The sequence below is a fragment of the Fusicatenibacter sp. genome, assembly GCF_050872605.1.
Classification (GTDB): Bacteria; Bacillota; Clostridia; order Lachnospirales; family Lachnospiraceae; genus Fusicatenibacter.
The window spans coordinates 1-56615 of sequence record NZ_JBNMHD010000008.1; the positions used below are offsets into that span (position 1 = coordinate 1).

At 47.8% G+C, this 56615-nt stretch carries 58 protein-coding genes and 1 pseudogene; 49 read left to right on the forward strand and 10 right to left on the reverse strand.

Annotation, left to right across the window (positions count from 1 at the left end; all coding sequences use genetic code 11):
- Positions 1–227 precede the first annotated feature (227 nt).
- The 15 genes from ACY2VT_RS04025 to ACY2VT_RS04095 all read left to right on the forward strand — a co-directional run bounded on the left by ACY2VT_RS04025 (position 228) and on the right by ACY2VT_RS04095 (position 16167).
- Positions 228–944, forward strand: coding sequence for a LytR/AlgR family response regulator transcription factor (locus ACY2VT_RS04025; RefSeq protein ID WP_461878967.1), 717 nt, complete (start codon positions 228–230; stop codon positions 942–944).
- On the forward strand, positions 941–2257 hold the full coding sequence (locus tag ACY2VT_RS04030) for a sensor histidine kinase (RefSeq protein WP_461878968.1): 1317 nt from the start codon (positions 941–943) through the stop codon (positions 2255–2257). The genes ACY2VT_RS04025 and ACY2VT_RS04030 overlap by 4 nt, the downstream gene beginning before the upstream one ends.
- A 176-nt stretch (positions 2258–2433) precedes the next feature.
- Complete coding sequence (locus tag ACY2VT_RS04035; RefSeq protein ID WP_461878969.1) at positions 2434–3612, forward strand: hypothetical protein; 1179 nt, start codon at positions 2434–2436, stop codon at positions 3610–3612.
- Between the two features lie 10 nt (positions 3613–3622).
- Positions 3623–4420: a hypothetical protein gene (locus ACY2VT_RS04040; RefSeq protein WP_461878970.1), complete on the forward strand. Its 798-nt coding sequence runs from the start codon at positions 3623–3625 to the stop codon at positions 4418–4420.
- Positions 4413–5264 carry a hypothetical protein gene (locus tag ACY2VT_RS04045; protein WP_461878971.1) on the forward strand — a complete coding sequence of 284 codons (852 nt, stop codon included), beginning with the start codon at positions 4413–4415 and terminating at the stop codon, positions 5262–5264. Before ACY2VT_RS04040 ends, ACY2VT_RS04045 begins: the two co-directional genes overlap by 8 nt.
- A gap of 4 nt (positions 5265–5268) precedes the next feature.
- Positions 5269–5910 (forward strand): ABC transporter ATP-binding protein, encoded by a 642-nt coding sequence (locus ACY2VT_RS04050; RefSeq protein WP_461878972.1) that lies wholly within the window; start codon positions 5269–5271, stop codon positions 5908–5910.
- Positions 5911–5981: 71 nt separating this feature from the next.
- Positions 5982–6119, forward strand: coding sequence for a hypothetical protein (locus ACY2VT_RS04055; RefSeq protein ID WP_461878973.1), 138 nt, complete (start codon positions 5982–5984; stop codon positions 6117–6119).
- An 11-nt stretch (positions 6120–6130) separates the two neighbouring features.
- On the forward strand, positions 6131–6430 hold the full coding sequence (locus tag ACY2VT_RS04060; protein WP_461878974.1) for a cupin domain-containing protein: 300 nt from the start codon (positions 6131–6133) through the stop codon (positions 6428–6430).
- 12 nt (positions 6431–6442) lie between these two features.
- Positions 6443–6742, forward strand: a complete 300-nt coding sequence (locus tag ACY2VT_RS04065) for a hypothetical protein (RefSeq protein WP_461878975.1) — start codon at positions 6443–6445, stop codon at positions 6740–6742.
- A 16-nt stretch (positions 6743–6758) separates the two neighbouring features.
- On the forward strand, positions 6759–7385 hold the full coding sequence (locus tag ACY2VT_RS04070) for a helix-turn-helix domain-containing protein (protein WP_461878976.1): 627 nt from the start codon (positions 6759–6761) through the stop codon (positions 7383–7385).
- A gap of 202 nt (positions 7386–7587) precedes the next feature.
- Positions 7588–8961 (forward strand): ABC transporter substrate-binding protein, encoded by a 1374-nt coding sequence (locus tag ACY2VT_RS04075; RefSeq protein WP_461872953.1) that lies wholly within the window; start codon positions 7588–7590, stop codon positions 8959–8961.
- Between the two features lie 213 nt (positions 8962–9174).
- Complete coding sequence (locus ACY2VT_RS04080) at positions 9175–10038, forward strand: carbohydrate ABC transporter permease (protein ID WP_461872952.1); 864 nt, start codon at positions 9175–9177, stop codon at positions 10036–10038.
- Complete coding sequence (locus ACY2VT_RS04085) at positions 10038–10844, forward strand: carbohydrate ABC transporter permease (protein WP_461877169.1); 807 nt, start codon at positions 10038–10040, stop codon at positions 10842–10844. The genes ACY2VT_RS04080 and ACY2VT_RS04085 overlap by 1 nt, the downstream gene beginning before the upstream one ends.
- Positions 10845–10942: 98 nt before the next feature.
- On the forward strand, positions 10943–13981 hold the full coding sequence (lacZ, locus tag ACY2VT_RS04090; protein ID WP_461878977.1) for a beta-galactosidase, LacZ type: 3039 nt from the start codon (positions 10943–10945) through the stop codon (positions 13979–13981).
- A gap of 155 nt (positions 13982–14136) precedes the next feature.
- Positions 14137–16167, forward strand: coding sequence for a beta-galactosidase (locus ACY2VT_RS04095; RefSeq protein WP_461878978.1), 2031 nt, complete (start codon positions 14137–14139; stop codon positions 16165–16167).
- Between the two features lie 62 nt (positions 16168–16229).
- Here ACY2VT_RS04095 and ACY2VT_RS04100 read toward each other — a convergent pair whose 3' ends face one another.
- Entirely contained in the window at positions 16230–16607 is a 378-nt protein-coding gene (locus tag ACY2VT_RS04100; RefSeq protein WP_461878979.1) for a winged helix-turn-helix transcriptional regulator, read from the reverse strand.
- Between the two features lie 202 nt (positions 16608–16809).
- Between ACY2VT_RS04100 and ACY2VT_RS04105 the strand changes: the two genes are divergently transcribed.
- From ACY2VT_RS04105 to ACY2VT_RS04135, 7 genes are all read left to right on the forward strand, one after another.
- Positions 16810–17415 (forward strand): TetR/AcrR family transcriptional regulator, encoded by a 606-nt coding sequence (locus ACY2VT_RS04105; RefSeq protein ID WP_461878980.1) that lies wholly within the window; start codon positions 16810–16812, stop codon positions 17413–17415.
- 22 nt (positions 17416–17437) lie between these two features.
- Positions 17438–18574: an aldo/keto reductase gene (locus tag ACY2VT_RS04110; RefSeq protein WP_461878981.1), complete on the forward strand. Its 1137-nt coding sequence runs from the start codon at positions 17438–17440 to the stop codon at positions 18572–18574.
- A gap of 221 nt (positions 18575–18795) precedes the next feature.
- Positions 18796–19191: a pyridoxamine 5'-phosphate oxidase family protein gene (locus ACY2VT_RS04115; protein WP_461878982.1), complete on the forward strand. Its 396-nt coding sequence runs from the start codon at positions 18796–18798 to the stop codon at positions 19189–19191.
- Positions 19192–19200: 9 nt separating this feature from the next.
- Complete coding sequence (locus ACY2VT_RS04120) at positions 19201–19812, forward strand: pyridoxamine 5'-phosphate oxidase family protein (protein ID WP_461878983.1); 612 nt, start codon at positions 19201–19203, stop codon at positions 19810–19812.
- Positions 19813–19891: 79 nt separating this feature from the next.
- Positions 19892–20674 carry a protein-ADP-ribose hydrolase gene (locus ACY2VT_RS04125; protein WP_461878984.1) on the forward strand — a complete coding sequence of 261 codons (783 nt, stop codon included), beginning with the start codon at positions 19892–19894 and terminating at the stop codon, positions 20672–20674.
- A 150-nt stretch (positions 20675–20824) separates the two neighbouring features.
- Entirely contained in the window at positions 20825–21730 is a 906-nt protein-coding gene (locus ACY2VT_RS04130; RefSeq protein WP_461878985.1) for an SIR2 family NAD-dependent protein deacylase, read from the forward strand.
- A 170-nt stretch (positions 21731–21900) separates the two neighbouring features.
- The gene (locus ACY2VT_RS04135; RefSeq protein WP_461878986.1) at positions 21901–22038 is read left to right on the forward strand and encodes a DUF1848 family protein; all 138 of its coding nucleotides are present in this window, start codon (positions 21901–21903) and stop codon (positions 22036–22038) included.
- Positions 22039–22051: 13 nt separating this feature from the next.
- Here ACY2VT_RS04135 and ACY2VT_RS04140 read toward each other — a convergent pair whose 3' ends face one another.
- A complete protein-coding gene (locus ACY2VT_RS04140) occupies positions 22052–22519 on the reverse strand; it encodes a FeoA family protein (RefSeq protein WP_461878987.1) in 468 nt (155 codons plus the stop codon).
- Between the two features lie 87 nt (positions 22520–22606).
- On the opposite strand from ACY2VT_RS04140, the gene ACY2VT_RS04145 reads away from it, so the two are divergent.
- Positions 22607–22747 (forward strand): hypothetical protein, encoded by a 141-nt coding sequence (locus ACY2VT_RS04145; protein ID WP_461878988.1) that lies wholly within the window; start codon positions 22607–22609, stop codon positions 22745–22747.
- 332 nt (positions 22748–23079) lie between these two features.
- A pseudogene (locus ACY2VT_RS04150) lies at positions 23080–23166 on the forward strand (DUF6783 domain-containing protein); the annotation flags it as partial.
- On the opposite strand, the gene ACY2VT_RS04155 reads toward ACY2VT_RS04150, so the two are convergent.
- Together ACY2VT_RS04155 and ACY2VT_RS04160 are read right to left on the reverse strand one after the other, a co-directional pair.
- Positions 23125–23214, reverse strand: coding sequence for a DUF6783 domain-containing protein (locus ACY2VT_RS04155; protein ID WP_461878989.1), 90 nt, complete (start codon positions 23212–23214; stop codon positions 23125–23127). The pseudogene ACY2VT_RS04150 and the gene ACY2VT_RS04155 overlap by 42 nt on opposite strands.
- Before the next feature lie 36 nt (positions 23215–23250).
- The gene (locus ACY2VT_RS04160) at positions 23251–23946 is read right to left on the reverse strand and encodes a FadR/GntR family transcriptional regulator (RefSeq protein WP_461878990.1); all 696 of its coding nucleotides are present in this window, start codon (positions 23944–23946) and stop codon (positions 23251–23253) included.
- 559 nt (positions 23947–24505) lie between these two features.
- Here ACY2VT_RS04160 and ilvD point away from each other — a divergent pair.
- The 3 genes from ilvD (at position 24506) to ACY2VT_RS04175 (ending at position 28019) form a co-directional block, all read left to right on the forward strand.
- Positions 24506–26251 carry a dihydroxy-acid dehydratase gene (gene ilvD, locus ACY2VT_RS04165; RefSeq protein WP_461874582.1) on the forward strand — a complete coding sequence of 582 codons (1746 nt, stop codon included), beginning with the start codon at positions 24506–24508 and terminating at the stop codon, positions 26249–26251.
- A 2-nt stretch (positions 26252–26253) separates the two neighbouring features.
- Positions 26254–27306: a sugar kinase gene (locus ACY2VT_RS04170; RefSeq protein WP_461878991.1), complete on the forward strand. Its 1053-nt coding sequence runs from the start codon at positions 26254–26256 to the stop codon at positions 27304–27306.
- A 74-nt stretch (positions 27307–27380) separates the two neighbouring features.
- Positions 27381–28019, forward strand: coding sequence for a bifunctional 4-hydroxy-2-oxoglutarate aldolase/2-dehydro-3-deoxy-phosphogluconate aldolase (locus tag ACY2VT_RS04175; protein WP_461878992.1), 639 nt, complete (start codon positions 27381–27383; stop codon positions 28017–28019).
- A 202-nt stretch (positions 28020–28221) separates the two neighbouring features.
- Here ACY2VT_RS04175 and ACY2VT_RS04180 read toward each other — a convergent pair whose 3' ends face one another.
- On the reverse strand, positions 28222–29379 hold the full coding sequence (locus ACY2VT_RS04180) for a M20/M25/M40 family metallo-hydrolase (protein WP_461878993.1): 1158 nt from the start codon (positions 29377–29379) through the stop codon (positions 28222–28224).
- A gap of 59 nt (positions 29380–29438) precedes the next feature.
- Positions 29439–30725 carry a hypothetical protein gene (locus tag ACY2VT_RS04185; protein WP_461878994.1) on the reverse strand — a complete coding sequence of 429 codons (1287 nt, stop codon included), beginning with the start codon at positions 30723–30725 and terminating at the stop codon, positions 29439–29441.
- 187 nt (positions 30726–30912) lie between these two features.
- Between ACY2VT_RS04185 and ACY2VT_RS04190 the strand changes: the two genes are divergently transcribed.
- From ACY2VT_RS04190 to ACY2VT_RS04235, 10 genes are all read left to right on the forward strand, one after another.
- Positions 30913–32022: a M20/M25/M40 family metallo-hydrolase gene (locus ACY2VT_RS04190; protein ID WP_461878995.1), complete on the forward strand. Its 1110-nt coding sequence runs from the start codon at positions 30913–30915 to the stop codon at positions 32020–32022.
- Positions 32023–32036: 14 nt separating this feature from the next.
- Positions 32037–33224, forward strand: a complete 1188-nt coding sequence (locus ACY2VT_RS04195) for a hypothetical protein (protein ID WP_461878996.1) — start codon at positions 32037–32039, stop codon at positions 33222–33224.
- Between the two features lie 273 nt (positions 33225–33497).
- The gene (locus ACY2VT_RS04200) at positions 33498–35117 is read left to right on the forward strand and encodes an ABC transporter substrate-binding protein (RefSeq protein WP_461878997.1); all 1620 of its coding nucleotides are present in this window, start codon (positions 33498–33500) and stop codon (positions 35115–35117) included.
- A 64-nt stretch (positions 35118–35181) separates the two neighbouring features.
- Positions 35182–36198 (forward strand): ABC transporter ATP-binding protein, encoded by a 1017-nt coding sequence (locus ACY2VT_RS04205; RefSeq protein WP_461878998.1) that lies wholly within the window; start codon positions 35182–35184, stop codon positions 36196–36198.
- Positions 36188–37093, forward strand: coding sequence for an ATP-binding cassette domain-containing protein (locus ACY2VT_RS04210; RefSeq protein ID WP_461878999.1), 906 nt, complete (start codon positions 36188–36190; stop codon positions 37091–37093). Before ACY2VT_RS04205 ends, ACY2VT_RS04210 begins: the two co-directional genes overlap by 11 nt.
- A complete protein-coding gene (locus tag ACY2VT_RS04215) occupies positions 37090–38097 on the forward strand; it encodes an ABC transporter permease (protein ID WP_461879000.1) in 1008 nt (335 codons plus the stop codon). Before ACY2VT_RS04210 ends, ACY2VT_RS04215 begins: the two co-directional genes overlap by 4 nt.
- Positions 38094–38987 carry an ABC transporter permease gene (locus ACY2VT_RS04220; protein WP_461879001.1) on the forward strand — a complete coding sequence of 298 codons (894 nt, stop codon included), beginning with the start codon at positions 38094–38096 and terminating at the stop codon, positions 38985–38987. The genes ACY2VT_RS04215 and ACY2VT_RS04220 overlap by 4 nt, the downstream gene beginning before the upstream one ends.
- A 114-nt stretch (positions 38988–39101) precedes the next feature.
- Complete coding sequence (locus ACY2VT_RS04225; RefSeq protein WP_461879002.1) at positions 39102–39863, forward strand: endonuclease/exonuclease/phosphatase family protein; 762 nt, start codon at positions 39102–39104, stop codon at positions 39861–39863.
- A gap of 201 nt (positions 39864–40064) precedes the next feature.
- The gene (locus ACY2VT_RS04230; RefSeq protein WP_461879003.1) at positions 40065–41243 is read left to right on the forward strand and encodes a trans-sulfuration enzyme family protein; all 1179 of its coding nucleotides are present in this window, start codon (positions 40065–40067) and stop codon (positions 41241–41243) included.
- Entirely contained in the window at positions 41224–42408 is a 1185-nt protein-coding gene (locus tag ACY2VT_RS04235) for a MalY/PatB family protein (protein WP_461879004.1), read from the forward strand. The genes ACY2VT_RS04230 and ACY2VT_RS04235 overlap by 20 nt, the downstream gene beginning before the upstream one ends.
- 76 nt (positions 42409–42484) lie before the next feature.
- Here the strand turns inward: ACY2VT_RS04235 and ACY2VT_RS04240 are convergent, their stop codons facing one another.
- The 3 genes from ACY2VT_RS04240 to ACY2VT_RS04250 all read right to left on the reverse strand — a co-directional run bounded on the left by ACY2VT_RS04240 (position 42485) and on the right by ACY2VT_RS04250 (position 44237).
- Positions 42485–43213 carry a hypothetical protein gene (locus tag ACY2VT_RS04240; RefSeq protein ID WP_022462534.1) on the reverse strand — a complete coding sequence of 243 codons (729 nt, stop codon included), beginning with the start codon at positions 43211–43213 and terminating at the stop codon, positions 42485–42487.
- Between the two features lie 282 nt (positions 43214–43495).
- Positions 43496–43789 carry a hypothetical protein gene (locus tag ACY2VT_RS04245; RefSeq protein WP_461879005.1) on the reverse strand — a complete coding sequence of 98 codons (294 nt, stop codon included), beginning with the start codon at positions 43787–43789 and terminating at the stop codon, positions 43496–43498.
- A 94-nt stretch (positions 43790–43883) separates the two neighbouring features.
- Positions 43884–44237, reverse strand: coding sequence for a hypothetical protein (locus ACY2VT_RS04250; protein ID WP_461879006.1), 354 nt, complete (start codon positions 44235–44237; stop codon positions 43884–43886).
- 385 nt (positions 44238–44622) lie between these two features.
- On the opposite strand from ACY2VT_RS04250, the gene thrH reads away from it, so the two are divergent.
- On the forward strand, positions 44623–45228 hold the full coding sequence (gene thrH / locus ACY2VT_RS04255; RefSeq protein WP_118601267.1) for a bifunctional phosphoserine phosphatase/homoserine phosphotransferase ThrH: 606 nt from the start codon (positions 44623–44625) through the stop codon (positions 45226–45228).
- 61 nt (positions 45229–45289) lie between these two features.
- Here thrH and ACY2VT_RS04260 read toward each other — a convergent pair whose 3' ends face one another.
- A complete protein-coding gene (locus tag ACY2VT_RS04260; RefSeq protein WP_461879007.1) occupies positions 45290–45847 on the reverse strand; it encodes a PadR family transcriptional regulator in 558 nt (185 codons plus the stop codon).
- A gap of 193 nt (positions 45848–46040) precedes the next feature.
- Between ACY2VT_RS04260 and ACY2VT_RS04265 the strand changes: the two genes are divergently transcribed.
- From ACY2VT_RS04265 to ACY2VT_RS04315, 11 genes are all read left to right on the forward strand, one after another.
- Positions 46041–46691: a YczE/YyaS/YitT family protein gene (locus tag ACY2VT_RS04265; protein ID WP_461879008.1), complete on the forward strand. Its 651-nt coding sequence runs from the start codon at positions 46041–46043 to the stop codon at positions 46689–46691.
- A gap of 48 nt (positions 46692–46739) precedes the next feature.
- Positions 46740–48689, forward strand: coding sequence for an oxidoreductase (locus tag ACY2VT_RS04270; protein WP_461879009.1), 1950 nt, complete (start codon positions 46740–46742; stop codon positions 48687–48689).
- 146 nt (positions 48690–48835) lie between these two features.
- Complete coding sequence (locus tag ACY2VT_RS04275) at positions 48836–50422, forward strand: AAA family ATPase (protein WP_461879010.1); 1587 nt, start codon at positions 48836–48838, stop codon at positions 50420–50422.
- Between the two features lie 177 nt (positions 50423–50599).
- The gene (locus ACY2VT_RS04280) at positions 50600–51442 is read left to right on the forward strand and encodes an aldo/keto reductase (RefSeq protein WP_461879011.1); all 843 of its coding nucleotides are present in this window, start codon (positions 50600–50602) and stop codon (positions 51440–51442) included.
- A 29-nt stretch (positions 51443–51471) separates the two neighbouring features.
- Positions 51472–52104 carry a flavodoxin family protein gene (locus ACY2VT_RS04285; RefSeq protein ID WP_461879012.1) on the forward strand — a complete coding sequence of 211 codons (633 nt, stop codon included), beginning with the start codon at positions 51472–51474 and terminating at the stop codon, positions 52102–52104.
- A gap of 17 nt (positions 52105–52121) precedes the next feature.
- The gene (locus ACY2VT_RS04290) at positions 52122–52991 is read left to right on the forward strand and encodes an aldo/keto reductase (protein ID WP_461879013.1); all 870 of its coding nucleotides are present in this window, start codon (positions 52122–52124) and stop codon (positions 52989–52991) included.
- A 46-nt stretch (positions 52992–53037) separates the two neighbouring features.
- Positions 53038–54195, forward strand: coding sequence for an iron-containing alcohol dehydrogenase (locus tag ACY2VT_RS04295; protein WP_461879014.1), 1158 nt, complete (start codon positions 53038–53040; stop codon positions 54193–54195).
- 28 nt (positions 54196–54223) lie between these two features.
- Entirely contained in the window at positions 54224–54673 is a 450-nt protein-coding gene (locus tag ACY2VT_RS04300; RefSeq protein ID WP_461879015.1) for a flavodoxin family protein, read from the forward strand.
- 47 nt (positions 54674–54720) lie between these two features.
- Complete coding sequence (locus tag ACY2VT_RS04305; protein WP_461879016.1) at positions 54721–55044, forward strand: carboxymuconolactone decarboxylase family protein; 324 nt, start codon at positions 54721–54723, stop codon at positions 55042–55044.
- 514 nt (positions 55045–55558) lie between these two features.
- Entirely contained in the window at positions 55559–56179 is a 621-nt protein-coding gene (locus ACY2VT_RS04310; RefSeq protein WP_461879017.1) for a hypothetical protein, read from the forward strand.
- 12 nt (positions 56180–56191) lie between these two features.
- On the forward strand, positions 56192–56371 hold the full coding sequence (locus tag ACY2VT_RS04315; RefSeq protein WP_461872913.1) for a hypothetical protein: 180 nt from the start codon (positions 56192–56194) through the stop codon (positions 56369–56371).
- Positions 56372–56615 lie beyond the last annotated feature (244 nt).

Below are 56615 nucleotides of genomic sequence, written 5' to 3' on the forward strand. Positions count from 1 at the left end.
ATCAAGACATAAGTTGTCGATGAGAAAGAAAAGGTTTGTAGTAAGCTTGCGTCCAATTAAGTACTTGGAAGAACTTTTAGAAGCTTAAAAAAACTGAAAAAGCAGAATTGGTATTAGATAGTCATTCATGCGTTTGTCGTGCGGCTTGTCCCAGATTGCTTGAGAGAAAAGGAAAAATCTGATATGCTGTTGAGAAATAGAATCTGCAGAAATATGGGGAGATTACGATGCATTTGATTTTATGTGATGACGATAACGTCTTTTTAGATAAACTGGAAACCAGGATCCGCGGTCTGTGTCAGAAGCATGGGATTGCGGTGGAGATGGAACGGTATGATTCTTCGAAGAAGATGCTGGAGGGGCTGAAGGATCTGGATACGGTTCCTGTTTTTTTGATTGATATTGATATGCCGGAAGTGAATGGATTTGCGGTTGCATCCTTTTTGAAAAAATGGAACCGGGAGTGCTGTATCGGGTTTGTGTCGAATAAGGATGAGCTGGTGTTTCAGGCATTTGCGTATCATCCGTTCTTTTTTATCCGCAAAACGCATCTGGATGAGGAGCTGGAGCCACAGCTTTTGGAGATGCAGAAGAAAATGGGGGTGAAAGTGCCCAAGATAGAACTGCAGACCGGGAGGCAGACGGTGGAGGTTGCGCTCGATACGATCTGGTTTGTGGAGAGTGAGAAGAATTATCTGCTGTTTTACCGCGAGAAAGATGAGCGGGGCGATGCCGTCCGGGCGAGAATGAAAATTGCGGAGGCAGAAAAAGAGCTGGAACCGCATGGATTTGTGAGGACACACAAAGGGTATCTGGTCAACATGAATTATGTGTACCGGCTGCGGGAAAATGAGATTCTCTTGCTGAATGGGAAACATGTTCCGGTCAGCAGAAGTTATCTGAACCAGGTACGGATGAAAATTATGGGGGCGGTGATGGGATGAGTGCGACATTCTGGAAAGTTTTTGAACTTGCGATTTCTGTTTTGGAAAATATGCTTCTGCTCGGATTCTGCATGGATTTCATGCAGCAGCGGCCGAAAGGAAAACGGGGGAAAATGCTGTGGCTGCTCGCGGTGCTGGTCGGAATGATTTTTCCGGCGCTGGAGAAGTATCCGGAGATTTATGACCGGTGGGAATTATGGCTTACATTGCTCTGGCTGGTGGGGTATCTGGCAGTGAGTACGCGGGGCAGTATTCTTCGAAAAATCATTGCTGCAGTAGTTGCGAGGGAATTAACGACGTTTGTGAATACCGCAGTTCTTTTTGGATGCAGTTTGCTTCTGCAAGAGAGTGTAGCATCTTTTATTCAACAACAGGATATCGCGAGAATTGCTACTGTTCTTTTGACAAAAATCTTATATTTTTTTGTGGGCAAAATTTTAAACGGCCTTCTTTTTGAAAGAAAAAATCTGGTGAGCTGGCAGTGGATTGTTATAGGATGCAGTCTTGTATTCTCAACCGTTGCGGGAAAGACATTGATTACCTTGTCCAGAGATTTTCCGGGAATCCAGATGCAGGAACAGAAATTAATGCTGCTGTGCGTGGCCTGTATCTGGCTGACCTGTCTGATTATGTATTTTATAGTACAGCAGATGAGCAAAGACAATCAGACCAAACTGGAATACGAGCTGATGAAGGAAAAAGAAAAGTATTCCAAAGAGAGCATGGAAATCATCAAACGAGGCAACGAAGAACTGCGGGAGTTTAAACACGATCTGAAAAATTATCTCCTCCCGATGCAGGAGATGGCAGAAAAGATGCCGCAGTCCGAAATGGCAGATGCCTGGGAAAAGATTTACCAGAAGATGGAAAATGTGCAGACGCTGATTCAGACCGGAAACAGTTATGTGGATTCGATGATCAACACGAAAATTTCTCTTGCGCGGAGCGAAAAAACAGATGTGAAATGTACGATACTGAGCAGAATGGATGGCGTTGACGGCCTGGAATTCTGTTCGGTCTTTGGGAATCTGATGGACAATGCGATCGAGGCAGAGAGAAGCATTGCGGATGGAAAAAAGATTGAGATTCTGATCGACGAAAAGATGGGCTATCTCCGGCTGCTGGTGCAGAATAAAATCGACAGATCCGTTTTGAAAGAAAATCCGGAGCTGCGGACGACGAAGAAAACGGAAGGTGTGCATGGAATCGGCCATAAGAGTGTCGAGCGGACGATGCAGAAGATGGGCGGAGCTGTGAAATATTATGAAAAAGACGGAATGTTCTGTGCGGAGACAGTCTTCCCTGTGAAATAAAAAGTAAGAAAGACTTTGTGTGGATGGAAAAAGCGAAACGCTGATCCGGAGACCAAAGTCTTTTTTGCATTTTATCCCAGATAGCGCATCTTGTCCCAGCTCTGTTGTCGGAGAAGAGAAATTTCGATATGCTCAAAACAGTTACCGGAAAAGAAAACAGTAGAAAGGGGTACTGTATGAAAAAACGAGTATGGGGAATTGTCATGGCAGGATTGCTGCTGATGGGATGCCAGAACATGGGAAATGAGCAGATACAGACAACACAGGCGCAGTCAACGCAGACACAACCGGATCAGAGCGATTTCGGTGAGGAGCAGGAGAACGGACAGCAGTTAAAAAATGGAGATCACATCAGTCTTTCCCTTGGCAGCCAGGTATCCATCGACGCAGTAGTCGAAATGTCGGATAAAAACTGGAATGGGATCGAAAAATGCACGGCAAAAATGGATGGCTTTCAGGGGGAGAAGATATTTGAGGAATTGTTTGGAAAGATTCCTGAGGATGGTGTGAAAAAAGAAGAAGGATATGAAGGGACTCCTGCATTTAACTATTCCTATGAAGGAACGCTGGGTGAAAAACTGCGGAATCAGAATGGAACGATACGCGTCAGCAGTGGGCTGGACCTGGAAACAGAAGAAGGAAAAAAGATTTATTCCAATCTGCCGGTTGAGTATATTTCCGCAGGCAACGGCGAGGGAATTATGATTTATGGAGGGGAGCAGGAGGTCACGCTGGAAAACGAAGAAGATCTGATTGCACAGTGCCAGCAGTTCATCGAACAGGTCGGTGGCTGGGAGCAGGCTTCCCTGACGGATGCGTATGGATTTTCCTGCGAGCAGATGGAACAGCAGCAGGAAGCATCGATACAGGCAGAGGAAAACGGGGAACTTTTGAAACCACAGGAGATAGAAGAGTATGAATGGTCCGAAGCAGACAACTGCAAACTCCTGTTTTTCCAGAGCTATCTGAATGGAATTCCGGTGCTGTGCAATGAAGTGAACCGGCAGGATGAGCTTTTTATTCCAGCCACCAAAATACGGGCAGTTATAACAAAAGAGGGCATCGAGTATCTTTCTGCAGACGGTCATTTTGCCGTTCAGGAGAAAGAAACCATTTCGCCTGCCGGGAAAGATACCGTGATGGAAACACTGAAAAATAAGTTTGATCTCACAAGTGCAGATCCCGTGACACTCGACCGGATGAAGCTGATCTACTATCCCATCACGACGGGAAGAGATGAGGACGGTTTTCTGACATGCGATATGATTCCGGCATGGCAGTTCCGGTATGTGGTGGAGGACATCTCCATGTATGTTTATATCAACGCAGCCGACGGCAGCGAAATTGTGGGGTGATGAAAAGAAGATGACATTTTTTCGAATGATGAAAATGGATTTCAGGCGCATGTTTCTGTCCGGAAAATTTTATTTTGCCATGGCGGGGACCATGTTCGTGACTCTGCTGAACATCAGCCAGGAGGCGGCACATGCGTGGAACGATACTTCTCTGTGGTATCTGGTAAAAAGCAGCCACGGACTGGGCACATTTTTCGGGGTGTTTTCGGTTCTGGCAGTGCTGCCGTTTGCCTTGAGCTACTGGGAGGACAGACGAAATCACTATCTCTGTTTCGTGGAAACGCGGGCGGGAAAAACGGCGTACTGCTGGTCGCATCTTTGTGTCACGTTTCTGGGAGCGTTCCTCTGCATTTTCCTTGGCATGACGGCGGCCTACAGTCTTCTGCTGCTGAAAATGCCGATGCTTCGGGCGAGTGATGCGGAATCCTTATTGTATGAAATAGAAATGGGAGACGGCAAAGGGGATTATTTGATTCTGAGCAGAACCTTTCCGCAGATGTATTTTATCGCAAGTATTGCAGCCGATGCGGCCAGATATGCGTTCCTTGCCGTGACGGTGTTTGCGGTATCTGGAAAAATAAAGAACCTGTTCGTGCTGGCGAGTCTGCCGATTCTGCTGGAATATGTATCGCAGATCCTTGCGGATTCCCTTGGACTGCCGCGGTGGATGCGGTGGTACGCCTTTAACGGAACCAGAATTGACACTCTGTCCGATTTTTTGGGGATTTCCGGCTACTTTCTGATCCTGGCATTTCTGATCGGTGTGGTTTTTTGGCTGCTCATGCGAAGGAGGGAACTCGATGGATAACATACGAAAGATACACCATGTCTGCCGGATCCGGCTGAGAAAAACATTTACAACGCCGCGGTTTTACGTTGCCCTTCTGTGGGTACTGCTGGAATTTCAGGGGACAGCTTCCGGGATCCGCGCATTCTGTAAAACTTTGGGAATCGATGCGGCATTCTGGATTCTGCCGTTTCTGACGCACCGCTGTTTTGCGCAGGTCATGATTGCGCTCGGTGCATTGCTGCTTTTCTGTGACGCACCGTTTCTAGAACCGGACAGCAGTTTTCAGATTCTGCGCGCCGGACGGAAAAACTGGTTCTGGGGAAATGTTCTGTATCTCTGGATTCTTTCGCTGATTTACACGGTGTGCCTTGCTATTCTCCCGGTACTGCTGGTGTTTCCTTATGTCGGATGGGAAAATGGCTGGGGAAAAGTGCTCGGTCTTCTGACAACGGATGCGGCGTACAACGTTGAGATGGAAGCACTGAATGGTCTGATTCTTTCCCGGTTTTCGGTTCCGCAGGCGATGGTGCTTACCATGCTTGCGATCTGGATTTTGACGGTGATGATTGGAATGGCGGTGTATGCGGGAAATTTTCTGGTGAGACGGGGATTTGGAGTAGTCATCGGCTGCGGCATCACACTCACCGCGCTTCTGCTGAGCAAGTTTTCCAACATCACAATCGGCTATTACTGCGCGCCGCCGCTTTGGATGAATATTGCGAGCTACCAGTGGCAGGGGTATGGAAATGGGCCGTCGATGGCATATGTTTACAGTGTCTTTGCGGCTGTCATCGGCGCATGTACGATCCTTTCGTATCTTGGAATCCGGAAGAAGGATCTGAATTTTGTGGAGGAAATCTAGGGCGATGGAAGAGAAGATCAGAATAGAAAACGTAACGAAAAAATTCGGCAGCTATGCGGCGCTGGATGGGATCAGTCTGAATTTTGAGAAGGGGAAGATTCACGGAATCATCGGAAGAAACGGAAGCGGCAAGACAGTTCTGTTCAAATGCATCTGCGGATTTCTGCGGGTGGACGGCGGTGCGGTTTTGGTGGATGAAAAACAGATCGGAAAAGAAATCGAAGCGCCGGAGAGCATTGGCGCTATCATCGAAACACCGGGCTTCCTTCCAGGATACAGCGCAAGGCAGAATCTGCAGTTTCTCGTCGGCATCCGCGGGAAAATCGGAAAGAAGGAGATCGACGAAGCCATCCGAAAAGTCGGCCTGGACCCGGAGGCGAAAAAGCACGTCGGCAAATATTCCCTCGGCATGCGCCAGCGCCTCGGCATTGCACAGGCGATCATGGAAGATCCGTCCCTTCTGATCCTGGACGAGCCCATGAACGGTCTCGACAACCAGGGCGTGCAGGAGATGCGGCAGCTGTTTTTGAAACTGAAAGACGAAGGAAAAACGATCCTTCTGGCCAGCCATAACCGGGAAGACATCGCAGCCTTGTGCGATACGACGGTGGAGATTGACAGAGGGAAAATAGTGATGCCGAAGTAGCCCAAAATGGAAAATGTGCAGAAGAGCTAAAAGTCGCTCAGAAAACGTGGAAACATAAATTCAGCTTTTCCATGTCAAAGAGCATCATGGCAATGGGCATCCCCGGCGTATGGTTTGCCATGGCATTTCTCGATTGGGGTTTCCGCGCGCTCTGTTTTGGTGTAAGATGGAGACAGAGAAAATGGAAAACCAAACGAATTGGAAAGTGAGGACATAAAACATGGCAGACAGACACACAACAGAAAAACTGCTGGAGGGCGAGCGCCTTTCCGGAAAGGTAACATTATTTGCGAAAGTAACGATTTTACCAGGAGATGAGCTTCCGTATCATGAGCATCATGGGGAGACGGAAACGTATCACATTCTCTCCGGTGCGGGTATGTATCAGGATAACGACAAAATCTACCCGGTGCAGGCGGGCATGACGACGTTCTGCGAGGACGGCAGCGGCCATGCGATTTCCTGCGCAGGGGAAGAACCGCTCGTGTTTCTGGCGATGATTCAGAAAAAAGCAGAATAAGCAGGTACGGATATGAGCAGAAAGAAAAAGCCCAGAATGGAGTTCCGCTATTACGAGGTGCCGGAAAAAAGCCCGGTGCTGGCACTTCAGGGCGAAAAATGGGTACAGAATTACGGGTATCAGATCGATTATCTGCATTTTCATAATCTGATGGAAATTGGTTTCTGCTATTACGGAGAGGGAACGATCGTTCTGGAAGAAAAAGAAATACCGTACGACGGGGGGGGCATTTACGGTAGTACCAAAGAATTTTCCGCATACCACGAATTCGAAGGAAAACAGCCTGTGCTCCTGGGCATGGCTGTTTATTGATGTGGAGGGCTTTATCATGGCGCTGTACAAGGACAATCCGCGTATGGCACAGAAGCTGATTTCACGCATTAACCAGAGGGCTCATTTCTCAAAAAAGGAAGACAGGCCTGCGGTAGCGGAGCTGATCAAGCTGATTCTCAAATGTATGGAGGAAAAAGAAGAATTTTATCTGGAAGAAGTGAAAGGACTGACACGGGCACTCCTGATGCAGATTGCCAGGTGGAATGAGAAAGACGAGGAGCAGGAAAGAAACGCCATCGTGGATGATGCGAGCGTTACCTTAATTCTGCCTGCCCTGGATTATATCGGGGAAAATTTTCAGGAGAGTATCCGGATTGAGGAGCTTGCAGAGGTATGCCATATCAGTGAGACACACCTGCGCCGCATTTTTCAGGAATCGATGCGGATGCCGCCGGTGGAGTATATCAACTGGGTCCGGATCCGGGCGGCGTGCAAAGAGTTGCGAAAGACAAATGCCTCCGTAAATGACATTGCACTGCACTGCGGATTCACCACAATGTCTACATTTAACCGTAATTTTCGAAAGATTCTCGGCGTTTCTCCGCAGCAGTGGCGGAGCGCACCGGAACACTATGAACGGAATTTGTTGAAATTTGACATAAAAACGCAGGAGGGATGGTAATATCCGTTGAAATACCGATAGATGGTTGAAAATGCACATGAAAGAGTCGAATATGCGCACAAGTGACGGAAAAATGTTGTTATAATTTGTACATGTTGAGGGGATAAAAACCTGAAAAGTGTACAAAACAACCAAAAGGATTTCTGCGCGAAAGATGCAGAAGTTCTGGTTGTAAAATAACATCTTAAGGAGGATGTGCAATATGAAAAGAAAAATTGTATCAATCGTAATGGCATCAGCAATGGTATTTGGACTGGCAGCATGCGGTTCCAGCGGCGGAACAACAACAAGCTCCAGCAATGGCGGAAACGATGCAGCAGCAAGTGATACCAGTGCAAAATCAGAGAGCAGCGACGTAGTAGAGGGCGGCTCTGATGACGACAACACCTTAACCGTATGGACCTGGGACCCGAACTTCAACGTTTATGCGATCAAGAAAGCAGCTGAAATTTATGCACAGGATCACGAAGGATTCAAAGTAGAAGTCAGCGAAGTACAGTCCGACGACATTGAAACCCGTCTGACCACAGCAGTTTCCGCAGGAGACTTAAGCACTCTGCCGGATATCTTCCTGATGCAGGATAACTCCTTCCAGAAATATGCAACCAACTATCCGGACATCTTCACCGATCTGACCGATTCCGGAATTGATTTTGGCGAATTCTCATCCGCAAAAGTTGCTTACTCTACTCTGGATGGAAAGAACTACGGAATTCCGTTCGACAATGGTGCCGTTATCGAGTGCCTGCGTACTGATATGCTGGAGCAGGCAGGCTTCACCGTAGATGATTTCACAGATATCACCTGGAATGACTTTATGGAGAAAGCAAAAGTTGTCAAAGAGAAAACAGGCCAGCCGATCCTGACATCTCAGGCCGGATCTCCGGACCTTGTTATGGAAATGCTGCAGTCCTGCGGTGAGTCCCTCTTCAATGAAGATGGATCTGTCAACATCGTAGACAACAAAGCACTGAAACCGATCCTTGAGATTTACAGCCAGATGGTAAAAGATGGCACTCTTGTAGAGGTTACTGACTGGGATCAGTACATCGCATCCATCAACAACGGAACCACAGCAGGCGTTATCAACGGATGCTGGATCATGGCTTCCATCACAGCAAACGATGATCAGTCCGGCAAATGGGCAATCACCAACATGCCGAAACTGGACGGCGTTGACGGAGCAACCAATTACTCCAACAACGGTGGTTCTTCCTGGGCAATTTCTTCCAACTGCAAAAAACAGGATCTTGCTATTGACTTTATGAAATCTACCTTTGCAGGCAGCACCGCTCTTTACGATGACATCATCGCAAAAGGCGCTCTGGCAACCTGGGCACCGGCAGGAGATTCCGAAGCATATGCACAGCCAGTTGCATTCTTCAGCGATGATCCGGTTTACGCAAAGATCGTTGATTTCGCAACCAAGACTCCTTCCAACATCACCGGAGCATTCTACTACGATGCACGTGATGCTGTCGGAACCGCACTTTCCAATATCATCCAGACAGGAGCAGATATGGACAGCGAACTTCAGACCGCACAGGAAACTGTAGAGTTCAACATGGGTGGCTGATCAGATCCCCATACATAAAAAAGTAGGACGATAAGAAACGGGTCTGCTTCCTGGACAGACAGAAGCAGGCCCGTTCTGTATCTATGCGGTGTGTGTTTGAAAAATGATTTCTGCAGGAGAACATGAAATGTTGTCTGCGAAAAGATTTTTTCAAGCACACGCCAGAGTAAAAAAAGAAAGGAAGATTCCATGAGCAGTCAGAAGAAAAAAGGAATGAACTTGGAAAGAAAACAGAATCTTACCGGATGGGTTTTCCTGATGCCGGCAACGATCCTGATCGCATGGATGAGCTTTTATCCGATGATTCAGGCGTTCATCCTGTCTTTGCAGACAGGTATGGGCATCAACCTGAAATTTAACGGATTTGCAAACTATGCCCGTATTTTAAAAGACCCGACCTTTAAACAGACCTTAAGCAACACCTTCTTCTACCTGATTATTCAGGTACCGATCATGCTGATCCTCGGCCTGATGTTTGCTTCCATGCTGAACAACAAAGATCTGCGTTTCAAAGGACTGTTCCGTACCTGCATTTTCCTGCCGTGCGCAACATCTCTCGTATCTTACGCGATGATCTTCCGTTCCCTGTTTGCAAACGACGGTTTTATCAACACCGTTCTCCGCGGCCTCGGCATGAGCCCGATCATGTGGTTCTCCAATGCGTGGACAGCCCGTGCGGTTATCATTATCGCCCTGATCTGGAGATGGACGGGATACAACATGGTATTCTATCTCTCCGGTATGCAGAACATTGAATATTCAATCTATGAAGCAGCCAAAATCGACGGCGCAAGCCCGCTGCAGACCTTCTTCAAGATCACCGTTCCGCTGTTGAAGCCGATGATCCTGCTGACTACGATTACCTCTACCAACGGTACCCTGCAGCTGTTCGATGAGTCCCTGAACCTGACAAACGGAGGTCCTGGAAAATCAACCATGACCATGTCTCATTATATTTACAATATGTCCTTTGTACAGAGCCCGAACTTTGGCTATGCGGCAGCAATGTCCATCCTGATCCTGATCATGGTAGCCATTCTGGCACTGCTTCAGATGAAAGTAGGTGACGAGCGATAATGGGAAAAGCAAAGAAATTTTTCATGTATCTGATTTTAAGCATAGCATCGATCCTTTCCGTTTTTCCGCTGTACTATATGTTCTGTGCATCCACAAACAGAAGTATTGATGTCATTGCCGGAAAATTGATTCCGGGTACGTATCTGGTTGAAAACTTTAAAGCGCTGATCGCGCAGCAGAACCTGCGTCTTGCACTTTGGAACTCCTTCCGCAATGCGACGATTCTGACCATTCTCTGTCTTCTGGTCTGCTCGATCGCCGGTTATGGATTTGAGATCTATCATGATAAAGCAAAAGATGCGGTCTTCACCGTACTTCTGACTGCGATGATGATTCCTTTCGCAGCAATCATGATCCCAATGTTCCGCATGTTTTCCCAGCTGAAAATGGTCAACACGATGGCAGCTTTCATGCTTCCTTCGATTTCAACACCGTTCATGATCATGATGTTCCGCCAGGCTTCCCGTTCCTTCCCGCACGATATCATCGAAGCGGCAAGACTCGATGGCTTAAGCGAGACAGGAATTTTCTTCCGCATGTATATGCCGACCATGAAATCGACGTATGCGGCAGCAACGATCATCACCTTTATGAACGCATGGAACAACTACCTGTGGCCGAAGGTTATCTTACAGAACAATGAATCCATCACCATGCCGATGCTGGTAGCGAACCTGCTCGGCGGCTACACTGTAGATTACGGTGTGCTGATGCTCGGCGTATTTATCTGTACGATCCCGACAGCAATCATTTTCTTCTGCTTCCAGAAGAGCTTCACAGAAGGTATCACAGGTGCCGTGAAATAAGAAAAAGAATCGAACAGAAAAGGTGGATATTTGGATGAATATCCACCTTTTTTTCAAAAGAGCAAAGAAAATAAAATTCCAGAAGGAGGAAAATAAAAATGAGTGTATTTCAGTATGAAAAAGTGAAGGACCCAACGTATTATGGAGAAAACCGGGTGCCGGCGCATTCCGACCACAGATATTATGGATCGGTGGAAGAAATGGAGCAGCATGTGGAAAACTTCCGTCACAGTCTGAACGGACTGTGGAAATTCCACTACGCAAAGAACTACGAGAGCACGATTCCGGGATTTGAGACACCGGAGTATGACTGCACAAAATGGGACGATATCCGCGTGCCGGCGCATATCCAGATGGAAGGATACGACGCACCGCAGTATGCCAATGTGCAGTATCCGTGGGAAGGAAGAGAAGAAATCCAGCCGGGCGAGATTCCGGAGCGGTTCAACCCGACCGCTTCCTATGTGAAATATTTTGAAGTGCCGGATCAGATGAAAGGAAAACGGCTTTTTGTTTCCTTCCAGGGAGCAGAGAGCGGTATTGCCGTATGGCTGAACGGAACCTTCCTTGGCTACAGCGAGGATACGTTTACTCCGTCCGAGTTTGAACTGACCCCGTATCTGAAAGAGGGCGAAAATAAACTGGCAGCACAGGTTTTCAAATGGACGAGCGGAAGCTGGTGCGAGGATCAGGATTTCTTCCGTTTCTCCGGTATTTACCGTGATGTGTATCTGTACACGATTCCGGAGGTTCACGTTTCGGATCTGAAAGTACAGACGCTGCTGGATGATACGTTTACGAAGGCAGATCTGGTCATTGATACGAAAACGATCGGAACAGGAAAGGTAAAAATTACCCTGTCAAAAGACGGAACGGCACTGCAGAGCACCGAAGGTGTGCTGGATGGGGAAACACAGTTTGTCCTGAAAGTCGATCAACCGGAACTGTGGTCGGCAGAGACACCGGTGCTGTATGATCTTCTGCTGGAAGTCACCGCAGAGGATGGAACGGTGCAGGAACTGATTCCGCAGAGAGTCGGATTCCGCCGCTTTGAGATGAAAGACCACATCATGATGCTGAATGGAAAGCGGGTTGTCTTTAAAGGCGTCAACCGCCACGAGTTCAGCTCCGTATCCGGCCGTGTCGTTTCGAGAGAAGAGCTGATCAAAGACCTGACAACGATGAAACAGAACAACATCAATGCGATCCGTACCTGCCATTACCCGGATGCGGTCGGCATTTATGATCTGTGCGATGAATACGGTCTTTACATGATCGCGGAGTGCAACATGGAGTCCCATGGAACGAGAGATACGGATGCGGTACGAAGCGGAGATTTCTCCGGTGTTGTACCATGCGACCGCCCGGAGTGGATGGACTGTATGCTCGACCGTGTCAATTCGATGTATCAGAGAGACAAAAACCATCCGGCGATTCTGATCTGGTCCTGCGGAAATGAATCGTTCGGCGGAAAAGTTATTTTTGAAATGTCCCAGCTGTACCGGAAGATGGACCCGACCCGTCTTGTTCATTATGAAGGAGTTAATGACGACCGCAGATACAACGACACCAGCGATATGGAAAGCCGGATGTACACGACGGTCAATGAAATCCGTGAATTCTTGTCGAAAGACAGAAGAAAACCGTATGTCTGCTGTGAGTATGCGCATGCGATGGGAAATTCCTGCGGCGCCATGAAGAAATATATGGATCTTGCCGAGGAAGAACCGCTGTTCCAGGGCGGCTTTATCTGGGATTATATCGACCAGTCAATCTACAAAAAAGACCGCTACGGAAAAGAATTTCAGGCGTACGGCGGAGACTTTGATGATCATCCATGCGATTACAATTTCAGCGGAAATGGTATTGTATACGGCGGCGGGCGCGATGCTTCCCCGAAGATGCAGGAAGTAAAATTCTGCTATCAGAACATTGCTGTGGATGTACAGAAAGACAAAGCAGCTGTAAAAAATAAGAACCTGTTTGTGAATACCGATGCGTTTGACTGCGTGGTAATTCTCGAAAAAGAAGGAAAGAAACTGAAAGAAGTGCCGATGGAAATTTCCGTGGAGCCGCTTTCCGAAAAAACAGTGGAGCTTCCGATTGCCGTACAGACCCTTCCGGGCGAGTATGCGGTGACCGTTTCCTTCCGCCTGAAAGAAGATACCGTATGGGGCAGGCGCGGCCATGAAGTTGCATTCGGACAGGGTGTTTATGAAGTGGAAGCACCGGCGAAAGCAGAAAAACCGGCGAAATTTGAAGTGATCCGTTCCAACCATGATTTTGGTGTGCGCGGCGAGAATTTCGATGTGATGTTCTCCGATCTGAACGGCGGACTCGTATCGTACCGTTACGGCGGCGTTGAGATGATCAAAATGATTCCGAAACCGAACTTCTGGCGTGCGCCGATCGACAATGACTGCGGAAGCCTGATGCCGATGCGTTACAGCCAGTGGAAGATTGCTTCGATGTATCTGTCCCACAAATATCCGAACGGTAGCCATTATCCGGGACTGTATGCGCCGGAAATCGAAGTACACGAGGACTGCGCAGAAGTCAGCTACCGCTATGTAATGCCGACCACACCGGCGAGCGAGTGCCGTCTGACCTACCGTGTCTTCGGCGATGGAAGCATTCAGACGACGCTGACGTATGATCCGGTGAAAGAGCTCGGCGATATGCCGGAATTCGGCGTGATGTTCAAACTGGATGCCGATTACGACCATGTAACCTGGTACGGTATGGGACCGGAGGAGACGTATGTGGACCGCTGCGCCGGAGCAAAGCTTGGCGTTTATAAGAATAAAGTCGAAGACAATATGGCGAAATATCTCGTTCCGCAGGAGTGCGGCAACAAGGTTGGTGTACGCTGGGCAACCGTGACGAACCGCAAGGGCCGCGGCATGATGTTCAGCGGCGACAAGATGGAATTTTCCGCACTGCCGTACACACCGCACGAGCTGGAAAATGCGATGCATCCGTATGAACTGCCGCAGGTACATTACACCGTTGTGCGCGTGGCAAAACAGCAGATGGGTGTTGGCGGAGACGACAGCTGGGGTGCACAGACCCATCCGGAGTACCTGATTCCGATTGATAAAAAACTGGAGTTTACCTTTACGTTTAAGGGAATCTGATGTAAGATGTTCCAGAAAGCCGAAAAGCAGAACAGGCGGACTGATTTTTGAATTTCTGGATCAGAAACAGACAGCAAAGGCAGAAAATTTTGTAGAACAGCTCATTCTGCGCGGAGGAAGGATGGGCTGTTCGTGAAATAAAGGAGACAGAACAGATGCGTGGTAAAGAGGTAAATTTTGGAAAGCTCCTGCACGGGGGCGATTATAACCCGGAACAGTGGCTGGATTACCCGGAGATTCTGGAACAGGATCTGGCGTATTTCAAGAAAGCCAGAATCAACGAGGTTTCGCTTGGCATGTTTTCCTGGGCATTTTTAGAGCCGGGGGAAGGAGTTTTCCGTCTGGAATGGTTAAAAGAGGTGATTGACCGCCTGTACGAAAACGGAATTGTGGTCATGCTTTCCACGCCGACGGCGGCAAGACCGCGCTGGATGGCGGAAAAATACCCGGAGGTGCTCCGTGTCAATGCAGCGAGAGAACGGAATCTGTACGGGGAGCGCCATAATCACTGCTATACCTCACCGGTTTACCGGGAAAAAACAAGAATCATCAATACGAAACTGGCGGAAATGTTCAAAGACCACCCTGGCGTGATTGCATGGCATATTTCGAATGAATATGGCGGAGAGTGCCACTGCCCGCTGTGCCAGGAGGCGTTCCGCGGCTGGGTGAAGAAGAAATACGGCACGCTGGATCAGCTGAACCGCGCTTGGAATACGGCATTCTGGAGTCATACCTACCAGAACTTCGATCAGGTGGAAAGTCCGTCCCCGAAAGGAGATTCTTCGCTGCACGGACTGAACCTGGACTGGAAACGGTTTGTGACAGATCAGACCGCAGATTTTGTAAAATGGGAAATCAAAGCGCTGCGGGATGCGGGGGCAGAGCAGCCGTCCACCATCAATATGATGTACGATTTTAAGGGACTGAATTACTACAAGTTTGCAGATGTGATTGACTTTGTGTCCTGGGACAATTATCCGACCTGGCACAAAGAGATGGAGACGGTAACAGCGACGGATACGGGCATGCAGCACGACATTATGCGGAGCATTCAGGAAAAGCCGTTTTATCTGATGGAGAGCTGTCCTTCCGCGACAAACTGGCAGTCCGTCAGCAAGCTGAAAAAACCAGGCATGCTGCAGGCCGCGTCGCTGCAGGCGGTTGCGCATGGATCGGACAGTGTGCTGTATTTTCAGATGAGGCAGAGCCGCGGTGCATCCGAAAAATTTCATGGAGCGGTGATCGACCATTATGGCGGATCGGATACCAGGGTATTCTGTGAAGTGACAAAAGTCGGCGTAGCTTTGGAGCAGCTGCAGGAAGTGAACGGTTCGCAGAACCCGGCGGAAGCAGCCGTGATTTATGATGTCGAAAACCGCTGGGCGGTGGAAGATGCGGCGGGTCCGCGGAATGCAGGTGTTTTTTATAAAGAAACCGTGGAAAAGCCATATCAGGCATTCCGGAAACTGGGCATCAATGTGGATGTGATTGACGAGACGAGGAGCCTCGACGGATACCGTGTGGTGGCGGCGCCGATGGTGTATCTGCTGCGGGAAGGATGGACAGAGAAGGTTCGGATGTTTGTGGAAAATGGAGGAATTTTCCTGCTGACCTACTGGTCCGGCATTGTAGATGAAATCGACCTCTGTTACTTAGGAGGAACACCGCACGATCTGATGGATGTGATGGGATTCCGGAGTATGGAGATTGACGGACTGTACGATGGCGAATGGAACGAAGGAATTCCGGAACCGGAAAATCCGCTGCATCTGGAACGGGCATACCGCTGCAGTCATCTCTGCGAGCTGGTGAAACTTTCTACAGCGGAAGCACTGATGACATACGGAAAGGATTTCTATGAAGGCATGCCGGCACTGACCCGGAATGTGTACGGAAAGGGAAAAGCGTATGCCGTTTGTGCGGACTTCGAACAGGGACTGTACGATGAAGTCTGCCGGAAACTGGCAGAAGAGGCCGGTGTGGAGCGGATCGTGGAAGAAGTTCCGGAAGGCGTGGAAGTCACGATGCGCGAGCAGAAGGATGGAACCCGGTACGTGTTTGTCCAGAACTTCAACCGGGAGGCGGTTACAATCCAACTCCCAACGAAGCGTTACCCAGTATGGCAGGGAACGTATGACGGAACGATCGGAAGCTGGAGGACGATTGTGCTGAAAGGAAGATAAGAGAGAAGAAAAGTCTGTTGAGAAGAACCAGAATGGGCGGTTTCTCAACAGACTTTTTTCGTTCATGCATTTGCGGCGGTGTCTTCCTCCTGCGCCAGCTTTTTCTTGTACGCTTCGCCCCAGTCCCACATCGCATCCATGATCGGGCGGAGGCTGAAACCGAGTTCCGTCAGCGAATATTCGACACGCGGCGGTACCTCGGCGTAAACTTTACGGTTGACCAGACCGCTCTGTTCCATCTGGCGGAGCTGGGAAGTTAAAACTTTCTGGGAGACATGGCCGATGGATTTTTTCAGCTCACCGAACCGCATCGTGCCGTGGAGCAGCAGATCGCGCAGGATCAGAACCTTCCATTTATCACTGATCAGAGTCAGCGTAGTTTCCACCGGGCAGGGCGGAAGATCGACAAGAGTAACGGGTGTTTTTTCAACAGATGACATAAGAGAATCCCTCCTGTGATAAAAAAAGAGTGAAGAGTCTGCAGAACAGATGGTTTTACACAATAGTATCTTTTGGATACTTTGAGTATTATATTATACCGTTTAAAAATAAAGTGCAAGGAAAAATTTTTGAAATGAAACTGAACGATATTCATTGACTATCATTCAATGAAATGATACAATACGGACACGAGGTGATAAAATGACAAACAGACAGATTGCAGCAATGGAGACAAAGAAAAAACTGATGGCAGCGGCGAAAGAACTGATCCGTGAGAAAGGGCTTGCCAACACATCAATTGCGGAGATCACGAGCAGATGCGGTGTGGCAAACGGCACTTTCTATACGTATTTCAAGCGAAAAGAAGATGTTATTTTTGCACTGAGCCGGGAAACCTATCAGGAGGTTTTGGATCAGGCACTGATACATCCAGGTACGTTTCTGGAACGGCTGACATTTTTTGCAGTGACCTTCACCGGCTGCATTGAGAACAGCGGGTTAAAACTGTGTCAGGAATGGGTACGCAATACCGTTGACCCGGATCTGATCGAAAATGAAGATGACCGTGGAAAACTGGCGTTTGATATGCAGTCCGTGGCAAAAATGCTGGAGAGCGGCATCGAACGGGGAGAATTAAAAAGCGATACGCCTGTGGAAGTTTTATCACACACACTGATCGATGTCCTGTACGGGCAGATGCTCTGCTGGGATATGTCAGGAGGAACCTATGGTTTTGTAGAGCGGACAGAAGAGTTCTGCCGACTGTTTCTGGGAGCAATGATGGCTCCTTATATGCAAAATCTGTAATCAGAAGAAAGGATGGAATACAATGAAAAAACTTGGATTTGGATTAATGCGTCTGCCGGTGAAAAGCGAAAACCCGACTGATATCGATCAGGAAATGCTGAATCAGATGGTAGATCGTTATCTGGAAGAGGGATTTACGTATTTTGATACTTCGTATGTTTATCACAACGGAGCATCCGAGACCGCAATCCGCGAGGCACTGGTAAAACGCCATGACAGAAGCAGCTTCCTGCTGGCATCAAAATTCCCGACCTTTACCATGCCGAAAGAAGAGCAGGTAGATGCGATTTTTCAGGAGCAGCTCGAGAAATGCGGCGTAGAGTATTTCGATTTTTATCTGCTTCACAATCTGAACCGGTATTTATACAAGACAGAAGTGCAGGATGCGCATCTGTTTGAGCATATGAAAAAATGGAAAGAAGAAGGAAAAATCCGACACATTGCTTTTTCCTACCACGATGATGCAGAACACCTGGATCAGATTCTGGCAGAGCACCCGGAAGTAGAAGCTGTTCAGATCGTTGTAAATTATTATGACTGGGACGAACCGTTCATCCAGGCAAAGAAATGCTGTGAAGTCATTGCAAAACACGGTGCAAAGGTCATCGCGATGGAGCCGGTCAAAGGCGGCATGCTGGCAGAGGTTCCGGAGAGCGTCCGTGAAAAAATGAAACAGATGGATGAGAACGCATCCGCGGCAAGCCATGCGATCCGTTTCGCAGCATCTTTGGATGAGGTGTTTGTGGTATTGTCCGGCATGAGCAATCTGGAGCAGCTGGAAGACAACCTTTCCTATATGAAAGAGATGAAACCGCTCAGCGAAGAGGAGCAGGCACTCTTAAAAGACGTTAAAAAGGCATACGAAAAAACATGGAAGTATTCCTGTGATGATTTTTCCCTGCTGGATAAAAATGCGGCAGGCGTACCGATTTCCGGCATCATCCGCGCATACAACAGCCTGATGCTTCAGCCGAATCCATATTTCGGAGCAGAGCTGAATTACTATAAGAGCTTCCGCTCTGCGTATGACCGTGCGTTTGAGACGGCAGATTATACCGAGCAGACGAAGAAAATCGGAAATGCATTTGATGTGAATGAAGCGATGAAAGAGACCATTGACTTTGAAACGAAGAACAGTTTCCAGGGATATATGGAATAAAACAGAAAAAGGAACGAAGAGAAAGCGTACCGCGGGAAAAACGGTGCGCTTTTTCTTCGTTTTTCCGCGGAATACGGCAATAGTTTCCTTTTGGTAACTACACCACAATATTGTGCTTACTTTACGAAAAGCCTCTGTAAATTTATGATAGAACCATCGAAAGAGAAAACAATCTTTCAAAAGAAACAATCTAAAAAATATTCAAAATGGAGGAAAGTAAAATGAGCAAAGTAGTAGAATTTTTAAATGAGAATCCAGTACAGTATCTGGCAACGGTAGGCCGCGATGGAAAGGCAAAATGCCGTCCGTTTATGTTTGCAGGTGAGCTTGACGGAAAACTGTGGTTCTGCACCAACAACACCAAAGATGTTTACAAAGATATGCAGGAAAACCCGGAAATTGAAATTTCTGTTTCCAGCCCGTCCTACGCATGGATCCGTCTGCACGGAACGGCAGTGTTTGAAAAAAATATGGCCGCAAAAGAAATGTGCATCCAGAACCCGATCGTAAAAGGCCAGTACCAGACTGCTGACAACCCGATTTTCGAGGTATTCTATCTGGACAATGCACACGGTGTAATCGCAGACTTTTCCGGAAACCCGCCGTACGAGTTTTAATCTGCCGCTATGGAGAGAAATGATTATCTGAAAATGTTAGTGGAGGAGATGCACTCAACCACGATGGCAACGATCGGCGCAGACGGTCATCCACAGACCCGCGTGATCGACATGATGCTGTGGGATGAGAAAGGAGTGTATTTTCTGACCGCAAAAGGAAAAGCTTTTTATGCGCAGCTCATGGAGCAGGGCTACGTGGCGATTTCCGCGACAAAAGATAAAAAAGCAGTCTCTCTCCGCGGCAGAATTCAGAACATCCACAGCGAAAAGCTGGATGAAATTTTCGAAAAAAATCCATACATGCAGAAAATTTATCCAGGCGATACGCGCGCAGCACTTGAGGTGTTCCGGCTGTACGAAGCCGAGGGAGAATACTTTGACATCAGCGATCCGTCGCATATCGTGCGTGACACGATCCTGATCGGCGGCGCAGAGCAGTCGATGGCCGGATACGAAGTGGGAAACGAATGCATTGGCTGCAAGCTCTGCTTTGCAGTCTGTCCGCAGAAATGCATCGACATCACCCGCATCCCGGTCGTGATCGACCAGCACCAGTGCCTGCACTGCGGCCGGTGCGCGGAGACATGCCCGAAAGGAACAATCCGTAAAAGAGGGCAGTAACCCGCTTCTTTTATCTACAGATTTTATGGGAAAAGTGATAAGATAGAGTCTATAGAAACGACGGAAATGAGGAAATAACATGAACCAGAGTGAACGACGAAATTTTCTGATCCAGTCGCTGTTGGATGAGAGTCAGGAGTACCATGATTTACAGATCCCGTCCGACAGCACCGGGCAGAGACAGCTTCTGCGGGGGCTGATGAATGTGCGCATGGCGAAAAAGAGCAGTGCGGAATTTCTGAAAATCCAGGATGCGTATCTGCAGGAGGAGACGGCGAAAAAGGGTGTGACGGATATTGAAGAGCTTACGCCGGTGCAGCCGGGGCTGTATCTCTGGCGGGGCGACATCACTGCGCTCCGGTGCGATGCGATTGTGAATGCAGCGAACAGCGGCATGACCGGCTGCTACGTGCCGAATCACCGGTGCATTGACAACTGCATCCATACGTTTGCAGGCGTGCAGCTTCGACTGTACTGCGAGGAGATGATGGAAGCGCAGGGCCACGCGGAGCCGACAGGGCAGGCGAAAATCACACCGGCGTATAATCTGCCGTGCCGCTATGTGCTCCACACGGTCGGTCCGATTGTCGGAGGACAGCTGACGGAAACGCATTGCCGACAGCTGGCGGACTGCTATCGGTCGTGCCTTTCGCTTGCAGCGGAGAATGAGTTGAAAAGTGTGGCATTCTGCTGTATCTCCACCGGTGAATTTCATTTCCCGAACGAGAAAGCGGCAGAGATTGCCGTTGCGACGGTGAAAGAGTTTTTGGCGCAGAATAAGACGAGCGTGGAGAAGGTGATTTTCAACGTGTTCAAGGACCGCGACCGGGAGATTTACGAGGAACTGCTGGGAGAAAAGTAATCGCGGAAGAATGGGAAACAGAGCAGTCGTTTTTTGATGTTGAAAAGCGGCTGCTTTTTCCATACATGAGTTACAAAAAAGTGCTTACTTGTGAAGCGAGCAGTTTTCATTTAAAATAAAAGCAGAAAATAAAGAAGAGGTGAATTTGCGATGTTTGAAAGTTGGAAAGAAAGAGAATTTGAAAAAAAGATGGAGCGTTTTCGCACCGCACTGCAGGAAAAAAACACGATTTTAATAGGAGCCGGGGCCGGGCTTTCGACATCGGCCGGATTTACCTACAGCGGTGAGCGGTTCCGGAAATATTTTGCGGATTTTGAACAGAAATACGGTTTCCACGATATGTATTCTGGCGGCTTCTACCCTTACGATATGCTGGAAGAATACTGGGCGTACTGGAGCAGATACATTTACATCAACCGCTATCAGGACGCGCCAAAACCGGTTTACCAGAAACTGCTCAGCCTGATGAAAAATAAGAGCTATTTTGTCATCACCACAAATGTAGACCACTGCTTCCAGAAAGCCGGATTTGATAAAAACCGTTTGTTTTACACGCAGGGAGATTACGGCCTGTTTCAGTGCTCCAAGCCGTGCTGCAAGGAAACGTATGACAATGAAGAAATCATTCAAAAGATGCTGCTTGCCCAGGGGTATCAGATCCTGGAAGACGGAAGCCTTGTTCCGCCGGAGAACGGAAACCTGAGTATGCGGATCCCATCCGAACTGGTGCCGTACTGCCCACACTGCGGAAAACCGATGAGCATGAATCTGCGCGCGGATGACACGTTCGTGGAAGATAAAGGTTGGCATGAGGCATCCAGCCGACGCATTGATTTCCTGCTTCGTCACAACAGAGGCCATATCCTGTATCTGGAACTCGGCGTGGGATACAACACGCCGGGAATTATCAAATATCCATTTTTCAGCATGACAGCAGAAGATAAAGATAATCTTTATGTCTGCATCAACACCAGCGATATGCGTGTCCCGGATCTGATCCGTGACAGAGCGGTGTGCATTAAAGGGGATATTGGGGAAGTGCTGGATCGGATCTGAGACGGAAAAACATATAATATTCGAGAAAATTAATCACGTCACTTACGTGACGAGATGATGACATGATTGACGAGACAAATTCAACAGAGGAGATGACAATATGCCTTATCAGGAAAGTGAGACTGTAGAATTGAAAACGTTCATTGTTGAGATATGAAAGGTAAAACAGCATGATTTTAAACACCGGCTGCCGGACCGATATTCCGGCGTTTTTTAGTGAATGGTTTTACAACCGGGTCCGGGAGGGCGATATCATAAAAGAAGCAAAGCAGGAGTCGTATTTTGATGCACAGCTTCGGCTGTTTTAGCAGAAATCACAGCTTACCTCTTAATTTTTGCAGCTTGTTCCCAAAACAGTAGATTGCAAACCTTCCGGCATGGTATAATCATAAGATCGAGAGGGGGGAGTTGGACATGAAATTTCTGGTGGAGCAGATTGCGCCGCAGGAGGAAGAAGAGGTGCGGGTCCGGCGCCACGACACGGAAGAAAAATGGGTTGAAGCGATCCGCGCCGTTACGGCGGGAGAGGCTTTTCAGATAATCGGTAAGCGTCAGTGCAGAGGCGCAGCCGAGCAGCGTAAGGATAATCAGAAGCGCAAAGGCGCGATGATCCAGCCCGATTTTACTGCCCTTCACCATGACGAGATAATAAACGTGAAGCTCCGACAGAATCGAAATCCTGGCCCCGGGAACAAACCCAAGCGACTCCAGATAATGACGCTGCTTTTCCTGGCCGCAGATTTTATTGATGACGTAAAACTGATTGAAATCGGTTAAATTTAAAGGCATGCAGTTCCTCCTTTATTACGAGAGTACATCGTAACATGCGACCACGCCATCACAGCCGACGATGTCCAGATCAAATGGACAACCCTCATGGGCAGCACCGAAGCGAGCGAGAAAGATGAGATCGGACTCGCACACGTTTCGATCTCAAAAGACGGGGAAGTGTTCAATGAAAAGACGATCAGCTTTGTGGCGAAAGCAGTGAATGCGGTTACGGATGTGATAGGGTAAAGAAAATAGGATAACAAAAAAGAAACGAGCAACTCCCTCGGCTTCTGATGAGCTTACCGGACAAAAAACCCGTTTCTTTTTTTATAGCGGCTTTCGCATGCATCACTGCAAAATCCAACACTTCCGTTTATTTTTTTACCACAGTAACTACACCTTTTCATACAGGTTCCTCCATCCCTTTCTGTTTTTTCGCTCTCACGATCTATCGCCATTTTATCACCCACCTACGAAAATAGCAAGACCGGCAAAAACCAGGAACACGATTCATTGCTATTTTTTCAGCACCTGAACACTTGCTGTTCAGGTGCCAAAGAACGTGATTCAAGCGTGAACATGCTGTGTTGCAAGCACCGCTTTGCGGTGTATTTTGCCCTCATTCAGTTGCCGTAGCTCGCTACGATACCTTCATTCGGACAAAATCTCCCACAAACGGGACTCACAGCTTGCGAAAAGCCTTTTTCAGACACGCTCTGGCGTTACGTATTACCGCCTATTGTCACATATCATTGCTTATGCGAGGGATTACAGATTCCCTTGCGGTTGTAGACAAGATGGAGATACATGGCATCCTGTGCGCGGAGCGGATCGCGGCGGGCAATCGCATCGGCAATTTCACGATGGCTTTCTATGGTTTCCTTGCGAAGAATTCCGCCGGTTGTCTCCACAAACAGAGGAATGGAACTGTTGATCACAGGGATCAGTCTTGGGACAACAACGTTTTTGCTGCTTAACGCGATAGCGGTGTGAAAATCGATATCTTTTTGCGTGTGATCTTCATGATTTTTTAAGAGTGTTTCTACCTCATCGCAGAGTGCGGTGATTTTTTTTATGTCTTTTTCATCTGCGCGCGTGGCGGCCATGGCAGCGATGGAAGGTTCGAGCAGAAAACGGACCTCCAGAAGATCCTGAACCAGCTTCTGCTTATTGTCAATGAAAATAAATCCAAGGGGATCTTCTACCATACCCGGAGACGCGGCGATATACGTTCCGGATCCCTGGCGGACGGTGACAATGTTTCGGGATGCCAGAAGCTTCATGGCTTCCCGGAGAGAGCTTCTTCCCACATCCAGGCGCTGTGAGAGGATGGTTTCGTTCGGAAGTTTGTCTCCCGGTTTTAAGTTTTCCTCTAAAATAAGTGCGATGATGTCATCTGATATTTTTTGCGGAAGACTTTTTTCTTCCTGTGATAAAGTCGTCATATGATTTGCTCCGTTTCTTAGATGTTTCATTCTTACTTCTTATCATAGTATCTTTACGATTTGAAGTCAAAATGTCAAAATACACAAAACTAAAATGAATTTTTAGAAAAAATTCCAATATTGTTTTTTTGATAAGATGATTATATGATAAATACATCAGATGAATTTGAAGCCGAATAACAAAAAATATTCGTGTAACACAAGAAAACAGTAGAAAATACTGATATGCGATGTGAAAAACATCAGATGAATTAGGGGGAAACAGAAGAATGGAAGGAACAACGTTTGCGGCGGATCCAATGCGCCTGATGATTGCAGCAGCCGGAATCTGCGAGATGTAAAACATCTGGTACAGGCTGCATCAGGCTGCCAGAAGGAGGTAGATCTGATTTGCGGAAGATATATCGTTGATGCGAAATCTATGCTGGGAGTATTCAGCCTGCCGACGTTTCACTGTGTGGAGCTTGGTGCGGAAGAGGAAGAAGAGCAGAAACTGACAGAAATTCTGGAAAGTTTTGATCTGCTTCGAAAATGATAAAAAGTACAGGAGGAAAAAATGATGCAGTTAAAAAGTCAGGAAATGAGAAAACTTGCGCCGGAGCTGGATCCGCTGCGCATCGGAACCGGATGGACGAAAGAAGATCTGGGAAAGGTTCAGGTCATAGTGGAAAGCACGTATGGCGACAGTCATCCGGGCAGCGGTCATCTGAATATTCTGGAGGAAGAGGTACGGAAAGGAATTGCCGAGGAAGGTGGATTTGGCGCGCGCTATCACTGCACCGATATCTGTGACGGTGAGAGCCAGGGAACAGACGGAATCAACTACAGTCTTGCCAGCCGTGAAATGATTGCAAATATGATCGAGATTCATGCAAATGCAACTCCGTTTGATGCCGGTGTCTATCTCTCCAGCTGCGATAAGGGTGTACCGGGAAATCTGATCGGACTTGCCAGAGTCAATATTCCGTCCGTGTTTGTTCCGGGTGGAACCATGAATGCAGGTCCGGAAATGCTGACCCTGGAGCAGCTCGGAATGTACAGTGCAAAGTTTGAGCGCGGTGAGATTGATGAAGAAAAGCTTGACTGGGCGAAATGCAATGCCTGCCCGAGCTGCGGCGCATGTTCCTTTATCGGAACTGCTTCTACGATGCAGATCATGGCGGAGGCACTTGGCCTTGCGCTGCCGGGAACAGCACTGATGCCGGCAACCAGCCCGGATCTCCTTGCGTTTGCAAGAGAGGCAGGAAGACAGGCGGTAAGACTGGCAAAGATGGAACATATGCGTCCTTCGGATATTGTGACGATGGAAAGCTTTGAAAATGCAATTCTTGTCCATGCGGCGATTTCAGGAAGTACCAACTGCCTGCTTCATCTTCCGGCCATTGCACATGAATTTGGCATTGAGATTACCGGAGATACCTTTGACAGACTGCACAGAAATGCCAGATATCTTCTGGATGTACGCCCGGCAGGACGCTGGCCGGCAGAGTGCTTCTACTATGCAGGCGGTGTACCGGCCATCATGGAAGAGATCAAGGAGCACCTCCATCTGGATGTGATGACTGTTACAGGAAAGACGTTAGGGGAAAATCTGGAAGAACTGAAGCAGAACGGATTCTATGAGAAATGTGAAAAATGGCTTCAGGAATTCAACAGACGGTATCAGGTAAACCTCACAAAAGAGGATATTATCCGTCCATATGATAAGGCAATCGGAACCGATGGAAGTATTGCCGTTCTCCGTGGAAATCTTGCACCGGAAGGAGCCGTGATCAAACATACGGCATGCCCGAAGGAAATGTTTCAAGCTGTGCTCCGTGCAAGACCGTTCGACAGCGAAGAAGAATGCCTGGATGCTGTCCTGAAGCATAAGGTTCAGAAGGGAGACGCCGTTTTCATCCGCTACGAGGGACCAAAAGGAAGCGGAATGCCGGAGATGTTCTACACATCAGAGGCAATCAGCAGTGATAAAGAGCTTGGAAAGAGTATTGCGCTGATTACAGACGGTCGTTTTTCCGGCGCATCTACCGGCCCGGTTATCGGTCATTGCAGTCCGGAGGCAGTTGACGGCGGTCCGATCGCACTTGTAGAAGAAGGCGATCTGATTGAAATTGATGTTATGGAAAGAAAACTGAATATCATCGGAGTTGCAGGAGAGCGTAAGTCGATGGAGGAAATCGACCAGATTCTTGCCGAAAGACGGAAAAACTGGAAGCCGGTAGAGGCAAAATACAAAAAAGGTGTGCTGAGACTTTTCAGCCAGCATGCAGCAAGTCCGATGAAGGGAGCTTACCTGGAGTATTGATGATGAAACAGAAATTTATTACACTCGGCGAGATCATGCTGCGCCTGACACCGCCGGATTACGAAAAAATCAGGACAGCAACCGTATTTGAAGCGAGATATGGGGGAAGCGAAGCCAATGTGGCTCTTTCCCTGGCAAATCTCGGGGTGGATGCTTCGTTCTTTACGGTGGTTCCGGACAACAGTCTGGGAAAAAGCGCCGTTCGTATGATGAGAAGCAACGATGTGAACTGTGACAGCATTGTCTACTCCACCGAAGAAGAAACACCAACGCACCGTCTCGGAACGTACTATCTGGAAACCGGTTACGGAATCCGTCCGAGTAAGGTTGTTTATGACAGAAAACACAGTGCTTTTTCCGAATATGATTTTGATAAAACAGACATAAAGAAGCTTCTTGAGGGCTACACGTGGCTGCATCTGAGCGGGATAACACCGACACTCGGCGAAAAATGCCGGAGCTTAATTCTTGCCTGTCTGAAAGAAGCAAAAGAGCAGGGAATGACCGTAAGCTTTGACGGAAATTTCAGAAGTACCCTGTGGAGCTGGGAAGAGGCAAGAGATTTCTGTACGCTGTGCCTTCCTTATGTGGATGTCCTGTTTGGAATCGAGCCGTATCATCTCTGGAAAGAGGAAGAGAATCACGAAGCGGGCGATGTAAAGGACGGGGTACCGTTCCAGCCGGATTATGAGGAGCAGGAAAAGGTATTTTTAGCCTTTACGGAAAGATATCCGAATATCCGATGCATCGCAAGACATGTCCGTTTTGCACACAGCTGCAGCGAAAACAGTCTTATGGCCTATCTGTGGCTGAACGGGAAAACGTACGAAAGTAAACGGCTCACCTTCCAGATTCTTGACCGTGTCGGCGGCGGCGATGCATTTGTAAGCGGCATTATTTATGCCCTGATGAACGATTACTCTCCGGAAGACACCGTAAACTTTGGTGTTGCGGCAAGTGCTGTGAAACATACGATTCACGGCGACGGCAATATTACAGACGATGTATCACTGATCCGTCATATCATGGAAATGAATTTTGACATCAAAAGATAAGGCAGAAGTACCGGAGTGTGTTTGGAAATGGTTTTTCCGACACGCTCCGGGAAAAGAAAGAGAGGAAAATTGAAATGAAAGCAATGGCTGAGCGTTTTCAGAAACTCGGAGTTGTTCCGGTAGTTGTACTGGAAAATGAAAAAGATGCCGTACCACTGGCCGAAGCGCTGGTACAGGGCGGCCTTCCGTGCGCCGAGGTTACATTCCGTACAGAAGCTGCAGCAAAGAGCATTCAGCTGATGGCAGAGGCCTATCCGGATATGCTGGTCGGAGCAGGAACGGTTCTGACAACAGAACAGGTAGACCTTGCCGTACAGTCCGGTGCAAAATTTATCGTAAGCCCGGGCTTTGATCCGGAGGTTGTGGATTACTGCCTGAAAAAAGAGATTCCGGTATTTCCGGGATGCATTACCCCTTCCGAAGTTGCGCAGGCGGTAAAAAGAGGACTTGAAGTGGTAAAATTCTTCCCTGCGGAACCGGCAGGAGGACTTCCGATGATCAAAGCGATGGCTGCACCTTATACGGGAATACGGTTTATGCCGACCGGAGGAATCAATGCCGCAAATCTGGAAGAATATCTTTCCTGTGATAAAATCCTCTGCTGCGGAGGAAGCTGGATGGTTAAAGGCGACCTGGTGAAGGCCGGTGCATTTGACAAAATAAGAGAACTGACAGCAGAAGCAAGAAAGCTTGCTGACTCCATCCGGAAATAGTAAAAAGCGAGACACACACTCCATATATACACACACACATGAAAAAGGGAATGTGAAAAAACTTGATTGAGTTTTTTCACATCCTCTTTTTTGCCGGGTGACGAATTTCCGCACGATGAGTTTTTATACCCGAACGGGATGATTTCAAACTAAATGACAAGGAATTATACCCGTTCGGAACGAGACCTTTTTTGCAGTAAAATTACAGCGCCAGGATCGTAGCCACCAGCTTTTTGCACTGTGTCAGCAGGGAAGACGGAATCGCATACTCGTCGAGCGAATGTGCGCCGGCACCCTGGATGCCGAGACTGCAGAGAGCCGGGATTCCGATGCGGGTGACAAAGGAAGTGTCGGAGCATCCGCTCTGCTGGATGCCGTGTGGAATTGGTTCGCCAAGCATGCTACAGCTTTCCTGGTAGAGGGAGAGCAGATGGTCGGCGCCGTCGACCATTTCCATGGCAGGATAGTAGCCGTTCTGTTCCATTGTGCAGCTTGTTCCGGGAACGGTGACATTTTCACAGAGGTTTTTCAGAAAAGCGATCGCTTCTTCATACTGTGCATTTGCCGCATAGCGGATGCCGACAGAAAATTCGCAGGAATCTGGGATGACATTGGCGCCGGTTCCACCCAAAATGCGGCCGCAGTTGAAGGAAAGATGGCCAAAAACCGAGCGGCTTTCAATCTCCGTGATCATATGTGCTGCCTGTAGAATGGCACTTGCGCCCTTCTGCGGCTCTTTCCCGGCATGAGCAGCTTTTCCTTTTACCTTAACGCGGATGATTGCGCCGCCGTTTCTTCTGGTCGTCACTTCACCATTGGTGTAACCAGATTCCAGATTAAAAGCCGCTTCACAGCCGCTGGCATACTGTTCAACAAGCTTTCCGGCTTCGCCGTGGGAGAAGGCATGAGCGACCTCTTCATCTCCGGTGAGCACCAGCTTAATCTGGCGGTCTTCATAGCCGATGGCATTCAGAGCGCGGAGCGCAAACAGCGCAATCACATCGCCGCCTTTCATATCATAAACGCCGGGACCGTATACGCGGTCATCCTTCACAAGAAATGGTTCTGCGCCAAAGGTTCCGACGGCATGAACCGTATCCATGTGCCCAAGCAGAAGAATCGGCTTCTTTTCCTGCGGATGCGTCCACGCAGCAAGTGTCGGGCCGGCCTTTTCAAAATGATGAATCTGCCGTTCCATGCCGAGTGCATCGCAGTAGGTATCAAGATGCGCCGCAATCCGCTCATTCGCTTCACGGTCGGCGGAAGGTGTTTCGATGGAAACAAGGTTTTTCAGCAGTTCTATCATGCTGTGTTCATTTTTTTCAAGATAAGCAAAAGCCTGTTCTGTTCTGGTATCCATAACAATTCTCCGTTTCGTATCGTATGTACTCGCAGAAAGATTGCGAGAGTATATGTGTTTTATAAAGTGATTTTCATGATCCGTGCCGGGCGTCCCCTGCCGTTGCTGATTTTTCCGATCGTTGTCACACAGTGTTCCTGCTCGAGCCGCAGAATCAGTCGGTTGGCGCTTCGCTCCGTGATTCCCATTTCTTCGGCGAGCTTTGCGGAGGTGATTTCCTGGTTGTATTTTTGCAGAATCTCTTTCAGTTTTTCGTACGTACTGCTGCTGATGCGAAGCCTGTGCAGAAAATACGCCGTGTGATCGATCGGATCCGCCGCTTTAATCTCAGTAAACTGATGCTCATCCTCCGCAATATAGTTCGCGCCGGAGCGGTCTGCAATGGAGTGGTTGAGCGCCATCGCAGCACGGGACTTGGCTTCCATGGGGGAATCTCCGTAGCCAATGCCGATCCAAAGCCGGTTGTGTGGTGTCTGCTGTCCGTAAAACAGGATTTTCTGATATTCCCCGTTCTGGATAAATTCCCGCATCAGAACCGGACGGGAGGACATGATATAAAAAATAGAAGCACCCTCGGAAAATGCGGCGGCTCCCATGCGGTGGGCTGCAGAGTAAATGAGCTCGCGCATTTCGTTCTGATAATGAATTTTTTCCCATTCGCGAAGGGAAAGATTGGTTTCCTGATCAAAGGAATAATCAAAATAGATTTGCACAGAAGCATTCTGACCGCGGTTTTGCCGTGCGGTATTTTCCAGAAACTGGATATGATAAACCTGTTCCAGAATCACATCCTCGGAAACAGAAATGCGGATACAGGGGATGTTCTCCGCCGACAGCATCTCATACGTTTTTTCCATGTTGGTAAAGCAGACTTTTGCTCCATTGTGATAATAATTATAGCGGTGAAAGTCTGTAAGTGCATTCTGAAAATCATCCTGATCCGGCGAAGAACCATGCGCAACGAGGACACGGCCATTGGAAATACCGATTTCTTCCAGCGTTTTATACACAAGCGATTCTTCATACATATCAATACTGATCACATCCGGAACGCAGGAATAACGGACAGCGGATTCAGCCAGCGCTTTTAAGACTGAGGTCTGATTGTGAGGCAGAAAAGTCCAGGGAACGGTCGGCTCCAGCCGTTTTAAGGCATAGTGGTAGTTGGTCGGACCGGTAAAAATAATACCGGACACTTTTTCCTTCTGAAATTGTTCAGCAGCTTCCAGACCATATCGATAATCATTGGAACGTTCGTAGACTACGTCGAGATCCGGCATGCGCTTTTCCAGCGTTTTCTGAATCCTGTCACAGATGTGATCAGAACCTGTTACTCCGATTTTCATAATTAAAGTTCCTTTCCGGGAATTAAAGACAGAAAAATAAATTATGGCATAATTTTACACCTATTAAGGACGAAAGGCAAATGATATGATGGAAAAGAATTTTACGGAATGTTACACACCGAAACAGCAAGTGTTCCGGTGCTGAGTGAACAGTAACTATTTTTTTCAGGAATGGAGAGAAAAAGGTATGAAAAATCAACGCATGCTGGAAGAACTGCTGGAGCTGATGCGAATTGACGTGTCGAGCGGTCAGGAAACGGAACTTGCGGATTGCCTGGTGAAGAAGCTGGAACAAATGGGATTTTCGATCACGCGGGATGAGGCCGGTGCAACGTTCGGCGGTGTGTGCGGCAATATTCTGGCGGTACGGGAAGGGGAACGAGAGGGTGTCGCCTGTTTCTGTTCCCATATGGACCGTGTGCCGGGCGGTATTGGGATCCGGCCGGTGGAGGACAACGGAATTCTTCGCTCTTCGGGTGACACAATTCTGGCGGCAGACGATTTGTCCGGTGTTGCAGCTATTTTAGAGGGTGTGCGGCAGGCAATCGAATCCGGAAAAGAACTTCCGAAGCTGGAAATCCTTTTTACGGTTGGTGAGGAAGCCGGCCTGTACGGTGCGAAAGCGTTTGATGTAAGCCTGCTGATGGCGAAAACGATGTATGTACTCGATTCCCCGGGCCGCATTGGACGAATCGTAAACGGTGCGCCGGGACGTGCACTTCTGGAGGCACAGATTTTCGGCAAGGCAGCTCATGCGGGAAATGAGCCGGAGAAAGGCATTGACGCGGCAAAAATCATGGCGGAAATGCTGGCAACGATGGAGACGGGAAGGCTTGATGAGAACACGACATCCAACTTTTCCCACCTCTGGTCGAAAACGTGCGAGGCAATGAATGTGGTCTGTGATCACGCCATTCTGCGCGGAGAAATGCGGAGCAGATCGGGAGAAAAGCTGGATCGTTACGAAGCGTATTTTCAGACTCACTGCCGAAAAATCGCGGAGAAACGCGGCGCGCGTGTGGAATTTACAAGAGAAAATACCTTCCTGCCGTTTTTTGTTCCGGAGGACTCTGAGATGATTCAGATTGTGACGGAATCCCTGAAAGAGATGGGAATCGAACCGCAGATTAACAGCGGTGGCGGCGGTATGGATGGAAATATTTTCAATCAGAAGGGAATTACCTGTGTCGGTATTGCAACGGGTTATTTCAAGAATCATTCGACCGAAGAATATCTGCACCTCGATGATTTCTACCGGGCCGGAGAGCTGGTAGCGCGGATCATTGAAAAAGAATAAGGGAGAGAGAAAAAATGGCTGAGATTTTAACAAACAACGCAATGTTTTCCAGCTTCATGATCGTTCTGATCGTGTTTGCACTGGGTGATATTGTAGGAAAACTGACAAAGGGAAAGCTGTCCGGAATGATGGTTGTCATGCTTTTATTTCTGGTAGGCTTTCTGACAAAACTGTTCCCGGCGGACATCATTGACCAGGGAGGCCTTACGGCATTATCAAAGCTTGCTATCGCAATGGTACTGTTTAACATGGGAACGACCCTGAATGTAAAACAGCTGGTCGAGGAGTGGAGAACCGTACTGATGGCAGCGCTCTGTATGCTGGCATCCTGCATTGTAATGCTTCTTGTTACTCCGATCATCGGATTTGATACCGTGCTGGTCGGAATGCCGGTCATCAACGGTGCGGCAATGGCAACCTCTCTGATGGCAAGCGCCGCAGCGGAAAAGGGCCTGGCAACGGCTGCAGCACTCTGTGCCGTGATTTATTCCGTACAGAAATTTGTCGGTGCGCCGATTGCATCTGCCATGGGGATCCGTTATGGAAAGAAGCTGCTGAAGGCATACCGCGAGAACCCGGCGCAGTTCAAAAAACAGGAAGCCGGAAACGGTGGCTCCGTAAAAGTTTCTTTTGCAGACAAACACAAAGAATGGTATTCTGCCAATGTCATGATGGCACTTGTGGCAGCAGGCTCCTGGATCGCCCATATCCTTGGCGATCTGACGCCGATCAATTACAGCATCTGGGCGCTGCTTCTTGGAGTTGCGTGTGCCGCTTCTGGCCTCGTTCCGACCAAACCACTGCAGAAGTCGAATTCCTATGGTCTGATGATGGTTGCTGTCTTCGGTTCCATTATCCCATCCCTGGCTAAGGTTTCTTTAAGTGATCTTGGCACCATGGCATTCCAGACGATCGTTCTGTTTATCGCAGCTTTGATTGGTGTTGCACTGGTCGGATGGGTGCTTCCGACCTGGAAGCTTGTAGGCGACAGGGATCTGGCGATTGGAATCGGTGTGGAACAGTTCCTTGGTTTCCCAAGTAATGTTGTCATCTGCCGCGAGGTCGGCGATGCAGTCGGCGAGACCCCGGAAGAGAAAGCATTTATTGAGGATACGCTGAATGTGCCGTATGTTGTAGGAGGAATTACCGTTATCACGGTTCTTTCAACGATGCTGGCAGGATTTGTCATGAATATGCTGTAAAGAATTAACCGAATCAAGCAGCGAAGCGGATTGCGAATATCCGCTTGACAGATACAGGAAAACAAACAGGACCTTGCGTCAGGGGAAAAACCTCTGTCCAGGGTCGTTTTGTGTTTTAAAAGAAAAATATCCCCCCACCCGGCTTGTGCAGGAGCTGAATATCCAATATAATGAACAAACAGTGTGTTCATCAGGGGTGCAGCACTTGAAGGGTACGAAATAAAACAAGCGGTCAGTCCGGAAAACAAGCCGGTCTGAAAATGGGAGGAAAACATGAAGAAGAAAGTATTATCTCTGCTGGTGATGGTGTCTCTTGCGGCATCCTTGGCAGCGTGTGGGCAGGAGAATGGGAAAAATAGTACGGCTTCGTCGGAAGCAGGTGCGAAAACAGAGACGAAATCCGATGCGAAAACAGATACCGATCAGACAGAGGAGGAAGAAACAACGCTGGTTTACGGTTCTGCCGATTATACCAGAATCAATCCGGCGATGGACGAGCACGGCGAAATCAATGTACTGCTGTTTAGCGGACTGACAGCACACGATGCGGATGACAGCATTGTTCCGGGACTGGCAGAAAAATGGGAGTACGACGAAGAAACCTGCACGTATACCTTTCATATCCGGGACGGCATCCAGTGGCACGATGGAGAAAAATTTACAGCAGACGATGTAAAATTCACCATCGAAGCAATCATGGATCCGGAAAACGGATCAGAGAATGCACCGAACTATGAAGATGTGGAAGAGATTACCGTGATCGATGATCAAACGGTAGCGTTCCGGCTTTCCGAGCCAAACGTGGCTTTCCTGGAGTATATGACGATGGCAATCCTGCCAAAACACCTGCTGGAAGGCGAAAATATGCAGGAATCGGATTTCTTCCGTGCACCGGTCGGAACAGGTCCGTACAAACTGGAGAGCTGGGATGAAGGACAGTCGATTGTTCTGACAAAAAATGAAAATTATTATCTTGGGGCACCAAAGATTGACAAGGTTATTTTCAAAATTGTACCGGATGACAATGCGCAGGCAATGCAGCTGGAATCCGGCGAATTGGATCTGGCGCTGCTTGACCCGAAAAATGCGCAGAATTTCAAAGAAAAAGACGGTTTTACCTGCTACGATATGACAACAGCAGATTACCGCGGAATCTTATTTAACTTTGCGAATGATTACTGGACGAAAAACAGAGACATCATTCCGGCGGTATGCTATTCTATTGACCGTCAGGCGATCATTGATTCCGTGCTTCTTGGCGAGGGAATGCCGGCATACAGTCCTCTGCAGCGAAACATTTATAATAATGAAAATATAGAACATTATGATTACAATCCGGAAAAAGCGCAGGAGATTCTGGAAGCAGCCGGATGCACAAAAAACAGCGACGGTATCTATGAGCGTGACGGAGAAGAAATCGGCTTTGTGATCAGCGTAATGTCTGGCGAGCAGGATCGTATTGATATTGCCCAGGCGGCAGCACAGCAGCTCCGGGAAGCCGGAATCAACTGTACCGTAGAAATTCCGGCACAGATGGACTGGGGCGGACAGATGGCATGCCTGATCGGATGGGGAAGCCCGTTTGACGCAGACGACCATACCTACAAGGTTTTTGGTACCGACAAAGGAGCGAATTATTCAAGCTATTCCAACGAAAAAGTAGATGAATACCTGTCACTTGCCCGTCAGAGCGATGACCCGGAGGTGCGGAAGGAATACTACGGAAAATTCCAGGAAGAGCTGGCAGAAGATCCGGCCTATGCATTCATCTGCTATATCGATGCAAATTATGTAGCGGACTCCGGCATTCAGGGAATTTCCGAGGACACGGTACTTGGCCATCACGGCGTTGGTATTTTCTGGAATATTCAGGACTGGACAATGACAGAATAAAAAAGAAAAAGCAGACGGAGGGGGTATGTTTACCCCCTTTTTGTCCGTACAGGAGAAAAACAGAATGGAAGAACGATTAAAGGTGGAGCATCTTTCGGTCAGCTTTTTTACCGATGAGGGGGAAGTGCAGGCAGTTCGGGATGTCAGCTTTTCCTTACAGGCGGGCGAGGTGCTTGCTGTGGTTGGCGAGTCAGGCTGTGGAAAAAGTGTGCTTTGTAAAAGTATTATGAAGCTGTTGCCGGAGAATGCGAAGATCAAAAACGGAAAAATCCTGGTCAATGGCGAAGATCTTGCGGGATGCGGGGAGCGCAGAATGCGGGAGCTGCGGGGAAAGCTGTTCTCGATGGTGTTTCAGAACCCGATGACTTCCTTAAACCCGACGATGACTATCGGGGCGCAGATTGCAGAGGCAGTGCGGGTACATCAAAAAGGCATGGGAAAAGAAGCGGTGGAACAAAGAGTGACAGAACTGATGCAGCTGGTGGGAATTGAGCAGGCAAAGGAGCGGAAAAAAGCATATCCGCACCATTTTTCCGGCGGAATGCGGCAACGGATCGTACTGGCGATCGCACTGGCGGGAAATCCGGAAATTCTGTTTGCAGATGAACCGACAACGGCGCTGGATGTGACGATTCAGGCACAAATCCTGGATCTGTTGCGGGAAATCCAGAGAAAGCTCGGAACGGCAACGGTTTTTGTCACACATGACCTCGGCGTCGTTGCACGGATTGCAGACCGGGTAGCGGTTATGTATGCAGGAAAAATTGTAGAGATCGGAACGGTGGATGAGATTTTTTATGATCCCCGCCATCCGTATACGTGGGGGCTTCTCCGTTCGATCCCGTCTTTTTCGAGGGGAAAGGAAAGCCTGCCGGTCATACCGGGAATGCCGCCGTCTCTTCTACATCCCCCCAAGGGAGATGCTTTTGCCGGCCGCAACGACTATGCGCTGAACATTGATTTTGAGGAGGAGCCGCCGATGTTCCGGATCACAGACAGCCATTATGCGGCAACGTGGCTGCTGGATGAGAGAGCACCGAAGGTTGTTCCGCCGATAGGAGGAAGCGGAAATGGAAGATGAAATTTTACTGGATGTGCGTCATCTGACGCATATTTTTCCGTTGTCCAGAAAAACAGCGGTAAAGGTGGTCGATGATGTATCGTTTCAGATTCGAAAAGGAGAAATTTTTGGCCTTGTAGGAGAATCCGGTTCCGGAAAATCCACAGTGGCACGCTGCGTAATGAATATTTACCAGCCGTATGCCGGCCATATTTATTATAAAAATGTGGATACCTGTGACAGAGGGCAGTTTCGAAAAAACAAAAAAATGCTGCAGAGAACACGCCAGATGATTTTTCAGGATTCCGGCTCCAGTCTGAACCAGAGAAGGAAGGTCTGTGATATCGTGGAAGAGCCGATGCGGGTGCAGAAAATCCGGCCACTGCGTGGAAGCTATCGGGAGGAAGCAGAATTTCAGATGAAGTATGTAGGGCTGGATCCGGAATATCTGAAAAAGTATCCGGGTGAATTATCGGGCGGACAGCGGCAGCGTGTTGCGATTGCACGGGCTCTGACAATGGAGCCGGAGCTTCTGGTAGCAGATGAGCCGATTGCATCGCTGGACGCGTCGATCCAGGCGCAGATTGTGAATCTGTTCCGTCATTTGCAGAAGGAGCACGGCTTTTCGATCCTGTTCATTGCACACGATCTGGATATGGTGGAATTTCTGTGTGACAGAGTGGGTGTGATGTATCATGGAAAGCTGGTGGAAACCGGTCCGGCAGGAGCCGTGTTTCAAAATCCGCTGCATCCGTATACAAAAGCGCTGATCGCAGCCATTCCGATTCCGGATCCGCGAAGGGAACGGGCGAGAGCCGTTCCGGATTTTGCAAATATGGAATTCTCCAGAAAAGGAACCTTGCAGGAAGTGGAAAAAGACCATTTTGTGCTGACAGAAGGAGGCGATGTGACATGAAAAGCCGAAACAGAGCACTTTATTATGGAAAAAAGGCAGCGGCATTTCTGGCAAGTGTCCTGCTGCTGTCGGTACTGGTATTTTACATTTCAAGGCTTGCACCGGGAGACCCTCTGGTATCGTATTATGGGGACCGTGTAGAAAAAATGACGCCGGAAGAAAGAGCATGGGCGGAAGAAAAGCTGGGGCTTAGAGATCCGATTTCCGTACAGTATATCCGCTGGGCAAACAATGCGCTGCATGGAGATTTCGGGATTTCGTATAAATATAAAATGGATGTAACACGCGTCATTAAGGGACGGATTGGAAATACGCTGGTGCTTGGCGGGATCGGATTCCTTCTGATTTTTGTTCTCGCGCTGCTTCTTGGAAGTCTCTGTGCCTGGAAGGAAGATACCTGGCCGGACCGTATCATCTGTAAGGTCGGAACCGTCACGGGATGCATACCGGAATTCTGGCTGTCGCTGCTTCTGATTCTTGTTTTCTCCATGCAGCTCAAATGGCTGCCGAGCTCCGGTGCGTACTCCGTTGGAAAACAGGCGGATTTTCCGGATCGTGTCTGTCATCTGGTACTGCCGATGATCGTTGTCGTGTTGAGTCATTTGTGGTACTATGCGTATATGATCCGCAATAAAATCCTGGATGAAGTGCGGGAAGAGTATGTGCTTCTGGCAAGAGCAAAGGGTCTGAAACGGAAAACGGTCATGTGCCGTCACTGTCTGCGAAATACGATTCCATCGTATCTTGGCATTATGGCGATTTCTGTTCCCCATGTGCTGGGGGGAACCTATATTGTAGAAACGGTTTTCTCCTATCCCGGCATTGGAACGCTGGCATATGAAAGTGCAAGATACAAAGATTACAATCTTCTGATGCTGCTGTGTCTGATATCCGGAATTGTTGTCATTTTGTGCAATATAGTGGCACAGATCATCAACGAAAGAATTGATCCGCGGATGCAGGAGAAAGAAGTAGCAGAAACATCGGAGGTGATGATGCTGTGACAGAAAAAGAACAATTATTTCAGTTTGCAGGAGAAAGATCAGCGGAAAAACCGGAGGCGGAAAAAAAGAAAAAATGGTATCAGGGCCGGCCGGTGGCAGCAGGGCTTTTTCTGGGACTTCTCATGCTTGGCTGCCTTTTCTGCGAGCTGATCATGACAAAGGATCCTTCGTATATGGATCTGAAGAACTGTTCTGTTATGCCGTGCCGGGAATTTCTGTTTGGAACAGATACGATGGGAAGAGATATTTTTTCCATGATCTGGTACGGAGGCAGAATATCGCTGGCGATCGGGCTGCTTTCTACATTGATTTCCACCGTGATTGCGATTCTGTTCGGCGCAGTCAGCGGATGTGCCCCGGCATGGCTGGACTCTCTTCTGATGCGGCTGACAGAGATATTTTTGTCGGTTCCGAATCTTCTTCTCGTTATTTTCCTTCTGGCTGTCGCGGGGAAATCCAATGTAGTCACCATTTCCGCCGTGATTGGGATGACGAGCTGGACGAGCATCGCAAAGGTTGTGCGGACGGAAGTACGGCAGATCCGGAACAGCGAATACGTGATTGCGTCCCGCTGTATGGGAGGTAGCTTTTTCTATATTTTATGGCACCATCTGGCGCCGAACTTTTTTTCTTCGATTATGTTTATGGTAGTCATGAATATTCGAAGCGCGATTGCGGCAGAATCCACGCTGAGCTTTATGGGAATCGGTCTTCCGCTGGAAGTGATTTCCTGGGGAAGTATGCTGTCACTTTCCGAAAAAGCGCTGATGACAAAGGCATGGTGGATCATTCTGATCCCGGGTATCTTTCTGATTGTGACACTGCTTTGCTTTACCGAAATCGGAAATTACCTGCGGAAACAGGCAAACAGAAAACAGAGAAACCTGTAATTGTATTCGAAAGAAACGGACGGAACTGCCAGAAAAGCTGCAAGTTCCGGATTGTGGAAAAGGTTTCTCAAACATGCTACAGAGTATACTGGGAATAAAAAGGAGGGTTTTACCATGAAATTTGTAACATTTAATATTCGCTGTGATTTCGGACAGGATGGAGCCAACAATTTTATCTACCGCAGACCGCTGATTCTGGAAAAAATCCGACAGGAAAAGCCGGATATCATCGGTTTTCAGGAGGTCCTGCCGCATGTGGCTGCCTGGCTGAAGGAAAATCTGACGGAATATTACATTGTCGGCTGCGGAAGAGAAAAGGATCTGACCGGCGAGGCAATGATCATTGCCTATCGGAAAGACCGTTTTCAGAGTGTGAGCCTGGAAACCTTCTGGCTGTCACCGACACCGTACGTGCCGGGATCCCGTTATCCGGTACAGAGCATGTGCCCGCGCACTGCGACGGATGTGGTATTTGAGGATATGGAGACCGGAAAAGTGTTCCGCGTCATCAACACCCATCTGGATCACGAGTGCTCCGAGGCGAGAAAGCTTGGCCTGGAACAGATTCTTGCACATCTGGAAGCTGAGAAAGCATTTGCCGATGTGCCGGTGATTTTTAACGGCGACTTCAATGCCGAACCGGACAGCGAAGAGATGAAACCGCTGAGGGAAACTGCAGGTCTTGTGAATGCGACGGAAGGAATCGGCATTACCTTCCACAACTATCATCGCGATGATCCGAACGATCCGCAGTGCTTGATTGACTACATCATTCTCAAAGGGGACTGGAAACTGAAAAAGGTGGAAAAATGGACGGAGCAGAAGGACGGTGTGTGCCTTTCTGATCATTATCCGATCTGTGCGGAACTTATTTAAAATATGGATGCAAGAGGCGGCCGCCGGGAGAAAAAATCTTCTGGCGGCGTTTTTTTACGATAGTTATAGGAAAAACTTATAACAAGTCAAAGAAAAAAGGGAATATACAAACGCCGCATTTTCTGTTATGATAGGTTACGTTACAAAACCTATCAGATTAGTATAGAAAGAAAAATTACGAAATAACAGGAGATTATTCATATGGCAAGAGGAATTGACACAAAATGTATCCATTTAGAAGAGGACGAGGGACAGTGTAGCCACTACGGTACACTCAGCTACCCGATTTATCAGACCGCAACGTATGCGCATCCGGGCGTAGGACAGAGCACCGGATTTGATTACAGCAGACTGCAGAACCCGACCAGAGAGCATCTGGAAAAAATGGTGGCTGTGCTGGAAAACGGAATTGACGCATTTGCATTAAGCTCCGGCATGGCAGCGATCTCTCTTCTGATGGAGCTGTTCCGCCCGGGGGACCACATCATTGCGGACTCCGATTTGTACGGCGGCAGCATTCGTCTGTTCCACCACGTGAATGAGAAAAACGGCGTTGAATTTTCCGGTATTGACTGCTGTCGTGATGACGTGGAAAGCTATGTGAAAGAAAATACAAAAGCCATCTACATCGAGACCCCGACGAACCCGATGATGAACGTAACCGATATCAGAAAGATGGCAGATATCGCAAAACGCCACAACCTGATTCTGATTGTGGACAACACCTTTATGTCCCCGTATTTTCAGAATCCGCTCGATCTCGGTGCGGACGTTGTGATTCACAGCGGCACGAAATACCTGAGTGGTCACAACGATACACTGGCAGGCTTTATCGTGACGAACCGCGAAGATATTCAGGAAAAACTGCGTTTCCTGATCAAGACAACAGGTGCAGGCCTTGCTCCGTTTGACTGCTGGCTGGTACTGCGCGGCATGAAGACGCTTGGCATCCGCATGGAACGCTCCCAGGAGAATGCAAAACAGATTGCCGCATGGCTGCAGCAACAGAAAGCAGTCACAAGAGTGATTTATCCGGGACTGCCGGATCACCCGGGCTATGAGATTATGAAAAAACAGGCAAGAGGCTTCGGTGCCATGCTGACAATCCAGCTCGAGAGCAAAGAGTTTGCCCTTGCCATTCTGGAAAAGGTAAGAATGATCCGTTTCGCAGAGAGCCTCGGCGGCGTGGAGACACTCGTTACGTATCCGACGACGCAGACACATGCCGATGTGCCGAAGGAAATCCGTGAGCGGAACGGAATTACGGAGAGCACCCTTCGTTTTTCCGTCGGAATTGAAAATATCGAGGACCTGATCGGCGAGCTTACGAAGGTCTTTGCAGAAATCGAGGAAGAGAAAAATGGCGGAAAGAAATCTTGATTTTGACAGAATCATCAACCGAAAAAATACAGACTGTTTAAAATATGACTTTGCAGTAAAACGCGGCATGCCATCCGATGTGCTGCCGCTGTGGGTGGCGGACATGGACTTTGAGACATCCTCCTACATCGAGGATGCGCTGGTAGAGCGTGCGAAAATGGGCATTTACGGCTACAGCGATGCGCAGACTCCGTATTTTGAGGCCGTTGCGGGATGGATGAAACGTCATCACAACTGGCAGCCGAAAGAAGAATGGCTGATCAAAACGCCAGGCGTTGTATTTGCACTTGCGATGGCAGTCAAGGCTTACACCGCGCCCGGGGATGCCGTGCTGATCCAGTCACCGGTTTACTATCCATTTTCGGAAGTCATTGCGGATAACGGCAGAAGAGTTGTCAGCAGCACGCTGGTGCTCGGCGATGATAACCGCTATCACATGGATGTGGCGGATTTCGAGGAGAAGCTGAAAGCTGAAAACGTAAAGCTCTTTTTCCTCTGCAATCCGCACAATCCGGTCGGAAGAGTCTGGACGAAAGATGAGCTGACGGCGATCGGCGATCTCTGCGTGCAGTACGGCGTGACCGTTGTAAGTGATGAGATCCATGGAGATTTCATTTTTAAGGGCGAGCATCAGGTGTTTGCTGCGATCAAAAAAGAGTACGAGGACATCACGATCACCTGCACCGCGCCGAGTAAGACATTCAATCTGGCAAGTATGATGATGTCAAACATCTTTATCGCCAACCCGGAACTCCGTGCGAAATTCCGGAAACAGCTCGATGCAGCCGGAACGAGCCAGCTTGGTGTGATGGGTCTGGTGGCATGCGAGACGGCATATAATAAGGGCGAGGAGTGGTATGAGGCAATGCTTTCCTATGTGAAGGCAAATGCAGAATTTACAAGGCAGTATGTGGAGGAGCAGATTCCGGGCGTGAAGATGATCGACCTGGAGGGAACATATCTCGTATGGCTCGATTTCCGCGAGACGGGGCTTTCTGTCGACGAACTGGAAGACCTGATCATCAACAAGGCGAAGCTGTGGCTCGACAGCGGCAAGATCTTCGGAGACTGCGGTCGCGGCTTCCAGCGGATCAACATCGCCTGCCCGCGCGCAACCCTGACCGAGGCACTGGAGCGGATTCGGGATGCGATGAAAAGCAGATAAAGCCACACCGATGAGATGCGTAGCATTTTGGAAGTTGGCTCTGAACAGTGACGAAAACATGTTGAAAAGGCGTAGCTTACGGAACATCTTTTTGGGAGATATGATTTTTTTTGTGTCTCCGGTAGAGAAAGAAGAAAGCTGCGCCTCCGCATATCAAAACGAGTACTTTCACCGGAATCTGATATACCGGATACACAGAGGTATAAATGCAATGATATTCTGGCGAAGAAACTTCGCTTTCCTCAGCAGGGCTCGGGCTCCAGGAAAAAGATGCCAGAATTCGAAAATATTTTTTATCAGAAGAAAACTGGCTATAAGGAAGATAAAAATCTGGGTTTCCAGGCGTTGTGATTTTCCGTTCCAGCGTCCAGGGTTCTTCCGTGCTGTTCCGAGTCCACAATTCTGCTTTTTCTAATTCAAAAAGATACATCAGTGGATCTGTCTCCAGACGGATAAAGTCTTCTTTCGCAGTTCTTACCTGGGTTATATTTTGAAAATCGAAAACTGTCTGATATAACAAAGAACGATCTGATTTTTCCTGATAGGTGAGTACATTTGCGGCATACAGATCTTGGAAACTTTTTGTCTTTTCAGATCGTTTAAAAAAATAGAAATCGATAGGTTTGGAAGAAGTTTTTCGATACTCGTTTTCTAAACTGGATTCTATTGGCGAAGCATTTTCTGGTACGTTTTCTTTTAAAAAAGAGCACAATACCGTATCGTCATTTTCGAATGCAGTGTCTGCTTTGACTGGAACAGAAAAACAGAATAACAGGGTGAAAAATAAAAATTTGATTTTTTTCATAATGAGTTACCTCTTATTTATGGCTTTATTCAGTTGATGCCGGATTTAAAAGTTTTTTTGAATGGTTGTTCTGTACTTTTTGTTACTGCAATTCCTAAAACATTCATAATCTGCCCGTTTTTCTACGAGTAATGGCGACTTGCTCATGATTTTACTTAAATTACTTGAAAATACCTTAAACACAATTTGCCTATCAGAGAAATTTGTGCTTCTGGATAGGCAAATTGTTACTTTGAAAGAGTAATTAGAAATTAAATGTACTTGTATGTGGTGAATGAAAGTTTAATAACTTAGGTTCATTGTTTTATATGCAGTATAGGCTGTTCCTGATGGAGAGTAGCTAATTCCACCACCGTTGTAGGAAAAAGAGATACTGTAGCCGGTTTTCTGGGGATTATATAAGTATCCCATTACAATTCTTTTATCACTGCTATTACCTGCAGTAGCGTGACAGTATGTAACACCTTTAAGCTTCATGGCATAGTCGGGTGTTCCTAGTTGACTCCCTGAAAATTCAGCACCAGATAATTGCTGATTATTTGCAGTAAGAGTTCCACCGACTTTCCAATCGTTCATAGTATTATCTTTGTACCATAATTTTCCACCATATTCATACGGTCTCATAGCAGCGCCTAATTGAAAAGAAAAACTGTCTTTTCCGCGAGGTTGTTTATTTAGAAGTAAACTCGTATGTTGGATAGATATAAATGGTTGATGCATTTTTAAAAGCTGATGCAGTAAAGGAAATACCGGTTAAAGTTTCGCTACTGAGTATCGATATTTGATTTTCGATATTTGAATTAATATATTCAAAATGTTTACCTCCACTTTTTAAGTCATCCACAATGAACTGCATGACGTCATCATCCAGCTTTTCTATTTCCTTTTGTGGCATTCCGGTTTTTAATAGATATGCTTTGTTAGATAGAACAACATTATTATCTGCCTTTACATTGCAAATTACCATATTTAAGGACAGAATACAACAAATAAAAAATGCAAGACATGTTTTTAATTTTTTCATGATGAGTGGTCTCCTTTCATAAGTATTGTTGGATGGTTTTAGTTTTTTATTTATCCTTAGATTAGTGCACTATCTGAAAAGTAAATTCGTTCGTTAATATGGATGATAAAATAGAAAATTAATAAAAATGCTTGTAATTATTATATAAATATATGAAAAATAAATCAATAGTCAAAAAACATATAAATATATGAATTTGTAAAAAACAACGATTTTGTAAAAAGAATGTAATTTTAGAGAGATATATACGTATAAAAAAATAAAACGTGATTTTAATTTGCAGTGATATGGATTCTATGATATAGTGTGGTAAAGTGATGCTGTGAAAAAAAACAAAACCCCGTCGGCAAACAAGGCGGGCAGCGCAAGAAAGGGGATCATAACAATGTATATTACATGTCTGGATGTAGAAGGAGTACTGGTACCGGAAATCTGGATCGCGTTTGCGGAGGCAAGCGGAATCCCGGAACTTAAAAAAACGACACGCGACGAACCGGATTACGATAAACTGATGAGATGGAGACTTGGAATCTTAAAAGAGCACGGCCTGGGACTGAAAGAGATTCAGGCTACGATTGAGAAGATCGATCCACTGCCGGGCGCAAGAGAGTTCCTCGACGAGCTGCGCACCTTCTCCCAGGTGATCCTGATCAGCGACACCTTCACGGAGTTTGCCGCACCGCTGATGAAAAAACTCGGCTATCCGACCCTGTTCTGCAACTCCCTGGAAGTCGCAGACGACGGAGAGATCACCGGCTTTAAGATGAGAGTCGAGCAGTCGAAGCTCACCACGGTCAAAGCACTGCAGTCTATCGGATTCGAAACGATCGCAAGCGGCGATTCCTATAATGACCTCGGCATGATTCAGGCAAGTAAGGCAGGCTTCCTGTTCCGCTCGACCGATAAAATCAAAGCCGACTATCCGCAGATTCCGGCGTATGAGACGTATGAGGAGCTGCTTGGAGCAATCAAAAAGGCAATGGAGAAATAAGTATAAATACGTTTATAAAAAATGCAGAGAACCGAAAAAACAGGTTCTCTGCATTTTTTAATTATTTTTTTGATTCCGCAGACCGCTGCTCGCTGAGCTTGATGCATTCCTGAATCCACTGCAGCGCAGCTTCTTCCCGGTACACCGCGCCGCGCAGGACGAGATAATCCGAAAACGCGCGGTCATCCGCAGGCGGGATTTCATCAAATTTTTTCTGGTTTTCCAGCAGATGTTCCAGATGCTTCTGATGCTGGGAAAGCTGGTCGGCAAGAAATCGCTGCTGGAAATCCGGTGAGGCGCCGTCGAGGAAGAAGAGCCGCAAACGGGATTCATCCTTGGATGCCGTCTGGATCGGGCAGAGCGTTTCCTCCCATTCCAAAAAATCGCGCCGTCCCTCATCGGTAATCGTATAGACCTTTTTTTCCAGCACATTTCCCGTGATTTCCACCCGATATTGGATCAGTCCCTCGGCGTTCAGTGATTTCAGTTCTGGATAAATCTGGCTGTGCTTTGCATTCCAGAATTCAAATAAGGTTGTCTCAAATTCTTTCGACAGTTCATAGCCTGTCATGTCATTTCGGTTCAAAAGTCCGAGAATCGCATATTTCAAAGTTCCCATTCGCAAGAAATTCCTTTATCCAAATAATTTTTCAAAACCGTTTTGCTTTTGTGTTTTTGAGTATAGCACAGCTTCGCCGGAAAATCCACAGAAAAAATAAGTAAAATAAAACATGTAAGAGTTGACATGTTTTGCGGTTGGTGATAAGATAACAAAGGATCACAATTAGGAAGAAAGGATTTGAACTGCACCTATGACAAACAACAAAAAAGACCTTGTGAAACGTTACCTGATTTTCCTTGCGGGATTGTTTGTAAACTCCCTCGGGGTTGCACTCATCACCAAAGCAAATCTCGGAACATCTCCGATCTCATCAATCCCTTACGTATTAAGTCTTAACTTTGCATTATCTCTCGGCAACTTTACAATTATTTTCAGCATCCTGCTGATCGTTCTCCAGATTGCGATTCTCGGAAAGAATTTCAAACCGGAATCCCTTCTTCAGATCCCGGTGTCCATCGCCTTTGGATTTTTCATTGATTTCAGTATGGTCCTGTTACATGCACTGAATCCGCAGATGTATGCGGCAAAAGTCGCTTACCTTCTGATCGGATGTCTGATCCTCGGCGTCGGTGTCTACATGGAAGTGCTCGCCGATGTTGTCATGCTGCCGGGCGAGTCCTTTGTCCGCGCGGTTGTTGCCAGATGGGAAACCGAGTTCGGTGCAACGAAAATCGCGTTCGACGTTTCCATGGCAGTCATTGCCGCTGCCGCTTCGTTTTTCCTGGCGCGTGAGCTGAACGGTGTCCGCGAGGGAACCATCGTAGCAGCCCTTCTGGTCGGTTTCATCGCCAGAACCATTGGCAAAAAACTGCATTTCCTTCCGGGGATGCTGTTTGAATAAAAAGAAAATGGGGTATTTTACAGATTCAAAAAAGAGGAGGAAGCAAAAATGAAGTACGATTACCCACACCTTTGCAGCCCGATTACCATTGCAGGAAAGACCTTCCCGCACCGCATGTTCTCCGCGCCGATGGGCGGAACTGATATCACGAATGACGGATGTATCGGACCGAAGTCTGCTGCATTCTATGAGCTTCGTGCCAAAGGCGGAGCCGCAGCCGTGACGGTGAGCGAGTGCATGGTGCACCCGGCGACCGACGGTTCCCATGCGTATCATCTGGATACCGCAGTTTTAAATTCCCTGGCATCCGCAACGTATGCGGCTGACGCAATTTCCCGCCACGGCGCAGTACCGAGCCTGGAGCTGTCCCATTCCGGTATGTATGCAGGAACTTACATGACCGATAAAACGAGACAGCACGAGATGTGCCAGTGGGGCCCGTCCGACACGACACGCCCGGACGGCGTACCGGTCCGAGCACTGTCAAAAGAGCAGATCGACGAGATCGTACAGGCTTATGGAACCGCAGCAGGCCTTGCCAAACGCGCCGGTTTCGAGATGATTATGATCCACGGCGGCCACGGCTGGCTGATCAACCAGTTCCTTTCCCCGTACTTCAACCACAGAACCGATGAGTACGGCGGAAGCCTCGAAAACCGCTGCCGCTTTGCCTGTCAGGTGCTCGATGCGGTCCGCGCAGCCGTCGGCCCGATGTTCCCGATTGAGTTCCGCTTCAGCGGTTCCGAGCTGTTTGAGGGCGGCTACGATCTGGAAGAGGGTGTCCGCATCGCGCAGACACTCGAATCCCGCATCGACCTGCTTCACGTTTCCGCCGGAACGTATCAGAGAGGCTTCGGCGACACCCATCCGTCCATGTTCAAAGATCACGGATGCAACGTTTATCTCGCAGCCGAGATCAAAAAACACGTTTCCATTCCGGTCGCAACGATCGGCGGTCTGAACGATCCGGCGCAGATGGAAGAGATCATCGCATCCGGCAAAGCCGATGTCGTTTACATGGCGAGAGCCCTTCTCGCAGATCCGTTCCTGCCGCGCAAAGTCATGGCAAACCGCTCGGAGGACATCGTGCACTGTCTGAGATGCTTCACCTGTATGGCAGAGCGCGCAGCAACCGGCACGAGAAGATGCACCGTCAATCCGCTGATCGGAAGAGAGATGGAAGGCGATGAAGTGCAGCCATCTCCGGTGAAGAAAAAAGTCCTCGTCGCAGGCGGCGGCCCTGGCGGCCTGTATGCGGCATGGACCGCAGCCAGAAGAGGCCACAGCGTTGTGCTCTGCGAAAAAGAAGCGTCCCTTGGCGGCATCTTAAAGAGCGAAATCGCTCTGCCGTTCAAACGGGAAATGTTCGCGCTGACCGAGACTTACGAACGTTTCGCAAGAAATGCAGGCGTGGAAATCCGTCTCAACACTGAGGTAACACCGGAGTACGTCGAAAAAGAAGCCCCGGATGCCCTCATCATTGCCGCCGGCTCCCGCCCGCTTGTTCCGCCGATCAAAGGCATGGATGGAGAGCAGGTCGTTGTTGTCAATGAGCTGTACCGCAATCTCGACAAGATTTCCGACAAAGTCGTTGTCATGGGCGGCGGCCTCGCCGGATGCGAGTGCGCAATCTCTCTTGGCATGGAAGGCAAAGAAGTCCAGCTCGTCGAAATGCGCGACACCCTCGCCCCGGATGCAAACGTCCGCCACCGCCCGCTGCTCTTAAAAGAAATCGAAAAACAGGTCAAAGCCGTCCACACCGGTTACCGCGCCGAGGAGATCACCCCGGAAGGCGTATGGTGTATCGACGCAAATGGGGAACGTCACCTCGTAGAAGGAACTACCGTCATCTGCGCCCTCGGCCAGAGAGCAAGAACCGACGTCGTAGAAGCGCTCCGCAGCACTGCACCGTTCGTCCGCGTGATTGGAGACGCAAGACGCGTATCCACCATCACCAATGCTGTATATCAGGGATATCATGCGGCGCTGGATATCTAATTGGAAATAAAAAATTTGAGAAAATGCTGTACCATGAAATACAGAATTCATGGTGCAGCATTTTTTGCAGGATAAAGTCTACCCATCGGAGTTCTTTCCGTGTATAATGAATACAGGAAAGATCACAATGTGAACAGGAGGACGCCATGGGAAGATTTTTAAATCCGGGAAATGAAACATTTTCGGAAGTCATTCATTCGGAAATCTATGTAGATAAAACGCAGCTTCTGGAATACACCAATAAAGTAATCAGTACGACATCAAAATTTATCTGCAGCAGCCGTCCCAGACGTTTTGGAAAGTCGATTACAGCGGAGATGCTGTCAGCATATTACAGTAAGGGCTGTGATTCCAGAGAACTGTTTGCAGATTATGCGATTTGCAAGGCAGCGTCCTTTGAAAAACATCTGAATCAGTACGATGTCATTCATTTTGATGTGCAGTGGTGCATGATGGATGCCGGGAATGCGGATCAGGTTGTGGAATATATCAATAACGGGATTCTGCAGGAACTGAAGGAAAAATACGGAGAACTGATTCCGGATACGGTAAAAACTGCTTATGGTGCAATGTCTTATATCAAGGCCGCCAGCGGCAATAAATTTGTTGTCATCATCGATGAATGGGATGTATTGATCCGTGATGAAGCACAGAACCATAAAGTACAGGAAGAATATATTGATTTCTTAAGAGGCATGTTCAAAGGATCGGAACCGTCAAAGTATATTGCACTGGCGTATCTCACAGGAATTCTTCCGATCAAAAAATTAAAGACACAGTCCGCCCTCAACAATTTCGAAGAATTCACCATGCTGGATGCAGGAAGAATGGCGCCGTATGTTGGCTTCACAGAAGAGGAAGTGCATGATTTATGCGACCGGTACGGACAGAACTATGAACAGGTAAAATCATGGTATGATGGATATTCTCTGGAAGGGTATCAGGTATATAATCCAAAAGCTGTTGTCAGTCTGATGCTAAATGGAAAATATAAAAGCTACTGGTCCAATACCGGCAGTTATGAAGCGATTGTACCGCTGATCAACATGGACTTTGATGGACTGCGGGCAGCTATCATAGAAATGATGTCGGGGGCCGCCGTGGATGTGGATGTGACATCTTTCCAGAACGATACCGTAAGCTTCGCCAACCGGGATGATGTACTGACATATCTGATCCACCTCGGTTATCTGGCTTACGATCAGGACAGGGAGCAGGTTTTTATTCCAAATGAGGAGATCAGACATGAACTGAACAATGCAGTGAAACGAAATCAGTGGAATGAAATGATTACTTTTCAGAAGAAATCTGCAGATCTGCTGGAAGCAACTCTGGATATGGATGAAAAAGCAGTGGCGGATGGGATAGAGCAGATTCATCAGGAGTATAGCTCGGTAATTCAGTACAATGATGAAAACTCCCTGAGCAGCGTGCTTACGATAGCATATTTAAGCTCCATGCAGTATTATTTCAAACCCGTAAGGGAGCTGCCGACCGGGCGCGGGTTTGCAGATTTTGTTTATCTTCCGAAACCAGAATACAGAACAGGCTATCCGGCGCTGCTGGTAGAACTTAAGTGGAACAAAGGCGCAAACACCGCCATTGAACAGATTCAGGACAAAAAATATCCGGATTCTATTCTGGAATATACAGGAGATATTCTTCTTGTCGGGATCAACTATAATAAAAAGACGAAAGAACATGAGTGCAGAATTGAAAAGATAAAAAAATAGAAAACAGAATGCAGAGAAGAAAAACGCCATACCATGGACAACGGAATTCATGGTATGGCGTTTTTTATAAAATTTATAAAAAATCAGCAGAAAATGCTTGACCGGTAGTAACTCCCGAGTGATAAGCTGAAGCTACAAAGACAGGAAAACAAAACATCAAACAAGGAGGATATGATTATGAACTTTACATTAAGCAATCAGGTACAGATCCCGGCAGTGGGAATCGGAACTTTTATGATGACACCAGATCAGGCAGAGCAGGCGGTTGTGGACGCATTAGCCTGCGGATACCGTATGATCGACACCGCGCAGGCTTACATGAATGAGCGCGCGGTCGGACGCGGAATCAAAAGATCCGGCGTGGCAAGAGAGGACATTTTCATCTCCACCAAGATCTGGGCAAGCCAGTATCTGACAGAAGGAACGGTAGAAAAGAGCCTGGAACTGCTCGGAACCGATTACATCGATCTGATGTTTATCCATCAGCCGGCAGGCGATTTCATGGCAGGATACCGCAAGCTGGAAAAGGCATATAAAGAGGGCAAAATCAAAGCCATCGGAATCTCCAATTTCCAGGGCGAAAAATTGAAAAAGCTGCTGGATGAGTGCGAGATCAAACCGCATGTGATCCAGATGGAAGCACATCCGTATTACCGCGACGAAGAAACCATCGCAGCACTTGCACCGTGCGGCTGCCGCGTGATGGCATGGTATCCGTTAGGACATGGTGATCATGCACTGCTTGAAGAGCCGGTTGTCAAAGTGCTTGCCGAAAAATATGGAAAGAGCACCGCACAGGTCATCTTAAGATGGCACACCCAGGTTGGAAACATCGTCATCCCGGGATCTACCAATCCGGAGCACATCAAGGCAAACCTCGATATTTTCGATTTCGAACTGACCGATGAAGAGATGAAACAAATGGCAGGCCTGAACAAAAATGTGCGCTACTATTATCCGGATGAGGAGAAGCTGGCAGCATACGCGAATATGAAGATTGATCTGGACAGCCAGAAATAAGAAAGCGATACGGAGAAAGGATGGAAAACATGGAAGAAGCAAAAGGAAAAGTGCTTTTACTGAACGGAAGCCCAAACGGAAACGGCTGCACTGCGACCGCGCTGAAAATTGTGGCAGAGTCGCTGGAACAGGAAGGAATGGAAACGGAGATCATCCATGTAGGTCATAAACCGATCCGCGGCTGCATCGGATGCCGGAAGTGCAAGACAACAGGAAAATGCGTCTTTGACGATCTGGTCAACGAGGTGGCGCCGAAGCTGCAGGCGTGCGACGGCATCGTCCTTGGTTCCCCTGTTTACTATGCATCCGCAAATGGAACCATGATTTCCTTCCTCGACCGTCTCTTTTATTCCACACCGGGCTCCCGCGCGATGCAGGTCGGAGCCGCCGTGGTTTCTGCAAGACGCGCCGGAACAACCGCAACGTTTGATGAACTGAACAAATACTTCACCATCAACAACATGCCGGTCGCATCGAGCCAGTATTGGAACATGGTACACGGCTATACGCCGGAGGATGTCTATAAAGACGAAGAGGGATGTCAGATCATGCGGACGCTCGGCAGAAACATGGCGTTTCTGATCAAATGCATCCGCGACGGCAAAGAAAAATACGGCCTGCCGAAGATGGAAGAGCATGTGTTTACTGCATTTATTCGATAAGAAAGGGGAAACAAAAAATGGAATATAAAGTATTGACAAATAGTGTGAAAATGCCGATGGAGGGTTTTGGAGTTTTTCAGGTAAGAGATAAAGAAGAGTGTAAAGAATCTGTGTTAAATGCCATCCGGGCGGGCTATCGTCTGATCGACACAGCGGCTTCCTACACGAATGAAGATGCCGTTGGGGAAGCTGTCCGTGAGGCGATTGCAGAAGGAATCTGCACCCGCGAAGAACTGTTCATCACATCCAAGATGTGGGTGCAGGATATGCAGAATTACGAAATGGCAAAGAAAGCCATCGACCATTCGATTGAGACGCTGGGCGTGGAATATCTTGATCTTTATCTGCTGCACCAGGCAATGAAAGATTATTTCAGCGCATGGCGTGCCATGGAGGATGCATACAAAGAAGGAAAGTTAAGAGCCATCGGTGTTTCCAACTTTTATCCGCATGTGCTGACCAACTTCTGCGAAACGGTGGCGATCCGTCCGATGGTCAATCAGATTGAAATGCATCCGTACTTCGCACAGGAGCCTGCGTTAAAAGTCATGGAAGAGTACCAGATCGTGCCGGAGGCATGGGCACCGCTCGGCGGAGGCCGTCATAACCCGTTTGACAACGAGATGGTAAAAGAAATCGCAGCCGCACACGGAAAGACCGTAGGACAGGTTGTTCTGCGCTGGAATGTACAGCGCGGCGTTGTGGTCATTCCGAAATCGGTTCACAAAGCGAGAATCGAAGAGAATTTCCAGATCTGGGATTTTACGCTGAACGAAGAGGAGATGCAGAAAATCAGTTCACTGGATCTTGGCTATCAGGGAACTGCGGTCAAGCATTTTGATCCGGAATTTGTTAAAATGTGCAATACCAGAAAGATCCACGAATAAAACAGAGCAAAGCACAGGGGGTTGTGCGGGAAAGGAGTTTAGTCAGATGAACAATTTTATTTTTCAGAACAAAACAAAAGTCTATTTTGGAAAAAACAGTGTAAAAGAATATCTTGGCAATGTGCTGGATCAGTACGGTGAGGTTGTCATGCTGGCGTATGGCGGCGGTTCGATCAAGCGCAACGGGGTCTATGATGATGTCATGGGAATTTTGAATCAGAAGAAAAAACGTGTGGTCGAGTTCTCCGGAATCATGTCAAATCCGACGTACGCAAAAGTACAGGAAGGTGCCGCACTTGCGCGGGAAAATCATGTGGACCTGATCCTTGCCGTAGGCGGCGGTTCTGTTTCCGACTGCTGTAAGATCGTTTCTGCACAGGCGATGCTGGATGAGGACATCTGGGAGATGCAGACCGTGAAACATACGTATCCGTCGAAGTTTATTCCGCTGGCAGCCATCGTTACCGTCTTTGGAACCGGTTCTGAGATGAACAACGGAGCGGTAATTACCAACGAAGAAAAGAAAATCAAAGGTGCTCTTTTGGGTGCGCAGGCAGATGTTGCCTTCCTGGACCCGGAATACTCGATGTCAGTGCCATTCCAGCAGGTCATTTCCGGTGCGTTTGATACCTTAAGTCATGCGATGGAAACATATTTCGGAAAACCGGAGGAAAACAACCTGTCCGATGATATCAACGAGGCGGTGATGCGCAGCGTCATCCGCAATATCCGTGTGCTGTTGAAAGATGAGAACAATTACGAAGCCAGAAGCGAGCTGGCATGGGCGTCTGCGATGGCAGAAAACAGCATTCTGAAAATCGGCAAAGTGACCGACTTCCAGGCCCATATGATAGAGCATCAGCTCGGCGCTTACACCAACTGCAATCATGGAGCAGGCCTTGCAGTCATTCATCCGGTGCTATACCGCCACATCTACAAATCAGGAGCAGCGCGCTTTGCCCGCTTTGCACAGAATGTGTGGGGAGTTGAGGCAAAGGCAAACGAGGAGAAAACAGCACTGGCAGGCATCGATGCGCTGGCTGCTTTCATCAAGGAGATTGGCCTTCCGACCACGTTCGCAGAGCTTGGCATTCCGGAAGACACTGATCTTCGTGTCGTAGCAGATTCCACCGTTGTGACGGCAGGATGCTGCAAAAAACTGACACACGATGAGATTTATGACATTCTGAAAGAGTGCAGATAGTGAATGAAATAGAAAGGAAGAAGCGATTATGAGTATCTTATTTATCAATGGAAGTCCCAACAAAAACGGAAACACAGCAGCACTTACCGCAGAGCTGCTGAAGGGAAACACATATGAAACACTGAATTTGACCGACTACACCATCGGCAGCTACGGCCAGGAGCTTCCGGGCGACGGGTTGGACGAGGTGATTGCAGCGATGGAAAAAGCAGACACGATCGTTGTCGGATCTCCGGTTTACTGGCATAACATCTGCGGCAGTGTCCGCAATGTACTCGACCGCTTCTATGGCCGCGTGGAAAACGGCGCGCTGAAAGGCCGAAAACTGTATTTCGTATTCCAGGGCGCAGCACCGGAAAAATGGATGCTGGAGGCCGGTGACTACACCATGCAGCGCTTTGCAGGACTGTACGGCATGATATACGGCGGTATGGTGACAGGAAGAAAAGAAGCAGCAGAGAAGAACAAAGAAATCTAAAATTAAAAGCGAATGGGATGGCACAGCCATCAGAAAGGCAGGCAGATATGGCAAAGAAACAGACGGCAGGAAGAGACAGACTGGGCGACCTGGCCCCGAAATTCGCAGAACTGAATGACGACGTTCTGTTCGGCGAGGTATGGTCCCGCGAAGAACAGCTCAGCGCAAGAGACCGAAGCATGATCACCATCGCAGCACTTTTCTCCGCAGGCTTATATCCGCAGTTAAAATCCCATCTGAAACTTGGAAAAGAGCATGGAATCACCAAAGAAGAAGCAGTCGAAATTGTAACCCAGCTCGCCTTCTACTGCGGCTGGCCAAAAGCCTGGAGCACATTCCCGATCATTGCGGAAGTGTATGACGAAGAATAAACAAAAATAAATTTTCCTGATTCAAATCCCCGATCCGGCATTTTAGGTGGACTGGGGGATTTTGACAAAATGGGTGGAAAGTCTGAATTTAAAATAGAATTATAATCCATTTCGAATAAATGGTTTATGATATAGCAGTTTAAAAATAATTTTAAACAGGTCATTCTTCCATACATTCCTCAAATTCCTTGCATAATTTCGAATTATATGGTATATAGAGATATGAATTGCGGTGGTCGTCTTCGGACAACACCTTGAAAGAGCCTGATGCGTCGGGCTCTTTTTATTATGGGTTTTGGCCGATTTGCTTATTGAGGTGACCACATTGAGATCTGCCCTTAGAGTGCAATACAGAGACAAGTTATCCGTTTGTGGAGGAACTAGAGAACAATAAAATAATAATGACATTTATGGTGCTGGAGCAGGAACTTTTTGCAGAATTTTCAACAAGCGTTATTGTAAAAATAGCAGGTGGTTATTATAATAAAGTTAAAAGAAAAGAGGTGAAGGATTCGTGAATGATAAAGGATTAGAAAATCTGGAAATGGCGAAAAAACGCGATCATAAAATTATGATCACAGAAGAAGCAATTAAGAAAGTGCCATATGTTCGATATCGTGAAATTCCAGAAGAAGAATATGAGATTATACACCGGCTGGTACAACAAGTGCTGAAGATTTCAAAAGAGGAGAATGATTCAAATGAGGTGGCGATCACATACAGCTTTGATCCCGAAAAAACTCTTGCAAATGAGGATGTGGTAGGAATTCAGTTTGGAGATGAACATTCGGTGAATCCTTTGGCAGATGCATTGACGTACCATCTGATTATGTCATCAAGGGAATGCATGGTGGTGTCCATGCATAATCATCCGTCGCTATCCCTGATATCTGCAACAGACATCCGCTTTTTTCTACAGTATGGAAGTATTCGATTACTGGTGGTGGTAACAAATCTTGGAAGTATTTCTTATATGGTAAAAGGTAAAAATTTTGATTATGTGAAAGGCGTAAAATTACTAAATGAGACAATTCGAAGATATAATGAGGCATCGGAATTAAAGGGGTATCAGGATGCAACAAAATTTTTTATCAGCAACTGTTACCAGGCCGGGATTATATACGAGGACAGATAGGAGGGCTGCTTTATGTTCTTTGGTCAGGCAATGTTAGGAGAAACACCTGAGTTATTTAAGGAAACGGAAGAATGGACAAAATCAGAAATGAAAAGAATTGAAAAAAATGAAAAAGCCAGAAAACAGGTTATGGAAAGCATTCGACCGTTGCTTGAAAAAAAGAAAGAAAAATTGATTTTAGGGCAGGAATAAAAGCCAGAAACAGGAAAAGCCAGAAACGTTGCACATCCTTCGTTTCTGGCCTTTTTTCTGGTAGAAACCGTTTTATCTATGTAACACCTGCACCGATATGTTTATCCCGGCGCTTCTGTCAGTCGGACTTGCATCCGTAAAAACAAAATTTGTCATCGGTGTACTGTCCCTGATCCGGCATTTTGGGTGCAGAACCGGGGATTTTCACGTAAAAACGCAGGTAAAGGATTCGTAGATTGACAAA

Excerpts from the sequence above, each read along its gene's own strand:
- ACY2VT_RS04230 (WP_461879003.1), top strand. The coding sequence starts at position 40,065 with ATGGCAAGAGGAATTGACACAAAATGTATCCATTTAGAAGAGGACGAG.
- ACY2VT_RS04290 (WP_461879013.1), top strand. The coding sequence starts at position 52,122 with ATGGAATATAAAGTATTGACAAATAGTGTGAAAATGCCGATGGAGGGT.
- ACY2VT_RS04225 (WP_461879002.1), top strand. The coding sequence starts at position 39,102 with ATGAAATTTGTAACATTTAATATTCGCTGTGATTTCGGACAGGATGGA.
- ACY2VT_RS04100 (WP_461878979.1), bottom strand. The coding sequence starts at position 16,607 with ATGTCATCTGTTGAAAAAACACCCGTTACTCTTGTCGATCTTCCGCCC.
- ACY2VT_RS04120 (WP_461878983.1), top strand. The coding sequence starts at position 19,201 with ATGGAGAGAAATGATTATCTGAAAATGTTAGTGGAGGAGATGCACTCA.
- ACY2VT_RS04265 (WP_461879008.1), top strand. The coding sequence starts at position 46,041 with ATGACAAACAACAAAAAAGACCTTGTGAAACGTTACCTGATTTTCCTT.
- ACY2VT_RS04095 (WP_461878978.1), top strand. The coding sequence starts at position 14,137 with ATGCGTGGTAAAGAGGTAAATTTTGGAAAGCTCCTGCACGGGGGCGAT.
- ACY2VT_RS04025 (WP_461878967.1), top strand. The coding sequence starts at position 228 with ATGCATTTGATTTTATGTGATGACGATAACGTCTTTTTAGATAAACTG.
- ACY2VT_RS04145 (WP_461878988.1), top strand. The coding sequence starts at position 22,607 with ATGGGCAGCACCGAAGCGAGCGAGAAAGATGAGATCGGACTCGCACAC.
- ACY2VT_RS04075 (WP_461872953.1), top strand. The coding sequence starts at position 7,588 with ATGAAAAGAAAAATTGTATCAATCGTAATGGCATCAGCAATGGTATTT.
- ACY2VT_RS04055 (WP_461878973.1), top strand. The coding sequence starts at position 5,982 with ATGTCAAAGAGCATCATGGCAATGGGCATCCCCGGCGTATGGTTTGCC.
- lacZ (WP_461878977.1), top strand. The coding sequence starts at position 10,943 with ATGAGTGTATTTCAGTATGAAAAAGTGAAGGACCCAACGTATTATGGA.
- ACY2VT_RS04130 (WP_461878985.1), top strand. The coding sequence starts at position 20,825 with ATGTTTGAAAGTTGGAAAGAAAGAGAATTTGAAAAAAAGATGGAGCGT.
- ACY2VT_RS04190 (WP_461878995.1), top strand. The coding sequence starts at position 30,913 with ATGAAAAATCAACGCATGCTGGAAGAACTGCTGGAGCTGATGCGAATT.
- ilvD (WP_461874582.1), top strand. The coding sequence starts at position 24,506 with ATGCAGTTAAAAAGTCAGGAAATGAGAAAACTTGCGCCGGAGCTGGAT.
- ACY2VT_RS04045 (WP_461878971.1), top strand. The coding sequence starts at position 4,413 with ATGGATAACATACGAAAGATACACCATGTCTGCCGGATCCGGCTGAGA.
- ACY2VT_RS04140 (WP_461878987.1), bottom strand. The coding sequence starts at position 22,519 with ATGCCTTTAAATTTAACCGATTTCAATCAGTTTTACGTCATCAATAAA.
- ACY2VT_RS04235 (WP_461879004.1), top strand. The coding sequence starts at position 41,224 with ATGGCGGAAAGAAATCTTGATTTTGACAGAATCATCAACCGAAAAAAT.
- ACY2VT_RS04200 (WP_461878997.1), top strand. The coding sequence starts at position 33,498 with ATGAAGAAGAAAGTATTATCTCTGCTGGTGATGGTGTCTCTTGCGGCA.
- ACY2VT_RS04160 (WP_461878990.1), bottom strand. The coding sequence starts at position 23,946 with ATGACGACTTTATCACAGGAAGAAAAAAGTCTTCCGCAAAAAATATCA.
- ACY2VT_RS04085 (WP_461877169.1), top strand. The coding sequence starts at position 10,038 with ATGGGAAAAGCAAAGAAATTTTTCATGTATCTGATTTTAAGCATAGCA.
- ACY2VT_RS04170 (WP_461878991.1), top strand. The coding sequence starts at position 26,254 with ATGAAACAGAAATTTATTACACTCGGCGAGATCATGCTGCGCCTGACA.
- ACY2VT_RS04050 (WP_461878972.1), top strand. The coding sequence starts at position 5,269 with ATGGAAGAGAAGATCAGAATAGAAAACGTAACGAAAAAATTCGGCAGC.
- ACY2VT_RS04110 (WP_461878981.1), top strand. The coding sequence starts at position 17,438 with ATGAAAAAACTTGGATTTGGATTAATGCGTCTGCCGGTGAAAAGCGAA.
- ACY2VT_RS04195 (WP_461878996.1), top strand. The coding sequence starts at position 32,037 with ATGGCTGAGATTTTAACAAACAACGCAATGTTTTCCAGCTTCATGATC.
- ACY2VT_RS04275 (WP_461879010.1), top strand. The coding sequence starts at position 48,836 with ATGGGAAGATTTTTAAATCCGGGAAATGAAACATTTTCGGAAGTCATT.
- ACY2VT_RS04065 (WP_461878975.1), top strand. The coding sequence starts at position 6,443 with ATGAGCAGAAAGAAAAAGCCCAGAATGGAGTTCCGCTATTACGAGGTG.
- ACY2VT_RS04205 (WP_461878998.1), top strand. The coding sequence starts at position 35,182 with ATGGAAGAACGATTAAAGGTGGAGCATCTTTCGGTCAGCTTTTTTACC.
- ACY2VT_RS04115 (WP_461878982.1), top strand. The coding sequence starts at position 18,796 with ATGAGCAAAGTAGTAGAATTTTTAAATGAGAATCCAGTACAGTATCTG.
- ACY2VT_RS04295 (WP_461879014.1), top strand. The coding sequence starts at position 53,038 with ATGAACAATTTTATTTTTCAGAACAAAACAAAAGTCTATTTTGGAAAA.
- ACY2VT_RS04245 (WP_461879005.1), bottom strand. The coding sequence starts at position 43,789 with ATGAACGATTGGAAAGTCGGTGGAACTCTTACTGCAAATAATCAGCAA.
- ACY2VT_RS04250 (WP_461879006.1), bottom strand. The coding sequence starts at position 44,237 with ATGAAAAAATTAAAAACATGTCTTGCATTTTTTATTTGTTGTATTCTG.
- ACY2VT_RS04280 (WP_461879011.1), top strand. The coding sequence starts at position 50,600 with ATGAACTTTACATTAAGCAATCAGGTACAGATCCCGGCAGTGGGAATC.
- ACY2VT_RS04040 (WP_461878970.1), top strand. The coding sequence starts at position 3,623 with ATGACATTTTTTCGAATGATGAAAATGGATTTCAGGCGCATGTTTCTG.
- ACY2VT_RS04035 (WP_461878969.1), top strand. The coding sequence starts at position 2,434 with ATGAAAAAACGAGTATGGGGAATTGTCATGGCAGGATTGCTGCTGATG.
- ACY2VT_RS04240 (WP_022462534.1), bottom strand. The coding sequence starts at position 43,213 with ATGAAAAAAATCAAATTTTTATTTTTCACCCTGTTATTCTGTTTTTCT.
- ACY2VT_RS04210 (WP_461878999.1), top strand. The coding sequence starts at position 36,188 with ATGGAAGATGAAATTTTACTGGATGTGCGTCATCTGACGCATATTTTT.
- ACY2VT_RS04285 (WP_461879012.1), top strand. The coding sequence starts at position 51,472 with ATGGAAGAAGCAAAAGGAAAAGTGCTTTTACTGAACGGAAGCCCAAAC.
- ACY2VT_RS04305 (WP_461879016.1), top strand. The coding sequence starts at position 54,721 with ATGGCAAAGAAACAGACGGCAGGAAGAGACAGACTGGGCGACCTGGCC.
- ACY2VT_RS04030 (WP_461878968.1), top strand. The coding sequence starts at position 941 with ATGAGTGCGACATTCTGGAAAGTTTTTGAACTTGCGATTTCTGTTTTG.
- ACY2VT_RS04315 (WP_461872913.1), top strand. The coding sequence starts at position 56,192 with ATGTTCTTTGGTCAGGCAATGTTAGGAGAAACACCTGAGTTATTTAAG.
- ACY2VT_RS04260 (WP_461879007.1), bottom strand. The coding sequence starts at position 45,847 with ATGGGAACTTTGAAATATGCGATTCTCGGACTTTTGAACCGAAATGAC.
- ACY2VT_RS04080 (WP_461872952.1), top strand. The coding sequence starts at position 9,175 with ATGAACTTGGAAAGAAAACAGAATCTTACCGGATGGGTTTTCCTGATG.
- ACY2VT_RS04215 (WP_461879000.1), top strand. The coding sequence starts at position 37,090 with ATGAAAAGCCGAAACAGAGCACTTTATTATGGAAAAAAGGCAGCGGCA.
- thrH (WP_118601267.1), top strand. The coding sequence starts at position 44,623 with ATGTATATTACATGTCTGGATGTAGAAGGAGTACTGGTACCGGAAATC.
- ACY2VT_RS04175 (WP_461878992.1), top strand. The coding sequence starts at position 27,381 with ATGAAAGCAATGGCTGAGCGTTTTCAGAAACTCGGAGTTGTTCCGGTA.
- ACY2VT_RS04300 (WP_461879015.1), top strand. The coding sequence starts at position 54,224 with ATGAGTATCTTATTTATCAATGGAAGTCCCAACAAAAACGGAAACACA.
- ACY2VT_RS04270 (WP_461879009.1), top strand. The coding sequence starts at position 46,740 with ATGAAGTACGATTACCCACACCTTTGCAGCCCGATTACCATTGCAGGA.
- ACY2VT_RS04070 (WP_461878976.1), top strand. The coding sequence starts at position 6,759 with ATGGCGCTGTACAAGGACAATCCGCGTATGGCACAGAAGCTGATTTCA.
- ACY2VT_RS04105 (WP_461878980.1), top strand. The coding sequence starts at position 16,810 with ATGACAAACAGACAGATTGCAGCAATGGAGACAAAGAAAAAACTGATG.
- ACY2VT_RS04060 (WP_461878974.1), top strand. The coding sequence starts at position 6,131 with ATGGCAGACAGACACACAACAGAAAAACTGCTGGAGGGCGAGCGCCTT.
- ACY2VT_RS04180 (WP_461878993.1), bottom strand. The coding sequence starts at position 29,379 with ATGGATACCAGAACAGAACAGGCTTTTGCTTATCTTGAAAAAAATGAA.
- ACY2VT_RS04185 (WP_461878994.1), bottom strand. The coding sequence starts at position 30,725 with ATGAAAATCGGAGTAACAGGTTCTGATCACATCTGTGACAGGATTCAG.
- ACY2VT_RS04125 (WP_461878984.1), top strand. The coding sequence starts at position 19,892 with ATGAACCAGAGTGAACGACGAAATTTTCTGATCCAGTCGCTGTTGGAT.
- ACY2VT_RS04135 (WP_461878986.1), top strand. The coding sequence starts at position 21,901 with ATGATTTTAAACACCGGCTGCCGGACCGATATTCCGGCGTTTTTTAGT.